Source organism: Clostridium paraputrificum AGR2156 (genome assembly GCF_000424025.1).
Taxonomy (GTDB): domain Bacteria; phylum Bacillota; class Clostridia; order Clostridiales; family Clostridiaceae; genus Clostridium; species Clostridium paraputrificum.
This window is the reverse complement of sequence record NZ_AUJC01000009.1, coordinates 57672-115342: the sequence shown is the minus strand read 5'-3', so window position 1 is coordinate 115342 and position 57671 is coordinate 57672. Positions and strand designations below refer to the sequence as shown.

Below are 57671 nucleotides of genomic sequence, written 5' to 3'. Positions count from 1 at the left end.
CTAAAAGTAGTTTGATTTCTGTTTTAAGTCAGCAATACTTAGAAGAGGAGGTGGAAACTAATGAGTAACTTTTTTAGTTTCATTTTAGAAAGGAAAGAGCAAATATTATCACTATTAGTAGAGCATACGTTTTTAACTATGTTAGCAATTGCTTTAGCTATATTAATAGGAATTCCTTTAGGTATACTTATTACAAATATTAAGCCTCTAAGAAAACCTATATTAGGATTAATCAATACATTGCAAGCAGTGCCATCTATGGCTTTATTAGGATTACTTATTCCATTACTTGGAATAGGAACTGTTCCTGCTATAACTACTGTTGTTTTATACTCTCTTTTGCCAATAGTAAAGAATACTTTTACTGCACTGACTAATATAGATGAAAATATGTTAGAAGCAGCAAGAGGAATGGGATTAACAAAAAGACAAACATTAATTAAGATAAAGATACCAGTATCTTTGCCATTAATTATGTCTGGAGTAAGAATATCTGCGGTGACATCAGTGGGATTAATGACCTTAGCTGCTTTTATAGGGGCTGGAGGTCTAGGGTATCTGGTATTTACAGGTGTACAAACAGTAAATAACAATATGATTTTAGCAGGAGCTATACCAGCTTGTATTTTAGCCTTAATTATAGATTTTATATTTGGAAAGATTGAAGTTGCAGTAACTCCTGTTGGACTTTTATCTAATGGGAAGAAAAATAATAATAAGATCCTTAAGGTAATTGGAGTTATACTAGCTATTTTATTAGTGTTTACAGGTATATCTAATATATTTAAGGAAAAAAAAGGTGACACAATTGTAGTAGGATCAAAAAATTATTCAGAACAATTAATTTTAGCAAATATGGTGGCAGATTTAATAGAAGAAAAAACTGACCTTAATGTAGAAAGAAAATTAAATTTAGGAGGAAGCTCTGTTGTGTCATCAGCTATACAAAAAGGAGAGATTGATATGTATGTTGACTATACAGGGTCTTTACTACTAAATATATTAGGAGAACCATTAATAAGAGATAAAGATGAAATTTATAATAGAAGTAAAGAGTTAATGGAGGAGCGATATAGTTTAACATTATTAAATCCACTTGGTTTTAATAATACTTATACAATAGCAACAACTAAAGAAATTGCAGAGAAATATAATGTAAAAAAAGTATCTGATTTAGCTAAGTATAATGAGGAATTTGTAATCAGCCCTACAATGGAGTTTGTTAATAGAGATGATGGATTAAATGAATTAAGTAAATTATATGGATTGAAGTTTAAAAGTATAAAGGCTATGGATGGAAGTCTTAGATATTCAGCTTTAAAAAGTGGTGATTGTCAATTTATTGATGCATTCTCTACAGAGGGATTATTAAAGGCCTTTGATTTACAAGTTTTAGAGGATGATAAAGAATTCTTTCCTCCATATAATGCAGTTCCTGTTATTAGAATGGATACCTTAGAAAAATATCCTGAGCTAAAAGAAGTCTTAGCTGTATTAGATGGAAAAATAGATGAAGAAGCTATGATCGATTTAAATTATAAAGTTGATAAATTAAGCAAATCTCCTGAAGAGGTGGCTAGAGAATTTTTAGTATCAGAAGGTTTAATAGAATAATATATAAATAGCATCAAGTGTATTGATGCTATATTTTTTTGGAAACACTAGGATTTTAAATTTTAAAGTTAATTTGTTATTATAGTAGATGATATATTATCAAAAGAGGAGGAGATTTCCGTGGTGAAAGACTGGGGAGGAAAGAGATATAATAATTTAAATTATTTCCTAAGAAATAAATTTGGGGAGAAAGTATTCAAGATTTCACTTGATGGGGGATTTTCTTGTCCTAATAGAGATGGAACTATTAGCAAAGGTGGATGTTTATTCTGTAGTGAGAGGGGATCAGGAGACTTTGCAGGAGATAGAGATTTTTCTATTGAGAAGCAATTTATAGATATTAAGTACATGATGAATAAGAAGTGGAAGCAAGGAAAGTATATAGCGTATTTCCAAGCATATACTAATACCTATGCACCTGTAGATGTCCTAAAGAAAAAGTATGAAGAAGCTTTAAGCCAAGAAGGTGTAGTAGCTTTAGCTATAGCTACAAGACCTGATTGTTTAGGAGAAGATGTATTAGATCTTTTAGAAGAGATAAATAAAAAGTATTATGTTTGGGTAGAACTTGGTTTGCAGACATCTAATGATGACGCAGCTAGAAAGATAAATAGAGGATATAATCTAGATGTGTTTGAAGAGGCTATCACTAGATTAAAAAAGAGAAATATAGATTTTGTAGTTCATGCTATTTTTGGATTGCCAGGGGAAACAAAAGAAGATATGTTAAAGACAGTGGATTATATTGCTCACAGTGGTGCTCAGGGGGTTAAATTTCATTTATTGCATTTAATGAAAAATACACCTTTAGTTAAAGTTTATGAAGCTGGAGGTCTAGAATTCTTATCTCAGGAGGATTATATTGATTTATTATGTAAATCAGTTTGTATGTTACCACAGGATATGGTTATACATAGACTTACAGGTGATGCACCGAGAGATTTATTAATAGGTCCTATGTGGAGTTTAAAGAAATGGGAGATTTTAAATGCTATAGATAAAGCATTCATAGATAATGATATTTATCAAGGGAAGACATTTAAATAATTAATTTTTGGGGATGAGATTATGAAAATAGATATTATTATTTCAGCTGATTATATTAGAAAAGATATAATTGAAAATAAGGTGGTAGTAGTAATTGATATGCTTAGAGCTACTTCAGTAATTACTACTGCATTAATGAATGGGTGTAAGAAAGTGATTCCAACATTAACAATAGAAGAAGCCCTAAAGTTGAAAGCTTCTATTGGAGAGAAAGAATGTATATTAGGTGGAGAAAGGAAAGCATTAAAGATAGATGGTTTTGATTTATCTAATTCACCATTAGAATATACAAAAGAAGTGGTAGAAGGAAAAACTATAATAATTACAACTACTAATGGAACGAGAACACTAACTAGTTGTTTAGAGGCTAAGAGGATATTTGTTGCTTGTATGTTAAATGTATCAGCTATTGCTGAAAAGTTACTTTCATTAAATGAAGATGTTGTGATAGTTAATGCAGGAACTAATGGTCAGTTCTCAATGGATGATTTTATTTGTTCTGGCGCTATTATAAAAGCTCTTATAGAAAAATGTGATAAGTTAGAGCTAACAGATTTATCAAAGACAGCACTACTTTCTTTTGAAAGTAATCCTAATATTATTGATTTTATCAAAGAAGCAAGACACTATAATGTTATGATGAGTTTAGGATTAATAAATGATGTAGGTTACTGTATGAAAAAAGATATAACAACTATAGTTCCTGAATATAAGGGTGGAGAAATAATTTAACTTAAAAATATAAAAATATAAAAATATAAAAAGTTAAGAAGCTCTGGAGACAGGGCTTTTTATATTCACTGAATTCATAAAAAATCATATTATAGGAATAAGTTAAACATTTACAAAGTAATTATTAGTAATATACTATCAAAGGGGAGTAGTAATGTGTAGATGTAAATATCCTAAAATTATAAGTAAAAAAAATATTAATTTAGTTGAAGATGAATTGGGAGATAGATGTTATAAAACCTCATTTACACTTGGTAATAATGGGAAGAATGTTTTAATAATATCAAGAGCACCAAAAGGGATAGAGAGTAATAGTTGTAATAGCGAGTATAGAAGAATAATTAAATATTTAAACGATAAGAGCTTAGAACTTAAAGGCATTAAGAAAATAACAATAGTAAATTTGTTTGTATTGTATGAAGTTAATAAAGAAGATTTATTTAGAGAATATTTATTAGAAGGAAAAGAGTATGTAGAGGGAAATGATAATAAAGTTACTAATGATAGCATCATAAGAGAGGAAATAAAAGAGGCTGATTATATATTTTGTGCTTGGGGAGAGCCAGCAGAAGGAATGTATGATTTGTATTCAAATAGGGTAGAAACAATTTTGAAAATATTAAGGGAAGAAATAATGTCTAGTAAAGATAAAAAGTATGCATTAAGAGTAGGGGACGTTAGTAAGAAGGGATATCCTAAGCATTGCTTAGCGTGGTCCTATAAAGATGAAATAAATAATTTATTAGAGTGAGAGTTTTAAAAGTAAACTCTCACTCTAGTAAGTTATACAACTTGGAATATAAAGAATTTTAAGTAGTAACTTTCATCTGAATTCCAAAGTATTGGGTGGTCAGCCGATTGGGTTCTAAATTCCACTTGTCTTAATATTCTACGTGCATCATGAGCAGCTTCATTTATGGTAGACTTTAAAAGATCTTCACTCATGTAGTGAGAACATGAACAAGTAATGAAATATCCGCCTGGTTTAACCATTTTTAAGCCTCTAAGATTAATTTCTTTGTATCCTCTTTTTGCGCCATTAATTGTATTTCTTGATTTAGTGAATGCCGGAGGGTCTAGTATAACAACATCAAATTGTTTTCCTTCTTTTGACCAAGACGATAAGACGTCAAAGGCATTGTGACATTCAAATTTAACTATATTTTGTAAGTTATTAAGTTCAGAATTTCTAGTTGCACAATCAACAGCATGTTGAGATACATCAATACCTAAAACTGATTTAGCTCCAGCAATACCAGCATTAAGTGCAAATGAACCTGTATGAGTAAAGCAATCTAAAACATCTTTATCTTTACAAATTCTATGTATTGCAGCTCTATTTTCTTTTTGGTCTAAGAAGAAACCTGTTTTTTGTCCGTTTTCTAAGTCAACTATATATTTAACTCCATTTTCAATAATTTCAACATTAGTATCAAATGGTTCTGTTAAAAATCCTTTAGTTTGTTCTAATCCTTCTATTTCTCTTGTAGCCAAATCACTTCTTTCATAAACTCCTTTAGCTCCAAAGTTATTTACTAAGATATCAACAATTATATCTCTATATTTATCCATACCTAAAGTTGAGATTTGAATTACATAATAATCTTCGAATTTATCAACAGTAAGACCAGGTAATAAATCAGCCTCTCCAAAGATAAATCTACAAGAAGAGGTATCTATTACAGTTTTTCTGTATTCCCAGGCAGAATCAAATCTCTTTTTGAAGAATTCCTTATTTATTACTTCATCTTTATCTCTTGTCATTATTCTTATAGTTATCTTACTTCTGTCATTGATATAACCTTTGCCTATAAAATATCCTTTATGATTATAGACTTCAACGATATCACCATTCTCATAGTCACCATCATATTCGTTAATTTCATCTATATATATCCAAGGACGACCATTTTCAGCTTTTTTATTTTTTCCTTTATATAAGTAGAATTTACTATTCATATAAAAAACTCCCTTCATTAAACTCTTTTCGATTATACCAGTAATATTACTATTTTTATAGGGAGTTAGAATAGAAAATAAAAATTTGTTTGCATTACTATTGAAAAGTATGAAAAATTTGGTAGAATAGATTTAAAAATATTTTAAAGTATATTAATAAAAATTGGGGGCAATAAAAATGAATAAGGTGGTTACAAAGTTTGGTGGAAGTTCTTTAGCAGATGCTTCACAATTCAAGAAAGTAAAGGAAATTATCCTTGCAGATGATGCTAGAAGGTATATAATACCATCAGCACCAGGAAAGAGACATGGGAAGGATACAAAGATAACAGATCTTCTTTATCTTTGTCACATGCATGTTGAGACAGGTATTTCTTTAGAGGATGTATTTAAGCATATAGAGGAGAGATATACTGGAATAGTTAATGATTTGGGGTTAGATTTAGATATAAGCACTTATCTAGATGTAGTAAAAAAGGATATTGAAAACGGTGCATCTAAGGATTATGCAGCTAGTAGAGGAGAATACTTAAATGGTATTATCTTAGCTAACTATTTAGGGTATGATTTTGTAGATGCAAAAGAAGTTATATTATTTAACGAGGATGGAACATTAAATAGTGAAGAAACTAATAAAAGGTTAAAGGATAAGTTATGCAAAATTGAAAGAGCTGTTATTCCAGGATTTTATGGAGCAGATGAACAAGGTGAAATAGTAACCTTTAGTAGAGGTGGGTCTGATGTAACAGGTTCTTTAGTTGCTGCAAGTATAAATGCGGATTTATATGAAAATTGGACTGATGTTTCTGGATTTTTAATGGCTGATCCAAGAATAGTTGAAAATCCTAAGACTATAGGTAAAATTACATACAAGGAATTAAGAGAATTATCATATATGGGGGCTTCAGTGCTTCATGAAGAAGCAATATTTCCTGTAAAGGAAGCTGGAATACCAATTAATATAAAAAATACTAATTTACCTGAAGATAAGGGTACTATAATAGTTCAAGACACTGAAAATGAAAAGTGTAAAACTATTACAGGTATTGCAGGTAAGAAGAACTTTACTGTTATATCAATAGAAAAAGCAATGATGAATAATGAATTAGGGTTTTGTAGAAAGGTGTTATCAATATTAGAAATGAATAATATATCTTTTGAAAATATGCCTGCAGGGATAGACACAGTGTGTTTAGTAATAGCAGATTCAGAGCTTAAGAAAAAGAAAGATATAGTTATTGAAGAGATAAGAAGAAGCTGCAATCCGGATTCTATAGTAGTACATCCTAATATGGCTATGATAGCCACAGTTGGTAAAGGTATGGCTAAAAACAAGGGGGTAGCAGCGAAGGTGTTTGGAGCATTAGCAAAAGCTAAGATAAATATTAGAATGATTGATCAAGGATCATCAGAGATGAATATATTAGTTGGAATTGAAAATGAAGACTTTGAAAGGGCTATAAAGTCTATATATAATGCATTTAATTAAATAGTAACATAAGAGACTTCTTAACAGTTGTTTAAGAAGTCTCTTTTTAGTTAAAAAATATATAAAAATAAGCCAATCTGTGGGGAACAGATTGGCTTGGGGAGATATAATCAGTCAACCAATAATATTTGGGGAAATACCTATTGATTGATTGAATGTGCTTCGATTAACTCTTGAATTTTAGGGATACATCTACATCCTTTGCAACCACCTTTTGTAGCACCAGTAGCTTTAGCTACATCATCTACAGTTTTTGCTCCAGATTCTATAGATTCTTTAATTTTGGATCTTGGTATCGCCTTGCAAACACATACTTTTGTGATTTTATCAAGGATTTTTTCATTTATATTATTTTCCATTTAGTTACCTCCTAAGTTGATGACTAAGGAAAATAAGGGGATTAGATAACTTTGTGTTATCTTGACTATATTAAAACATATTTTAAAGTAAAAGTCAATACTAATTAATAAAAATTATTAGATAGTAAGAATAAAAACGTATAGAAGTAAGTATATTGTAGTAATTGACATTTATTTTAGGAATGGTATATAATAAATAATATAAAAACTGTGATTAGGAAAAGTAATTAAGATTTCTACTTTAAGAGAGTAACTGGTTGGTGTGAAGTTATATAGTGTCTTAGTGAAAATCACCTAGGAGTTGGAAATTGAACAGCCTTGCTTAGTAGGTATTCCCGTTAGCCAGCGTTAATGGATAGAGCATGATTGTGCTTGAAATAAGTACCCTAAATTTATTATAAGGGTATACTTTGCCATAGGTGGTATAGCGAATTCAACTTCGTCCTTTTGGATGGAGTTTTTTTATTTATTAAAATTAGATATGACTAGATATCTAATAAAAGAGAATACTTAAAATATCTGATTATACATGAGAAAGGAGAAAATAAGATGTACAAAAAAGTTGAGCTTTCAAAAGGTTTTGTTGGTATGGAAGAAGAAGTAGCAAAGCTTTGGAAAGAAAATGATGTTATCAAAAAGAATTTTGATATGAATCAAGATGGTGAATACTTCACTTTCTATGATGGGCCTCCAACAGCTAATGGTAAGCCACACGTAGGTCACGTTTTAACAAGAGTTATGAAGGATATAATTCCAAGATATAAGGTGATGAAGGGGTATAAGGTAATTAGAAAAGCCGGTTGGGATACTCACGGGTTACCTGTAGAACTTGAAATAGAAAAGAAACTTGGAATATCAGGTAAGGAACAAATTGAAGAATACGGTGTTGAAAAATTCGTGACAGAATGTAAGGAGAGCGTATTCAAATATGTTTCTATGTGGGAAGAAATGACTAATAAGATTGGTTATTGGGTAGATATGGATGATCCATATGTAACATATCACAATCCATATATAGAATCAGTATGGTGGGCTTTAAAACAAATGTGGGATAAAGGTCTTTTATATGAAGGTCATAAGGTAATGCCTTATTGTCCAAGATGTGGTACTGCATTGTCTTCACACGAAGTTGCTCAAGGATACAAAGATGTTAAGGATTTAACTTGTATTGCTAAATTTAAGATTGAGGGAGAAGAAAACAAGTACATATTAGCTTGGACAACAACTCCTTGGACATTACCATCAAACTTAGCTCTATGTATAAATAAAGCTTATACTTATATAGAAGCAAAGGTTGGAGATGAAGTATATATCTTAGCTAAGGATCTTGCTAGTAAGGTTCTTGGAGAAGAAGTTGAAATAGTTAGAGAATTTAACGGATCAGAATTACTAGGAATTAAGTATGAACAATTAATGCCGTTTGGAAGAGTTGAAGGTAAAGCTTTTGAAGTTATCCATGGTGATTACGTAACATTAACAGATGGTACTGGTATAGTTCATATTGCTCCAGCTTATGGTGAAGATGATAATCTTGTTGCTAAGGCTAATGGAATCACTTTCATTAACTTAGTTGACAAAGAGGGTAAATTCGTAGAAGAAGTTACTCCATGGGCAGGTAAGTTTGTTAAGAAGTGTGATGAAAGCATTTGTAAGTGGCTTGAAGAAAATAATAAGCTATTTAAGGCAGAAAAGCACCTTCACTCATATCCACACTGCTGGAGATGTGACACTCCACTTCTTTACTATCCAAAAGAGAGCTGGTTTGTTGCAATGAGCACTCTAAGAGATAAGTTATTAGAAAACAATAATAAGATTAACTGGTATCCGGATAACATAAGAACAGGAAGATTCGGTAAATTCTTAGAAAATGTTATTGACTGGGGTATCTCAAGAGATAGATACTGGGGAACTCCACTTCCAATCTGGGAATGTGAATGTGGTCACAAAGAATGTATTGGAAGTATTGAAGAATTAAAGAAGAAGGGTGTAAATGTACCTGATGATATAGAATTACACAAACCATATATAGATAATGTTCATTTAAAATGTGAAAAGTGTGGTAAGGAAATGGAAAGAACTAAGGAAGTTATAGATTGTTGGTTCGATTCAGGATCAATGCCATTTGCTCAATTACACTATCCATTTGAAAACAAAGAGTTATTTGAGCAAAACTTCCCAGCTCAATTTATATCAGAAGCTGTTGACCAAACAAGAGGATGGTTCTATACATTATTAGCTATTTCAACTGCTATATTTGATAGAAATCCATTTGAAAATTGTATTGTTTTAGGTCACGTTCTTGATAAGAAGGGATTAAAGATGTCTAAGTCTAAGGGTAACGTTGTTGCTCCTATGGAGGTTTTAGAAAGTCAAGGTGCAGATGCTACAAGATGGCATTTCTACACTGCAAGTGCTCCATGGCTACCAACTAGATTCTCAACTGATGATGTTGGAGAGGCATCAAGAAAGTTCTTAAGTACATTATGGAATGTATATTCATTCTATGTTTTATATGCAGATATAGATGGATTCAATCCGTTAGAGTACAAAGATTTTGTTTCTGATAATGTTATGGATAAGTGGATAATGTCTAAGTTAAACACTTTAGTTAAGGATGTTGATGCTAAATTAAACTCTTATGACATTACAAATGCTGCTCTTCAAATTGAAGAGTTCACAGATAACTTATCTAACTGGTATGTAAGAAGAAACAGAGCAAGATATTGGTCAGAAGAATTAACTGATGATAAGATTGGTGCATATGTAACTCTATATAGAGTTTTAGTAACTTTATCACAAGTTGCAGCTCCATTTGTACCATTTATCACAGAAGAGATATATCAAAACTTAGTTGTTAATTTAGATTCTTCAGCTGAAAAAAGTATTCACTTATGTAAGTGGCCAACAGTTGATGAAGAAGCTATTAACAGTGAGTTGGAAAAGGAAATGGATTTAGCTTACACAATAGTTAAGTTAGGAAGAAGTGCAAGAAATGGTGCTAATATTAAGAATAGACAGCCACTTTCTCAAATGTTAGTTTCAGTAGCATCACTTCCAGAGTACTATGGAGATATTATTAAGGATGAATTAAATATAAAGTCAATTGAGTTTGGTGCGGATCTTTCTGAACATGTTAACTTTGAAATAAAGCCTAACTTACCTGTTTTAGGAAGAGCTTATGGAAAAATGATTCCTGCAATAAGAAAAGAAATAGCTTCTAGAAATCAAATGGAGTTAGCTCAAAAGATAAATAATGGTGGAGTAGAAGTTATAAATGTAGATGGAACAGAAATAGAGCTTAACAAAGAAAACCTACTTGTAACAATGCAAGGTCTTGATGGATATGCTTTTGCAGGTGAAGGTGAAATTGGTGTAGTTCTTGATACTCATATATCAGAAGAATTAAGAGAAGAGGGACACGTAAGAGAAATCATCTCTAAGATTCAAAATATGAGAAAAGAAAGTGGATTCGAAGTTGCTGATAAGATTACATTATATGTAGCTAATAATGATATGTTATTAGATGTTATTAAGAAGTTCAAAGATACAATTAAAAGAGAAACATTAACAGTAGAAGTTGTATGCAATGAACAAAACATTGAGTATACTGAATCTACTATTAATGGAGAAAAGCTTAATATGGCTGTTAAAGTAGTAAAATAGAGTAATAAATGTTGAAAAGGTTACTATAGAATTTATAGTAACCTTTTCATTTGTTCAAAATTTGTTCTTAAAAAGGGTATTTTAAAAGATTTTTAACAAAAACTATAAATAAAGCAGGGATTTGCTTGTTTTTGGGAGAATATATAGGTTATAATTAAATAATTAAAATATAAGAAATGGGAGTGATGAGTTAATGGCAACTTCTATTAAAGATGTAGCTAAGGAGGCTGGAGTTTCAATTGCAACAGTTTCAAGGGTGCTTAATGATATCGATGTCGTAAACGAAGACACTAAGAAAAAGGTTCTAGATGCCATTAAAAAGTTAGGTTATAGACCGAATATAGTAGCTAGAAGTTTAAAGACTCAAAGAACAAAGACTATAGGAATACTAGTACCAGATATATCAAGTCAGTTTTATCCTGAAATCGTAAGAGGAGCGGAAGACGTTGCTAATATTTATGATTACAATGTTATCTTATGTAATTCAGACTTTGATGTAGAAAAAGAAAAAGAGTATTTAAGAGTACTTAAGGAAAAGATGGTTGATGGAGTAATATATATGAGTAGTTCATTAAGTGAAGAAATGCTTGATTTAATTAATGAACTAGACTTAAAAACTATCTTAGTTGAAACGAAGGATAAAGATGGAGTTTTACCAAGTGTAACTATAGATAATATAAGTGCATCATATGAGGGTACAAAGTATCTATTAGATAAAGGATTATCTAAACCAGCATTTATAGGAGTAAAACAAGATACAATGAATGCTTGGGGAGATAGATTTGTAGGCTTTGAAAAAGCATTAGAAGAAGAAGGTATAAATATTGATGAGGAATTAGTTTACTTTGATAACTTAAAGGTTAAAACTGGTTATGAAGCAGTTGAAAAGTTTATTGGAAGTAATAAGAAGTTTGATTCAATAGTATGCGCATCTGATGAGATAGCAATCGGAGCAATAAATAAGTTAAGAGAAAAAGGATATAATGTTCCAGAGGATATAAGTGTTATTGGATTTAATAATAACCATGTTTCCTCATATTTTTATCCAAGAATAACTACTATATCTCAACCTAGTTATGACATGGGATCAGTAGCTATGAGAATGTTAATAAAACTTCTAAATAAGAAGGAGCTAGAACAAGGTCATTATGTTTTAGACTATCAACTAATACAAAGAGAAAGTACTAAGTAGAAAAGGAAGTAGTGGAAAACACTACTTCTTTTATTTTGAAAAATTAGTTGCAAGTACAACTAATTAGTAGTAAAATAGTTGCTGTTGCAACTATTTATGATGAAGTTAGGTGATAATATGGGAAATAAGGAATACGACTCTATAGGGAAATTTGTTTCCCAAATATATAGAAGCGGAAATAGTTTTTTTTCAAAGGCATATGCAAAATATAATATTGGTGCGGGACAATATCAATTTTTAAGAGTTTTATATAAAAAAGAAAGATTAACTCAAGAAGATTTAAGCAATATTTTGAATATAGATAAAGCTACCACAGCTAGAGCTTTGAAGAAACTTGAAGAAGAAGGATACATATATAGAAATAAAAGTTCAGTTGATAAAAGAGCTAATATAATAGTACTTACTGAGAAAGCTTTAAGTATAAAAGAAGATTTTTTTGAAGTACATAGACAGTGGGAAGAAAAGATTACTTCAATTTTAACAGAGGATGAAAGAGAATTAACTCTTACATTACTAAAAAAAATAGCATCTAGTGAGACACTAAGGAGGAATTAAGCATGAGAGGACAAGCTAGACTTGGAGAAGAAAAAATATCAAAGTTACTTATGGAGTTTTCCATTCCAGCTATAATAGGTATGGTAGTAAATACCTTATATAATATTGTAGATAGAATGTATATAGGAAACATAAAAGATATTGGTGGATTAGCTTTAACTGGCGTTGGTATAACAATGCCAATAATGACTATAATAATGGCATTTGGGATGTTAATTGGAATAGGAACAAGTGCCAGAATATCTTTAAAACTTGGAGAACATAAAAGAGAAGAGGCTGAAAAGCACTTAGGAAATGCATTTACTTTAATTATTATAGCTAGTGTTTTAATAACTATAATAGGACTTGTATTTATGCATAAAATACTTGGATTGTTTGGAGCAAGTGCAGATACTGAAATTTATGCAAGAGAATATATGCAAATAATATTCTTTGGAACTATATTTAATATGCTAAGTTTTGGACTAAATCATTCAATTAGAAGTGATGGAAGTCCTAAGGTAGCTATGTTATCAATGTTAATAGGTGCAGGTACTAATATTATATTAGACCCTATATTTATATTTGTATTTGGAATGGGAGTTAGAGGAGCAGCTATTGCAACTGTAATATCTCAAATAGTTTCAACTATATGGATTTTATATTATTTTACAAAAGGTAAGAGTAATTTAAAAATTAAAAGAGAATATTTATCTTTAGATAAAGCTATAGTTTTGAGTATTTTTTCTATTGGAGTAAGTCCATTTAGTATGCAAATAGCTCAAAGTATAGTTCAAGTGTTGGCTAACAATGCATTAAAGACTTATGGTGGAGATTTAGCTATAGGTGCTATGACTATAATAAATAGTGTAGCTATGATATTTATGATGCCTATATTTGGCTTAAACCAAGGTTCACAACCTATAATAGGATATAATTATGGTGCAGAAAAATATAAGAGAGTTAAGCAGGCTGTAAAGTCCGCAACTATAGTTGCTACTATAATAGTTTCAATTGGATGGATAATTACTCAAGCTGCTCCACATTTATTAATATCAATATTTAATAGAGATGAGCAGTTAGTAGGCATAGCAAGCACAGGTATGAGAATATTCTTATTAATGCTACCTGTAGTAGGAGCGCAAGTAATAAGTTCTAATTACTTCCAATCTATAGGAAAAGCTAAGATATCTATGTTCTTAAGTTTATTAAGACAAGTAATATTATTAATACCTTGTTTAATAATACTACCAAAGATTTTTGGGTTAACAGGAGTGTGGCTTGCAGGAGCTGTTTCTGATGGATTATCATCACTAATCACTTTGATAATCTTCTTTATGTCAGTTAGAAAGCTTAAAGATAAAGAAGAAATAGTAGCCAAAGAAGCAATAATTTAGGTAAATAGAAATATAATAAAGGATGAAACTTTAGAGTTTCATCCTTTTACTTTACCATCATTGTTATCTCTATTAATTATTTTAACCTTATATGATACCTTCACTCTTTAATATATCTTCTAACTTTTTAACTTTTTCGTTTAAAGATTCGAATTTTTCCTTAATTATATCTTTAGATGATCCATCTTCATTAATTACTTTTTCTATATCCTCAACAGTTTTTAAAGCATCTTCTATATCTTGTTGAGCTATCTTTAAGTTAGTTTCTTTCATAAATTAATCTCCTTTAAGTAAAAAAATAGATTGTATATATTAATCCTATCACTACTAAATATTAAGTGCAAGGCATATATTTAATAGAAAACTTAACGTTAGGAGGATAATATGATTAATTATATTTGGTTTATATTAATATTCTTAGGTATACTCGTAGCTATATTTACTGGTAATGGTGCAGAAATATCAACAACTATTGTTGAGTCTGCAGATAGCACGGTGAAATTTATCATTGGATTAGTTGGAATAATGTGTTTTTGGTGCGGAGTTATGAAAATAGCAGAAAAAAGTGGATTAACTCAGAAGCTAGCAAGATTAATGAAACCATTATTAAAGTTCCTATTTAAGGATGCAGGAAAGGATGAAAAAGCTCTTGGAGCAATAGTGATGAACTTAACAGCGAATATGATGGGATTGTCAAATGCTGCAACTCCGTTTGGAATAAAAGCTATGGAAGAGATGGATAGATTAAATCCTAATAAAGGTAGGGCTAGTAATGATATGGCTCTTTTTTTAGTTATGAATGCTGCATGTATTCAATTAGTACCCTCAACAATAATATCAATTAGGGCAGCTGCTGGATCTTCAAATCCTGGAGCAATTATTTTGCCTGCAATACTATCAACAGCATCAGCAGCTATTGTTGGAGTAATATGTTGTAAGATTTTGCAGAGATACTTTTAAGGAGGATTATAAATGGGCGATTATATAACAAAAAGTATAATAGGAATTATAGTTCTACTTATTATAGGTTATGGAATGATAAAGGGTGGCAAGGTATATGAATGGTTTGTAGAAGGTGCAAAAGAAGGACTTCAAGTATGTATGAGAATATTTCCGTACCTTTTGGCTATGATTGTAGCAGTAAATATATTTAAAGCTGCTAATCTATTAGATGTATTAAATAAAGTATTATCACCCCTAACTAATCTTATAGGATTACCTCAAGAAATAACGCCATTGATACTAATTAAACCATTATCAGGAAGTGGTGCACAGGGTATATTTGCAAATTTACTTCAGACATATGGACCAGATACGCAAATAGGATTAATAGCTTCTGTAATTATGGGAACTACAGAAACCATATTCTATACAGTTACAGTCTATTTTGGTGCAGTAAAGGTTAAAAAAGTAAGACATACTGTATGGGCAGCTGTTTTTGCAGATATGGTTGCTATAATTAGTGCTATATTTTTAGTAAATATATTTTTCTTTTAATATTATGGAAAAAATGTAATTGAATTGGTAAAATTATCTCTAAAGGGGGAGATAGAATGATAAATATCAGTCAGATTACTAAATCTTATAATGGAAAGTATAAAGCTGTAGATAATTTAAACTTAGAAATAAAAGATGGAGAAATCTACGGGCTGCTAGGTCCAAATGGAGCAGGAAAAACTACAACTATTAAGATGATAACAGGCATTATTTCTCCTACATCAGGAAATATAACCATAAATAATATTGATATTGTTGAAAATCCTGTTTTGGCAAAAGAGCAGTTTGGTTATGTACCAGATAGCCCAGATATGTTTTTAAGGTTAACTGGAATGGAATATTTGAATCTTATGGGAGACATATATGGTGTATCAAGTGAAGATAGAAAATTAAGAATAAAAGATATGTCTGAAAGATTTGAAATGAATTCTGCATTAGGGGATAAGATTCAATCGTACTCACATGGTATGAGACAAAAGATAATAATAATGGGTGTATTACTTCATAGGCCAAAGGTGTGGATATTAGATGAACCCATGACAGGGTTAGACCCAAAGTCATCTTTTATATTAAAAGAAATGATGAGAGAGCATGCTAATGAAGGAAATACTGTTCTTTTCTCAACTCATGTATTAGAAGTTGCTGAAAAGATATGTGATAAGGTTGCAATAATTAATAAAGGGCAATTAATTTTTAATGGAACCTTAGAAGATATGAGAGAAGAGTTTAAGGCAAGTGAATCACTAGAAGAAATGTTCTTGGAGCTAACAAGCAATGAATAGACTTAAGGTACTTACAAAATATTTTGTAAGAGATGCCCTTCAAGATATGTTCAATGGCTCAAAAATGAAGTCTGGATTTATGGCCTTATTAATGATGTTGTTAATAGCTTTCATGTCATTACCACTGATAATTACTGTAGATGTATTATATGAGCCTTTTGCAATAATTGGACAAGAGGGAACGTTGTTATCACTAATATTGCTTATAGGAGCTGTTATAAATTTCTTTTTAGGAATATTTACTATAATGAATACATACTATTTTTCCAATGACATAGAGCACTTTTTACCTATGCCATTTAAGAGTAGTGAAATAGTGTTAAGTAAGTTTATAGCTGTATTAATAAATATGATTTTATATTCCACAATAATAGTAGTTCCTTTATTAGTTTTTGCTCAAAAGTCATCGGCAAGTCCAATATTTTTTGTTTATATAGCACTTGCAGTTATTATTTGTCCTACTTTACCAATGATAATTGCTGCTTTAGTATGTATGCTTTTAATGAGATTTACTAACTTATCTAAGCATAAAGATGCTTTTAGATCTATATCAGGTAGTCTATCTTTAGTTTTGGTAGTTTTAATAAATATTATTTCACAAAGAAGTTCTACTTTATTTGAAAGTTCCTCGTCACTTATTAATATCATTCAAGAAAAAAATAGTCTTATAGGTGCTTTATCTGGAATGTTTATAACAAATAAGTATGCTGCATACGGGTTGTTATATAATGGTGAGGCTAAGGGGATTTTTTATATGGGTATTTCCATAGCTATTTGTATATTACTATGTATAATATATTACGTAGTAGGAGGAAAACTATATTTAAAAGGTATAATAGGAATATCTGAAACTTATAGTAAGAGAGTAGATATATTAAAAGAAAAAAATATAGATAGTATAGTTTCCAATAAATCTCCTATAAAGTCTCTTGTAATTAGAGATATAAGAATAGTATTTAGAACACCGCAGTTTTTTATAAATTCAATTGTAATGATGTTATATATGCCTATTTTTCTAACTATAATTTATGTGGCTAATGGAAGCTTTACTGATGTTAAAGGTATTATATTGAGTGGTAAATATAATTCTGTCATAATTGTGGGGGCATTTTTATTAGCAGCTTTTTCAATTTGTTCAGCTGGTGGAGGTAGAAAGTGTTTGTCCAGAGAAGGAAGCGATTTTGTATTTTCAAAGATAATTCCTATATCTTATAAGGATCAGGCAAAATCTAAGATAATATCATCTCTGTGTATAAATTCTTTAGTTCCTATACTTATTTGTACACTTTTAGTGTCGTTAAGGGTAGCTTTACCAATAATTTTATTAGGTGTGCTATCATCAGTATTTGGAGTTACAGTAGTAACCTTAATACAGATATTATTTGATTTTATTAATCCTAAGTTGAAGTGGAATGATGAAAAAATTTTATATAAGGATGACGTTGTATCAGTAGTTATGGTATTTGTAATACTGATTTTAGGAATTGGATTAGTAGCAATGTCTATGAAGGTTGAAAGTTATATAGGGATGTTCTCAATGATTGTTATATTTTCATTAATATTAATTTGGGGACTTTATAAAAAAATAATTAATATGTCAGATGAAGTTTATGGAAAAAGTTGAATTTAGAGGCTTTCTTACGAAAGCTTCTTTTTTTGTATAATATTAGTATATACTATTAATAGATTAAAGGAAGGAATGGTGAACCGTATGATAAAAGAGGTATTCAAAAGAAATAGAGAAAGACTTATGGAAAAGGTAAATGATAATTCAATAGTAATTCTTTTTGCAGGTAATGCACCAAGAAAAAGTGCTGATGAACAATATCAATTTACTCCTAATAGAAACTTTTACTATTTTACAGGAATTGATGAAGAGGAGCATATTTTAGTTTTAACAAAAATAAATGGAGTAATAAGTGAAAGATTATTTATTAAAGATATAGATGAGGAAATGGAAAAGTGGGTTGGTAAAAGTATAAGGCCTGAAGAGGGAAAAGAAATATCGGGAGTTGAGGATGTAGCGTTTATAAGTACTTTTAAATTATTTTTAAATAAAACATTCAATAATTTAGTTGAAGTAAACTTATATTTAGATATAGATAGAGAAGAATTTAATAGCCTAAAAAATGTTGTCGGAGAATTTGCAAATGAAGTTAAAGGAAAGTATCCATTTGCAAATATAAGAAATTTAGCACCATTAATTGCACCCTTAAGGTTAATCAAGAATGAAGAAGAGATTGAAGAGATAAAAAAGGCCATAAATATAACTATTGAAGGTGTAAACAGTTTAATGAAAAACTGTAAAGTGGGAATGAAGGAATATGAAGTAGAGGCATATTTTGATTTTGTTTGTAAGAGCAATGGGGTAAAGGATTTTGCGTTTAAAACAATAGCTGCTGCAGGAAAAAATGCAACCATATTACATTATGTTGATAATAATTGCGATATAAAAGATGGAGATTTGATTCTATTTGATTTAGGAGCGCAATATAATTATTATAACGGTGATATTTCAAGGACATTCCCTGTAAATGGAAGGTTTAGTAACAGGCAAAAAGAAGTTTATAATGCAGTGTTAAGAGTTAACGAGAAAGTTATTAATGAAATAAGACCAGGGGTGAGGTTCCTTGATTTAAATAAAAAAGCAAAAGAATGGATTGCAGAAGAATGCATTAATTTAGGTTTAATAAAGGATAGAGAAGATGTTTCTAATTATTATTGGCATAGTATAGGCCATAGTCTAGGATTAGATACCCATGATATTGAAGGAAATAATAGAGATGTTATTTTACAAGAAGGAATGGTTTGGACTGTTGAACCTGGAATTTATATAGAAGAAGAAGGTATTGGAATAAGAATAGAAGATGATGTGGTGGTTACATCACAAGGTGTTGAAGTTTTAACAAAGGATATGATTAAGACTGTAGAAGAAATTGAGGAATTTATGAATAAATATAGTATATAATTTGGTACTTAAGGGTAAATATAATTTATGGTTAATTAAGAATAAGTTGGAGATGGTTTTATGGTAAGTGATGCAAAGAATATCTTTTTGGCTGGAGTTGGTGCTGCTGCATTAACATATGAAAAGGCAACAGAGGTAATTTCTCAGTTAGTTGAAAGAGGAAAATTAACTTTAGAGGAAGGAAGAGAATTGTCAGAAGAGTTAAAAAGAGATGTAAAAAATACAGCTAACGATGCAAAGGAATCTATGTTAGAAAAGGTGAATAATATAAAGCCATTAACTAAAGAAGAGCTAAATGATATTTTAGAAGAAAAGAATTACGCTACAAAGGCTGATGTATTAGAATTAAAAAGAATTATAGAAAGATTAGAAGAAAAAATTAATTAGAAATTTTAAATCCCTTGCTTAAAGATGGTTAAGTAAGGGATTTTATCTAGGGAGTTGAGTTTTTATATGAAATCTAGAGACAGGTTTCAAGAGATTATAAGAGTTTTTATTTCATATGGTTTTGGGTATTTAATTGATAGTAAATTTAATAATAGCAAAAAGTCTCCTATCAATTTGAGAATGGCATTAGAAGAATTAGGACCTACATTTATAAAGATTGGTCAAATATTAAGTACACGTCCAGATTTATTACCAGAGGAATATATAAATGAATTAATAAAGTTACAAGACTCAGCACCAGAAGAAAGTTTTGAGAATATTAAAAGTGTATTTGAAGAATCTATTAATAAAAAAATATATGATTGTTTTTTATACTTTAGTAAGAAGCCAACTGCATCAGCTTCAATAGCTCAGGTTCACGAAGCTATATTAAATGATGGAAGAGCAGTTATTGTAAAAATTCAAAGACCGAATATATATAATACTATGAAAACTGATATAGATATAATTAAAAAAATAATAAAGTTATCTAAGGGAAGAATTGATATTGATATAGTTGATCCTCTTGCTGTTATAGAAGAATTAGAATCAACTACAGAAAAGGAATTAGACTTTATAGATGAAAGTAAGAGCATAGTTAAGTTTAGAGAAAATAATGAAAATATTTCACCTATATATGCGCCAGATGTTATATCTAGTTTATGTAGTGAAAAGGTATTAACTTTAGAATATATAAATGGATTTAAGATAAATGATATGAAAATGATAGAAAAAAAAGGATATAGCAATAAAGATATTGCAAAAAAGTTAGCATTATCATATTGTAAGCAGATATTTGATGATGGTTTTTTTCATGGAGATCCTCATCCTGGAAACTTATTGATATCAAATGGAAGGATATGTTTTATTGATTTTGGTATAACAGGAGAACTAGATGAGGGACTAAAAAACTGGTTAAACAAAGCCATGATAGCAGTAGCTACAGGAGATAAGAATAAAATAGTAGATTTTATTTTAGCTATTGGAATAAAGAGAGGAAAAGTAAATAAAGGAAACTTATATGAAGACGTATCTTATTTATTTACAACATATTTAAATACATCTCTTAAAAATATAAAAATAGCTGTATTATTGGAAGAAATGTTTTCTATAGTTAAGAATAATAACATACAATTTCCTAAGGAGCTTGCAATACTTTTTAGAGGCTTAGTGATTTTAGAAGGGGTAATTGCAGAGGTTGATCCGCAATTAGATATAATATCAGTAATAACATCCTTTGTTAAAGGAAAAAATAAGATGCTTTTGATTAAAGATATAAATGAAGAAGAGTTAGTATTATCTGCATATTCTTTTTTTAGAGATGCTTCTAGAATTCCTAGCAAAGCTGTTGAGGCATTAAGCAGTATATCGGATGGTAGAGCTAAGATTAATTTTAATATTACAGATTTAGAAAATTCAGTAGATCATATAAGTAATATGGTGAACAGATTAGTTGGAGCATTACTTATTTCATCATTAATAATAGCGTCATCATTGATAATAAGTAATAATGTAGGGCCCATATATAAAGGAATATCTTTAATGGGCATAGCTGGATACATTATATCCGCTATATTTGCTATATTTTTATTAATAGCAGTGGTTAGAGATGGAGGCTTTAGAAGTAAGAAAAAGAAACGGAAAAGTTAATAATTACTAAAGACTATTAAAAAAATCTTGCAAGTGGATAAGAAATTATGTATAATTAATCTAAATTATTACAAGTGAATAAGAGAAGAGGTAGAGGCGCGATACTTAATAGTACTGTTGTGGACGTAAGCAGGATGAAGCAATAGGAAAGGAATTATCGCCGAAGTATAGAATTAAAGCTTTAATATTCTAATGCTGGGCTTATGCAGAATATGTATAAGACTGTCACAAATGTTTTTGTGGTGAGCTATCATTCAGGATTTTTAATGTGTATATTTTAAGCCTTGAGTGTTATCTCAAGGCTTTTCCTATTTTTACCTCTAAATCTTTTCACAATTAAAATTTAGGGGGAATTATTATGAAAAACAGAACTAGAAGTTTAGTATTGTTCATATCTACATTTATGCTAATTTTATTATCATCAACTGTAGTATTTGCAGCAGAGGTTGAACCTGCTGTAGTAAATTCAGAAAGATTTGGAGTATTAACACTTATACCACCATTAGTAGCTATAATATTAGCGTTTATAACTAAAAATGTTGTAATATCATTGTTTATAGGAACACTTTCGGGATGTTTCATGGTGCAGCTTGCAGGATATAATTTATTTGGAGCCTTTGTACAAGCATTCCTAGATTTTGTACAAAGAGCATTAAATTCACTTGCAGATCCATGGAACGCAGGTATTGTATTACAAGTATTAGTTATTGGAGGAGTTATTAATTTAATTTCTAAAATGGGTGGAGCTAGAGCTGTAGCTGAAGCGCTTGCTAAAAGAGCAAAGACACCAAGAAGTACACAAATTGTTACTTGGTTATTAGGGTTATTTGTTTTCTTTGATGATTATGCAAATGCATTAATTGTTGGACCAATAATGAAGCCAGTAGCAGATAAGATGAAAGTATCAAGAGAAAAGTTATCTTTTATAATAGATGCAACAGCTGCACCTATTGCGGGTCTTGCAATAATATCAACATGGATAGGCCTTGAAGTTGGGCTAATAGGAGATGCATTTGCTGGAATAGGGCAAAATGTAGATTCATTTGGAGTATTCTTACAAACTATTCCATATAGGTTTTATAACATTTTAATACTTGCATTTGTAGTTTTCTCAGCTGTACTTTTAAGAGATTTTGGACCAATGAGAAAGGCTGAAATAAAAGCAAGAAGAGGAGAGCAAGAATTAAAGGATATTGCAATAGATGAAGATACTGCTGAAGAATTTGAAGCTAAGAGTGGAATTAAATTAAGCATATGGAATGCTATAATTCCAATAGGAACATTAATAGTAGCAGCTCTAGCAAGTTTTTATTATAGTGGGTATACTGCAATTATGGCAGGAGAAGATATAGCATTAAAGGCTGTATTAACAGAATCTCCATTTTCATTTACAGCAATACAACAAACATTCAGTAATGCAGATGCTTCTATAGCATTATTCCAAGCAGCATTATTTGCAAGTATCGTAGCACTAATTTTAGGTGTTTGTAAGAAAATATTTACTATATCAGAAGGTATAGAAATCTGGATAGATGGAATGAAGGGATTAATTATAACAGGAGTTATATTAATACTTGCTTGGTCTTTAAGTTCAGTAATTAAAGAATTAGGTACAGCACAATATCTAGTAACATTATTATCAGATTCATTACCACAATTCTTGTTACCAAGTGTAATATTTATATTTGGAGCTGTAATTTCATTTGCAACAGGAACTGCTTATGGAACAATGGGAATATTAATGCCACTTGCTATTCCTCTAGCACATGCAATTTCACCAGATATGACTTATATTATCATGAGTACAAGTGCTGTATTAACAGGAGCAATATTTGGGGATCATTGTTCACCTATATCAGATACAACAATAATGTCATCTATGGGAGCTGGTTGCGATCATATTGCTCACGTTAAGACTCAAATGTGGTATGCACTATTTGTAGCAGTACTTACAATATTATTTGGTTATATTCCAGTTGGATTAGGGTTACCGATATATATTGTATTACCATTATCTATTATAGGGCTTGGTCTATTAGTGTATTTTATAGGAAAACCTATTGATGAGGTTGAAGCATAAGTAAAATATAAAAATAAATAAATATATAAACATAATAATAAATAAATATAACAATAAATAAAAGAGCGATATTAAGATAATGCTTACCTTAGTATCGCTCTAATTTTATTGACTATTTTATTGTTCCACCATGAAAATCTAATTTAAATATCGGAGAACCTTTATAAGATATAAATTCTTCGCCTTTAAAAGAATCAACTTCTCCCTTCCAAAGACATTGATATTCAAAGTCAGATTTTCTAAAACTCTTTGGTCCTCTATAAGGAGCATCTTCAGAAACTCTAGATAAAGCTTCTGATAAAAAGTCTGAAAAACCACTTGGAATATCATTAGTTAATAATTTTCCAGCATAATTCATTCCCCAATAAGACTTTTCATCTTTCCAAATAACTTCTTGACCAATAAACCTCTGTTTGCCTATGTGGCTATCTAGGTAGTAATAATCGTATTTTTTAAAAGTAAAATCATCTGAGTTTGGTTTAGAAGATTGAACCTTTTTATTTCGACCATTATAAGAATTTTTTTTTGCTTCTACCAAGAATGCTTTAAATAATGATAAATCACTCATCCCAATACCCCCTAAAAATAAATCCTCTTTTTTCGACTGTTATTTTTATTATATATAAGAAGATATTTACAATCAAGAATATTCTGAAAACTATTTGTTAATCTTTATTTTTCTCTACAGGAGGATTTATATATTTATTTATAAATATTGCTATTATTATTCCAATAGAAGTATCAATACTTCTACCTATGGCATAAGAATATGAGGCTGGTCCATCGTAATTAATCATAATTCCTATAAAAACAATACAGCAAATGGTAACAGCACCAGGCTTTTTTATTATATTACATACATAAATTGCTCCAATTACACCTACAGCAGTGACAAGAGAATTTATAGATTGTAGAAATAATATGTTATCTACTATAAATATAAAAAGTACTCCTATAAGACCTCCAAGAAGAGTACCTATAAGTCTATTTTTACCCATACTAAAAGTGCTTTCAACAGTATCTTTCATACATATAACTGCTGCGATACAAGCATAAAAAGGATTCTTATCTCCTGCTAGTTCAAATAAAACCATACATATAAATACTGCTAAAGCAGTTTTAAGGTTTCTATAGCCAACCTTAGGAAATTCAAATCTATTCAATTTATATCTCCCCTTTACTGTTTTAGAATATTATACCACAGTGTTAATTTATTTCTTTGATAATTTAGAAACGAATTTATTGATGTTGGTAACTTTAAAATATTTGACAGATATTTTTTTTTGATTTATCATAAAATATAAGTAAATACTATGAAGAGAAGAGTAGTAAAGTAGAAAGTCTAAAGAGAGTTAACGTATGGTGAAAGTTAATGTCAAAGAAGCTTTATGAAGATGGTCTTGGAGTAGAACCTTTGAGCTTAAATAAGTTAGATGGTTACGGTAGCAACCGTTATATTGCAGAGTGATGATAGTCACTTAGTGAGTTTTTTATCGTGAGATAAAAAAGAAATAGAGTGGTAACACGTAAATAAGTTTATTACGTCTCTATATAGGCAAAATACCTATATAGGGACTTTTTTATTATCAGAAAACAAAAGGAGGAATTTAAAAAATGTGTAAAAAACCATATTATATAACTACACCAATTTATTATCCATCAACTAACTTGCATATAGGAAATACCTATACTACAGTTGCTGCAGATGCAATTGCTAGATTTAAAAGATTAACAGGTTATGATGTAATGTTCTTAACAGGAACTGATGAGCATGGTCAAAAAATTCAAAGAATAGCTGAAGAAAAAGGAATAACACCTATTGAACATGTTAATGAAATAGTTGCAGGTATTAAGGACCTTTGGAAAATGATGAATATTAGCTATGATAAGTTCATTAGAACAACTGATGATTATCACGTTAAGGCTGTCCAAGATATCTTTAAAAAGCTATATGACAAAGGTGATATTTATAAGAGTTCTTATGAAGGATTATATTGTACACCATGTGAATCTTTCTGGACTGAAACTCAATTAGTAAATGGAAATTGTCCTGATTGTGGAAGACCAGTAGAAAAGTCAAAAGAAGAGGCTTATTTCTTCCAAATGAGTAAGTATGCAGAAAGATTAATAAAGTATATAGAAGAACATCCAGATTTTATTCAACCAGAATCAAGAAAAAATGAAATGTTAAACAACTTCTTAAAGCCAGGATTACAAGATCTTTGTGTATCAAGAACAAGCTTTGACTGGGGGGTTCCAGTAACATTTGATGAAGATCACGTTGTTTATGTTTGGATAGATGCATTATCTAACTATATTACTGCATTAGGATATGGAAGTGATAACAATGAATTATATAAAAAGTATTGGCCTGCAGATGTACATTTAATAGGTAAGGATATATTAAGATTCCATACTATTTATTGGCCAATTATGTTAATGGCATTAGATTTACCATTACCAAAACAAGTATTTGGACACGGATGGTTACTTGTTGATGGAGGAAAGATGTCTAAGTCTAAAGGAAACGTTGTAGATCCAGTAGTTTTAGTTGAAAACTTTGGAGTGGATCCAGTAAGATACTACCTTTTAAGAGAAATTCCATTTGGATCAGATGGATTATTTAATAATGAAATATTCATAAAGAAGATAAATTCAGATTTATGTAATGATTTAGGAAATCTTTTATCTAGAACTGTTGCAATGGTAGAAAAGTACTTTGATGGCGTAATACCTGCTCCAACAGCTAAGGAAGATATTGATAATGAATTAATAAAGTTAGCCCTAGAGACTCCTAATTTAGTAGAAAAGGCTATTGATGAATTAAGAATTCCAGAAGCTTTAGAATCTATATTTAATTTAATAGGAAGAGCTAATAAATATATTGATGAAACAACTCCTTGGATATTAGCAAAGGATGAAGACAAGAAAGAAAGACTAGGAACTGTATTATACAATCTAGCTGAAAGTTTAAGATTCTCATCTGTATTATTATCAGCATTTTTACCTGATACAGCTAAGAAGATTAATGAACAATTAAATACTACAGTGGTTGAATGGTCAACACTATCAAGCTTTGATGGAACTGTTGCAGGAACTAAGGTTCATAAAGGTGAAAACTTATTCCCAAGAATAGACATAGATGCAAAACTTGCTGAATTAGAAGCTATTCAAGCAGCTCAAAAGAAAGAAGTTAAAAGAGAAATCCAACCTATTAAAGAAGAGATAACTATAGAGGATTTTGAAAAGTTAGATTTAAGAGTAGTAAAAGTTCTTGCTTGTGAACCAATTAAGGGGGCTAAGAAGTTACTTAAATTAAAGGTTGATTTAGGTGGAGAGGAAAGACAAGTGGTTTCTGGTATAGCAAAATACTATAAGCCAGAAGAATTAGTTGGAAAGTATGTAGTACTTGTAGCTAATTTAAAACCAGTTAAGTTAAGAGGAGAGCTATCACAAGGAATGATTCTTGCGGCATCTACTGATGATGATAGTTTATTAACACTTGTTAACCCAGGAGAATTACCAACAGGAAGTGTAGTTAGATAAGAGGGATAATAAAGTTAAAAAGATAATAGAGTCAAGTATAAAACCCAGCCTTTGCTGGGTTTTTAATTAAGGTAGCTCTCTTTAGGGAGTTTTAATATTAAGACTTCATTTTATTCATATCATCTTTATTATTCTAAGAAGGGGGGATATTATTGAATGTAATTATAGGAAATGCATGGCCATATGCTAATGGTCCATTGCACTTAGGAAGAATAGCAGTATTATTACCAGGGGATATTTTGGCGAGATATCATAGGTTAATGGGAGATGAAGTGGTATTTGTATCAGGATGTGACTCCCATGGAACTCCTGTAACAATGAAAGCAAAAGAGGAAGGAATAACACCATTAGAAGCCTCTAAAAAATATTATAATGAGTTCTTAAATTGTTTTAAAAAGTTAAATTTTTCTTTTGATTTATTCACTCAAACTCATACAGAATATCATAGTAATAGTGTTAAAAACTTCATATTAGAGTTATATAATAAAGGATATATATATGAAAAAGATATTGAACAGGTGTATTGCGAAGAGTGTGGTGAATTTTTATCTGATAGATATATAGAGGGAAAATGTCCAATTTGCGGAGGAGAGGCATTAGGTGACCAATGTCTAGAATGCTCTGAGATATTTGAAGCATCAGAAATTTTAAATAAAAGGTGTAAAATATGTGGTTCTGAACCAGTAATTAAAAATACAAGTCATTTATTTTTTGCTTTGTCTAAGTTTGAAAATGATGTAAGAAGATTATATATAAAGCAACAAGGTTGGAGAAAAAATGCTGAAGTAATTACTAAGAGGTATCTTGATGAAGGTCTAAGAGATAGAGCTGTAACAAGAGATTTTAATTGGGGAATAGATGTACCACTAAGTGGTTATGAAGATAAAAAAATATATGTTTGGATTGAAGCTGTAATGGGGTATTTAACAGCAAGTATGCAAGTTCTTGAAGAACGTGGGGAAGATTATAAGGAATATTGGGATGGTGAAGATAGTAGGGTTTACTTTGTTCATGGTAAAGATAATATTCCATTCCATACAGTTATTTTTCCGGCAATACTATCAGGATTAGGAATAAAAAATCCATCAATTAGGGAAGTATCTGGAGAGTATTTAAAGCTTGAAGGAAAGAGGTTTTCAGCAGCAAAAAATTGGGCAATATGGGTAGACCACATAATTGATAGATATAATTCAGATGCAGTAAGGTATTATATAATATTAAATGGGCCAGAAAATAAAGATTCTGATTTTACATGGAGAGATTTTATAAATACTACTAATAATGACTTAGTTGGATTATATGGAAATCTTGTAAATAGAACTTTGACGTTTATTAAAAGGAATTTTGGAGGGGAAATTCCAAGTGGCGAAGTACCTAAATCATTGAAAAATGAAATTCTTCAGCTATATTTTAGTGTTGGAGATAAAATTGAAGATGGAGAATTTAAAGATGGTTTACAGCAAATAGTTAAAATGATAAGAAAAGCAAATAAAATGTTTGATGAATTTGAGCCATGGGTAAAAGTTAAAAAAGATAAGATAGAATGTGGTAAAGATTTATATGTATGCGTGCAGTTAATTGCCAATTTATCTAATTTATTAGAACCTTTTATGCCTGAGTCCTCTTTTAAAATAAGGAGTTTTATAGGTTTAAATGAAGCAACTTGGAGCTATGTAGAAATAAAGTCAGGTGAAATAGATGATATTAGTATACTATTTGAAAAAATAGATAAAAAGAATGCAAATGAAGAATTAAATTTGATGAAAGAAGAGAAAAATTAAACAAAAAAATAGGACATCCGCAATAGGGGTTTGGGATGTCCTACAAACCAATCTATTTAAGATGGTTATAAGGGGTAAATAATAATGCTTTAACTACTTTACAAGTTATATGTTACATTATAAATATGACAAAATAGTGTCAAAAAGAAATATGTTTTGGAAACAAGTTGTTAACAAATATTAACAACTAAAAAGACCTAGAGTATTTAAGTAAAAGGGGGATAAATACTCTAGGTCTTTTTCCTTACATTTAGTAGGAATGGGGGAGATATTTGTTATGTTATTACTTGGAGCGTAGTGACGGAACAAGCAAAATAAATATCTCCTCTGCTTTTTTTATACATTTAAAAATAAGAGAATATAAACGTATATGTCTTAGCTACTATGTATTTAAATATAAACTTAGGATATGACAGTTGTGTGACATAAATAAAAAAATAGTATAAAAATTTATATTTATATGAAACTATATTTGAGGTGATATTTATGGATAGCAATAATACTGAAGTAATAAAAGAAATGAATAAGTTTTTGAAGGGAATCCACATGGGAGGGAGTACTTTTAAGGATTATATTGAAAGAGCAGAGTCTAAAGAGCTAAAAGATTCTTTAGTGGAAGTTACAGAAACATTTAAGAGACATGAAGAAGCAATAACACATAGAATTGAACAACTAGGTGGAGATGCTAATGATTCATTAGGAGTAATCGGTATGATGAGTGAGTTTTTTCAAAAAATCAAACTACTTTCTGCCAATAGTGATAAAGAAATATTAGATAATGCAATAGAAGCAATGAAAATGGGAATGAATAATGCTAATAAATTTATTGATGAGCACAGCAATCTAGAAAGTAGTTTGAAAAGTGATGTGGAAGGTGTAGTTAAAGATTATGATAATAGTTTAAGAAAGTTAGAGTCCATATCTCTTTAATAAGTTATAATAAAGGAGAATTGGTCTATACAGTAGAGATTCATGAAAGGGAGTCAGCTGTATAGGCTATTTTTTTCTCAATGGTGTATAATGTATAAATAAATTACTAGATAGGATGTGTTTATATGGAGAATATATATAGAATTTTTGATAGTCATGCTCATTATGATGATGATGCCTTTGATAATGATAGAGAAGAGGTATTTGCAGAGTTAGTAGAAAATGGGGTTATTGGAATACTAAATTGTTCCTCAACATATGATAGTGTTGGTAAAACTTGTAGGCTTATAAAAGAAAATAATTTTATTTATGGGGCTATAGGTATACATCCAGAGAATGCTAATGAGCTTACAGAAGATAGGTTAGAAGAATTTAGAAGAATTATTAATGAGAATGATAAAATAGTTGCAGTGGGCGAAATTGGATTAGATTACTATTGGGAAGAAAATCCACCAAGAGATGTTCAAAAAGATGCATTTAGGGCTCAAATGAAGTTAGCAGAAGATATGAATCTTCCTGTAGTAATACATGATAGGGATGCTCATGCAGATACATTAGAAATTATTAAAGAGTTTCCTAATGTGGTGGGGGTAGTACACTGTTTTTCAGGAAGTGTAGAATTTGCTAAGGAATGTATAAAAAGAGGATATTATATTGGAGTTACAGGGGTGATAACATTTAAGAATGCTAAAAAGTTGATAGAGGTGGTTAAAGAAATACCATTAGATAGGTTATTTGTAGAGACAGATTGTCCTTACATGTCACCTGAGCCTAATAGAGGAAAAAGAAATAGATCAGATTATATAAAATATGTAATAGAGAAGATTGCATTAATAAAAGAAGTTGATCCTATTACAGTAAATAAGATTGTTAATGAAAACTTTTTTAATTTGATAAGATTAAGTAATTATTGTAAAATGTAATTATGATTGAATAAAAACACAATATAGGGTAATAATTCAAAAAGAGGCTATGTATAATTTAGTAATATCATTTATTTTAAGGAGCCCAATAAGAACAAAAAAGCTATTATAATTATTTTATTATTCTTTTATGCACAGAGTGCATTTTATGTATGTTCATTAGTAGCAAGAGTATGAAATTTGACAATTAGTGCAGATTTGATATATAATTCAAAAGACGCTCTTGCCAAGGGAGGGAAATAAATGGTAGAAAAATTTAAAGAACACTTAAAGAGAAGTTTTTCTAACGGTCCGAAGGCAAAGATTTTGTTAGGATTAACTGCTTTAGCAGTAATTTTAACTATGACAGTTGTCAGCATGAGAAAGACAGTAAATATAAGTATAGACGGAAGTAATGAAACATTTGTCACATATAAAGGGACTGTTAAAGATGTGTTGGAAAATCAAGGCATCGAATTAGGTGCTAAGGATAAAGTACAACCATCCTTAGAATCCAAGGTATCAGAAAACCAAGAAATTACTATTAAGAAAGCTGTACCAGTAAAAGTTGTTATAGCTGGCCAAGAATTAGAGATAGAAACAGCTGAGGATACAATAGGAGAGATGCTAGTAGCAGAAACAGATATGCTTAAAGAAAAAGGCATAGAATATCAAGAAGGTGATGATATAGTAACACCTTCTGTAGATACTCCAATTAAATCCAACTTGGATGTACAAGTGGTACAGGTAACAGTAGAGGAAGTTGTTGAGACACAAGTAATTCCATATAGCACAAAGACTACAGTAGATTATACTAAAGACGTATCTGATAAGGTAGTTACTCGTAAGGGCGTTAATGGTGAAAAGGAAGTAACATATAAGATTGTAAAGCATGATGGTGAAGTTGTTTCTAAAGAAGCAGTTAGCCAAAAACCAATCAAGGCTGCCGAAGATCAATTAGTAGTTAAAGGTGGAGCGTACATTACAGCTAATAGAGGCGGTAATATAGTAGGAAAGAAAAGATTATTTATGGAATCAACAGCATACTCTGGACATGGAAAAACAGCTACAGGAAGAACACCAGTATATAATCCAGGAGGATTAAGTACAATTGCAGTAGACCCAAGAGTTATTCCACTTGGAAGTAAGGTTTGGGTAAAAGGTTATGGTTATGCTATAGCTGCAGATACTGGTGGTGCAATTAAAGGAAATATTATTGATGTTTACTTTAATTCTTCAAGTCAATGTAAAGCTTGGGGAAGAAAGTATAATGTTGAAGTATTAGTAATTGCTTATCCAGGTGAATGGTAATTAATTTTAAGAGATAACGGAAAGTTATCTCTTATTTTTTTAGAAATTTGACATAATACATATATATATGTAAATTAAATATAGGTTTAAGTGAAAGGAAGAAACAATTTGATTAAAGAAGTTATAGTTGTAGAAGGAAGAGACGATATAACAGCAGTGAAAAAAGCTGTAGATGCAGAAATTATTGCAACTAGTGGGTTTGGTATAAATGCAAAGATTATAGAAAGAATAAAAGAAGCTCAAAAGAGGAAGGGAGTAATAGTACTTACAGACCCTGACTTTGCTGGAGAAAAGATTAGAAGTATAATATCAAAAAGAGTAAAAGGGGTAAAGCATGCATATATTGCCCAAGAAGATGGACTTAAAGATGGAGATATTGGTGTGGAAAATGCTAGTCCAGAAACTATAATCAAAGCACTTGAAAATGCAAAAGTTACACTAGAGGAAAAAAGAGAATTTTTCGATATGAAAGATATGTTTAGATTTAAGTTAACAGGAGTTGGAGACTCTAAAAAGAGAAGAATAATACTTGGTAAAGAGTTGGGCATAGGATATGGAAATGCAAATCAAATGATTTCTAGATTAAATAATTATGGCATAACTCCAGAAGAATTTATGGACGCTATTAAAAAAATAGAAGAACAATTAGGAGAATAGTAAATGGATATAAAAGATTATAAAACACAAGACTTAGTAAAGAAATATAATTTTAAGTTCTCAAAAAGTCTAGGTCAAAACTTCTTAATAGATGATTCGGTATTAACTGATATAGTAGAGGGTGCAGAAGTAAATAAAGATGATTTAATAATAGAAATAGGTCCAGGGGTAGGTTCATTAACTGCACAGTTAATAGGTAGGGCAAAGAAGGTTGTGTCCATTGAGTTAGATAATGACTTAATCCCAATACTTAAAGAAGAACTTGGACAGTATGAAAACTTTACACTTATACATAAGGATGCATTAAAAGTTGATTTTAATGAGATTATTGGTCATGAGAATAGTGTTAAGCTAGTTGCAAACTTACCTTATTATGTTACTACTCCAATAATAGTTAAATTACTTAAGGATAATTATAATTTTAAGTCTTTAACTATAATGATTCAAAAGGAAGTGGCAGAAAGAATAAATGCAGAACCTAATTGTAAAGAATATGGTGCTCTATCATTACTTGTTCAATATTATTGTGATACTAAAATAGTAAGAAAGGTATCTCCAGGAAGTTTTATACCAAGACCAAAGGTAGATTCAATAGTAATAAGATTAGATAAATTATCTGAAAAGAGAGTAGAAGTTAAAGATGAAAAACTTATGTTTGAAATAATTAGAAATGCATTCAATATGAGAAGAAAGACTATGTGGAATGCAGTTAAGTTCTTAGGGATGAAAAAAGAAGAAATAGAGAAGGCTTTTGAATTATCGGAGATAGATCAAAAGAGAAGAGGGGAAACTTTATCACTACATGAATTTGCTTTGTTGTCTGATAATATAATTAATATAAGAAATAGTTAATGCTTTAAAGGTAGATAAATACATCTACCTTTATTTTTTTAGGAATACTTACAAAGGAATAATAAGAACCGCTAAGCATATAATGTATTGAAGTAATATATGTGGAGGGAATAGGCGTTTGGCACATAATAAATTGTATAGAAACTTTATAATTTTACAGGAGGATGAGAAAACTCATGCTGCTTCAGGTGAAAAAGCCTTGTCAGGTTATGCAAAAATAGAAGCTAAAGGGGATAAGTGCAAGATATCTTTCTATGCGCAAAACTTAAAGAAAGAAGAAAAGTATTCTATCTTACTTATATGTTATAAGAAAGATATGAAGCAAATAGTAGATTTAGGAGTATTGGAGATTAGTGATATAGGAAAAGGAGAAGCTTCTAAAGAGTATTATGTAAATAATATTGCAGGCTTAGATTTTTCTTATGATAAGGTTTCTGGTGCTGCAATATGTAAGTATGTAGGTGGAGAACTTACATATTTAATGTATGGATTTATGAATGGTGAGAATGTAGGGGATAGTTGGAAAAAATGCAAGGTGTTAAAGCATATTGACAAGAACAAAGAGGATATAGAAGTAAAAGAAGTTAAGGAAGTTAAAAAAGAGGTAAAAAAGGAAGTAAAAGAAGAAGTAAAAAAGGTTGAAGAAGTTAAGTGTGTAGAGCCTGAACATAAAGAGCATCATGAAGAAAAAGAACATAAAGACCATCATGAAGATAAGTCTAAGGACGAAATGAAGGATAAGTGCAAGGATGAAATGAAGGATAACGATAAAGACCATCATGAAGAAGTTAAAAAGAAAGAAAAACATGATGAATGCAAAGATGATCATCATAAAGAAGAAAAAGAAGATAAGTGTGAAAATATAAACTATTGTGATCAAAAGTATACAGAGAATATGGGCTGCATGGGAGTTTGTAAAAAGAGAGATCAAATAGAATCAGAAGAATATAGGTTTGATGAATATGAAGCACAAATAGTAGAAGAAAAGGAATTAGATCCATATGATTTTGAAATGAGAGGTTCACTAGGTGAATTCTTTGAGAATATTATTAAAGACTTTGAAGAGGTTAAAAATAAGTTTAAGGAAATTAAGTATTGTAAATGGTATAAAGTTAATATTAAGAGCCTAGATGATATGTGCAATATATCTAATTATAATAAGTATACAATAGCATATTATCCAATGTTAAACTACTATCCATATATCAAGAAGTATGGCTATTTCATGCTTGGCTATAAATGTGATGAAAAAGGAAACCTAAAGTATATAGTTTACGGGGTTCCTGGAAAGAAGGATAAAGATGAACAACCTTATGCTGGAAAGACAGGTTTTGTTACTTGGATGAGTGGTGACAAAGATAAAGAAGGTTGTTGGTTAATGTTCTACGATTATAAGAATTCAACAGTTGTAGTTCCAATGAAGTAGGATAACTTGATTAAATGAAAAAAAAGCAATTATTAATGACTGCTATATTAGTAATTCTAGTAATAATATTAATTTTTTCTCAAAGATTCTTCAATGATAATTTTAAACAGGTAGCTTTATTAGATAATGATATAAGCTCTTTAGAGGAATTTTCAATGAAGGATCAGGGATATTCATATTCTATACCAGAAACTTGGGTGGTCAAAGAAAAAGCGAATAACTCATATAAACTTTATCAAGCAGAGTTTAATAGCGAAGAAAAAAATATAATGGGATATGTAGAACTATTGAGTACTGAAGAAGATGTGAAGGTATTAGCACAAAAAGATATAGATAACCTTGCCCTTAAGCATAGTAATGAGAATATTGAAAATTATAGTTGTAATGGTTACAAGGGAATTAAATTAGAATATACAACTAAGGTAGAGAATGGGTATTCTTTTATAAATACAAATTATTACTTAAGGTTAGATGATACAAAGGTTGGTAAGTTTGCTTTCACAGCAAAAAAAGGATCATATAAAGATAATATGAATGCTATATATGATGTAATAGTATCAAGCATTAATGTACAAAAGAAATAAGAATTTGCCATTAATAACTTAAAGTATTATAATTTAAATATTAGGAGAAGCTATTAAGCTTCTCCTAATTTATTAGATTATAAAGTAAGGAGGAGTCATGAGGTTAGTTTTATTTGAAGTTTTTGGACATAATGTCTACAGTTATGGTCTTATGATTGCCATAGGTGTAATCATAGCTGGATATATGTTTACAAAGAGAGCCGAAAAGTTAGGGTATGATGAAGACAAGGTATTTAACCTAATTGTAATAGCGGTTATATGTGGTGTCCTAGGTGGTAAGTTGTTATTTATAATAACTGAATTTAAAAATATAATTAAAGATCCATCTATTTTATTAAATTTTGGTGAAGGCTTTGTTATATATGGAGCTATTATACTAGGGGCATTATCTATATACATTTATTGTAGAAAGAATAAGTGGAATACTGTGAAGATATTTGATTGTGTTGTTCCAGGAGTAGCATTAGCACAAGGGTTCGGAAGAATAGGATGTTTTCTAGCAGGATGTTGTTATGGGGCTGAAAACACAGGCAAGTTTGGCGTAATATTCCCAGAAGGAGCTTTAGCGCCGGCAGGGGTATCCTTATATCCAACACAAGTATATTCTGCTATTTTTGATTTTGCCTTAGCAGCTTTTCTTATATGGTACTCGAAAAGGAATAGGGTAGACGGACATATTTTCTCCTTATATGTTATTATATATAGTGTAGGAAGATTCCTAATAGAATTTTTACGAAATGATCCAAGAGGAAATGTTGGAGTTTTATCCACATCACAATTTATAGCTATTTTTACATTCATATTTGGATTAGCTATATATTTTATTCAAAAACAAAAGGAGAGAAAAAAGGAAAGTGAAGAAGTATAGATTTGCTCTAGTGTCTGTATTTATAATTATATGTATCTCTTTAACGGGTTGTGGTCTAATAGATACTGCTTTAGTAAAGGTTGGATTAAAAAATACTGATTTTGATTATTTACTTCAAAATAAGGTAGATAAAATAATTATTCAAAGTTCAAGAGATGCTGGTTTTAGATTTATTGTAAATGATCAGAGCGCAATACAAAATATATATAAGATACTTTCAAAGGGAAATATTAAGGATGAAAAAACATCACTTGACCCAGACTATGTATTTGAAATATATATGGGAGATGAAGTTAAGTCCTACAACTATGTAGTTAGTGTAGATGAAAGAGGCGTAGGAAACTTTTATGATGAAAATAACTCTTATCTTGTTTCAAAAAGTCTAGACGATAGTATAACTCAAAATTTATCCTTTATAAGAAAACCAAGAGACTTTGAGGATATTTACTATAATTCTATATTGCAGGTATTAGAATTAAAAAAGAATGAATTATCAAAAGGTGATAATAAGGTAGGTATAGATATAACTGGAGACGTAGATTGTCTAAAATATATGTTTTCTGTTGATTTAAAAAAGTTTGAAAAAAACTTAGATAAAGTCGTTGCTGGTACAAAGCTGATTAATAATAATTCGGAAGAATTTGATACTGTAATAAGTGTAAAGAATAAGGGTTATAGTTCAAAGAAATTTAGAACTGTAATAACTGTAGATAATAAAAAGGATAAAGTTTATGAAACCTATTATGTAGTAGGAAACTATGAATATAAGAGCTGGGATATATACATAGGAAACCCAGGAGAAAAACCAGATGAATGGTAATTAATATACAATGGAGGAATAGGAAATGAGTAGTTGTGATAATTGTCCAAGTAAAGGAACATGTTCTTCACAAGGTACATCAACATGTTCAATTAAGGTTTTACCTAAGTATGGTAATGTAAAGAATGTTATAGGAGTAATTAGCGGAAAAGGTGGAGTTGGTAAATCTACTGTTACAGGAATAATGGCTTCAATGCTTAGAAAGAAAGGTTATTCTGTTGGTGTATTAGATGCAGATATAACAGGACCTTCTATGCCAAGATTTTTTGGAATAAACCAAAAGAGAGGTCAAATAATTCCTATTGATGAGAATACAGTTAAGTTTATACCTGTAGAAACTAATTCAGGTATTAAAGTTATGTCTATGAATTTAGTTACACAAGTTGAAGACCAACCTGTTATTTGGAGGGGGCCAGTAATAACTGGGGTTTTAAATCAAATGTATGTAGACACTGAGTGGGGTGATTTAGATTACCTATTAATAGATATGCCACCAGGAACAAGTGATATAGCCTTAACAGTAATGCAAGATTTCCCTATAAAAGAATTAGTAATTGTATCTACACCTCAAGATATGGTGTCAATGATAGTTAAAAAAGTTGTAATAATGGCTGAGAAGATAGGTATAAAAATAAAAGGTGTAGTTGAAAACATGTCTTATATCACATGTACAGGGTGTGATAAAAAAATAAGAGTGTTTAGTAAAAAGTCAGCAGAAGAGCATGCTGAATATCTAGGTTTACCATTATTAGGTGAATTGCCAATAGATTTAGAATTTACAGAAGCTTTAGAAGAAGGTAAAGCAGAAGAGTATGTAATAGATAGTTCTCTATATTCTTTAATTTTTGAAGGATTATATTAGATAAAGTAATAATTTTTTCTTCCTTGGGTAAGCTATGTATGTAAATTCCTATAGGAAGGAGAATTAATAATGAAAGCAGTAGTAGATCAAGATACTTGTATAGGATGTGGACTATGCCCATCTATTTGTGAAGAGGTGTTTGAATTACAAGATGATGGAAAGGCTCATGTAATTGTTGATGAGGTTCCTTCAAATTGTGAAGATGCAGCTGCAGATGCTCAAGCAAGTTGCCCTGTAAGTGCAATTACTTGTGGTGATTAATCAATAAAAAGATGCCAAGAGGCATCTTTTTTATGTTTAGGAAAATATAAGATTAAGGATAATAATTCTATATTTTCCTTACCGTTAGTATGGAAGGGATGGATATTTGTTTTGATATTACTTAGAGCATAGCCACAGAACAAACAAAATAAATATCCACTCCACCTTTTTATTTTAACTAAAAGAAATCTAGTAATTTTTCATTAGTTAGATTAGAGTTAGAATTATAATTTGTAGGAATTGATATATTAGATAATGTAATCATATCTCCTACATTAGAATCTGTAACTTCAGATGATGGAATGGAAATAGTTTCACCATCTTCAAGGCATACAAAAGCTTCTGAAAAGTTCTTATCAATTATTATTCCTCTCATTTTACTACCTCCTTATATTTAGGATGGCAGTAAAAAGAAAAGATATACTCATAAAAAGTATATCTAATAAATATCTCTATATATTATTTTAAATACTTTTAATGCTTCTTCAATTTTAGGCCTTAAAAGTTGTTTTTTATTTTCAAATTCTAACATTCCTGCTGGGGTTAAAGTATATATCTTTTGAAATTTCTTGTCTAGATCATCCCATTCTCCAATAATTAAATCCTGCTTCTCTAATTTTTTTAGAAGAGGGTAGATACCTCCTGTACTAGGAATCCATAAACCACCAGTTCTTTCACCTATTTTATGGGCTATATCATTTCCGTTTGAAGGGCCAAGACTTAAGATATAAAGAACATATATAGGGAGAAGTCCTTTTGTAAAGACCTGACCTACAGCTTCTTTTTCTTTTTGAACCTTCTTTAGTTGAGCAACCTTTTGTTTGTATTCTTCGTACAGTTGTTTTTCTGCAGCTTTTATCTCTTGAGGACTCATAGAGGATAAATCATTCATTAATTTATTCTACCTCTTGAACTATGAAACCTACTAGACCAGGACCTGTATGAACTCCAAGAGCAGGACCAATTGAACCAGTTTCTATGTTATTTATATTATCTAAATCCTTAAAGGAATTGTAAAGATCTTTGCAGTCTTCCTCGGAATGACCATGAAGAACCCAAACATTACATTTACCTTTTTCTAAGTAACTATCTAATATTTTTCGTAGCTTTGTAAGAGATTGTTTTCTTCCTCTTACTTTTGCATAAGTATTGTAAACACCATCATCACCAACTTCTATAATTGGTTTAAGGCTTAAAATTTCTCCTATTGTTCCAGATACCTTACCAATTCTTCCGCCCTTTTTCAAGTATTCTAATGTATTAAGTGTAAAATAACATTGAACTTTAGGTCTTAGGGTTGGTAATATAGATACGATTTCTTCAAAGGTCTTTCCTTCTTCAACTAGTTTTGCAGCTTCAATAACTAAGCAACCTTCTGCCATTGTTAAAGTTTTTGTATCAAATACAAATGAAGTTAATTTAGGATGGTCTTCAAGCACTAACCTAATAGAATTACTAGTACCAGAAAGGGCACTAGAAATATTTATGGATATAACATGAGTGTATCCTTCCTTTTCAAATTCATCTAATATCTCATTTATTCTTTTTACATTTGGTAAAGAAGTTGTAGGAATCTCCTTGTGTAAGGAAGAGTATACTTCTTCAGGAGTTATATCAACTTTATCCTCATATTCTTTACCTGAATATATTATTCTAAAAGGTGCAACTTTTATATTATATTTTTCTATAATGTCATTTGTTATGTCTGAAGCACTATCTGTAATTATACCTATCTTTTGCATATAAAAAACCTCCTAATATTTATATAGATAATATATGTAATTTTCTTAAACCTTATCACTATTGATATAGTTAACTATATCAAAAGTGATAAGGTTATTCAATAATAAAATAAGAATTAAAAAACTGTACCAACATAATAAAAAGTAATATAATTTATATAATATGCTACATAAGTGGGGGAGTTATGAAAAGTAATTTTTTTGTTACTATCTATCTCATTACAGTATTTAGTATTCTAATAGTACAGGCATTAAAGATAAAAGAGTTAAGGAATAGAATAAGTGAATCAGATAGAATAAGAAAAGAAATATGTATATTAGGTGATAAGATTCAATTAATAAAGAGTAAGCAAGAGGTTTATGATTTAATCTTAACAACAGCACTCAATGTTATTCAAAAAGGGAATAAGGGTAGCATATTGATTCAGGAGGAAGATAGATTATTTCATTATAAGACCATAAGAGGATTTAATAGTGATATTAGTTTGAGTCCTTTACCTAAGGAAGAGTTAGCTTTATACAAATATAATGGTTGTAAAGATATTGCTATTTTGAAATCAAGTTTAGGGTATAAGAACGAATATATATTAGTTTCTCCAATAAGTTCTGATGGCAAGCTTATAGGAGTTATAAATATATATTCTGATGAGGGAAGCTATAAGTTTACAGATGAGGATATAAAATTATTAAGGTATATAAAGCATGAATTAGAAGTGGAAATTAAAAACTTTTTGACGCAAGATAAATTAAAGCATATAGCAACTCATGATGAACTAACAGGACTTTATAACAGGAGAAGCTTTAATCAAATATTTGAAGATGAATTAAATGAAGTTAAGAAGAATGGTATAGAAAGTGTTCTTGCAATTATTGACTTAGATGATTTTAAAGTTATAAATGATACATTTGGACACAGGGCTGGTGATGAAGCCTTAGTTAAAATGGCAGCTGCAATGAGAAAATGTCTTGAGAAAAATGATACTTATGCAAGAATGTCAGGAGATGAGTTTGTAATAATATTTAGGCAATCAACGGTTGAAGATGTAAAAGAAAAGCTATCTGGTATAAACGATATTCTAACCATGAGTTCAGAAAATATAAAAATAGGATTTACATATGGATTAGCAACAATAAGTATTGATTCAAATATAGAAAAGGATGAAATATTTTCTTGTGCAGATAGAATGCTATATATGGAGAAGAAAAAGAAAAAGGTAGGAAGATAATAAGAATCTCGCAAAAGCGAGATTCTTTTATTTTAATATTTTATGCTAGTTTTATTATCTACAATATGCCAAATAGTTTTGCCAGTGGCAAGAGGGAGTTCATTTCCGTTCATATCATATATTTTTGTTTCAGATAGTTCACTGTATTTCTTCCATTTGATATCTAAAATTTTTCCGTTACTTAATAGAAGACCATCTCCTTCACCAATCATGTTTATATCAAGATGCAATCCGTCTTCCCCCAATTTTATATCAGTCTTTTGTATTATTACATTGGAAAATTCAAGTGGAGATTCATATGCCATATCCCATGCCTTTTCACCATCCATGTATTTAGTATAAACATTATTATTATAAGTGTAGGAAGTATTATAATGGTTATTAATAGTTATTAAAATGTTATCACATGTTTTGTAATCATTGCTGTTATAATATTCGTTATCAAATGTAGAGAAGTTTTTTGATTTTACATCCCAATTAGTAGTAGATATAAAACTGCGTATCTTCTCAGATGATGTATATAGGTTGTGAGGAGCTTTTCGTGTAGAGTCTCTCCAAAAGTAATGTTCTTTAGATATCTCATTTATACTCATTATAGAATTATCTTGTTTGATTTCATTTAATGCATCCAAAGACCCACCGCAATGAGCAAAAGGCAGTGAATTTTCTCTAGAAAGTGTTATATAGTAAGGCCTAACGCTTCTAACTGGACCAATTATGGAAGGTGATTGGCTATGGAATAAAGCCATGAATCTTGGAATACCACCTTCGGCAGAGGTTTCATAAATAATATCTGCTTGTGACAGGCCGCTTTGTGGACGAGCAGATGGTGAGTTTTCTACCATAACCATAAAAGGAGTATTGTTTATAGAAGTTTGATCACATTCTTCTCCTGTATAAGGGAAAGAATATTTGCTTTCGATTACATTAGTAGAATTAACTGCTTCTTTTTTATTACAACCATAAAGGCAACTTCCTAGTAAAGTTGTTATTATTATTATTGCTAATCTTTTTTTCATCATTACCTCCTTAACAAAAATAAAAATAGGTATAGTACTAGTTTATTCATTTATTAGAAAAATAATACAAACAAATAAAAAGTGAAGATAAGTGGACAAATAGTATACTAAATGAAGGTATTTTGATAAAATTGAAAATTGTGGAATATTGAAGTGTAAGATTTAATAAAGTATAATTATAAAGGTGATAGGCACAATATATTGTATGAAAGGGGAATGAACAATGCTATATGTAGTTAAAAGGGATGGTAGAACAGTTGAGTTTAATATCGATAAGATATCCAATGCTATAAAGAAAGCAGCTACTGAAGAGGGAGTAAGCTTAAAGACTAGTCAGGTGTTTGACTGTGTGCAAAAGGTTATAAATTACATAGAAATGACAGAGAAAAAAAGTATATCTGTAGAAGAAATTCAAAATTTAGTTGAAAAAGCATTAAGAGATAGTGGCCATGAAAATATCGCTATATCCTATTCAACTTATAGAAATGAGAGAACAAAGATTAGAGAAATTAAATCTGATTTAATGAAAGCAATTCAACAAATAGGAGTTGAAACAGATAGAGATAATGCAAATGTAGGAAATAATTTTAGTTCTAAGCTTTTAAGAATAGCATCTGAATCAAATAAATGGCATACATTAGCTAGTATGCCTAAGAAATTAGCAAAGGCTCATGAAACAGGAGATTTATATTATCATGATTTAGATAGTTATAATTTAACTACAAATTGTCTTCATATTCCTACTAGAGAAGTGTTAGAAAAAGGCTTCAATACAGGATATGGAACAATAAACTCACCTAAAAGAATAGAAACAGCAGCAGAATTATCATGCATACTTTTACAATCAACACAAAATGATATGTTTGGAGGTCAATCTCATCCAGATTTTGATAATGATTTAGGCATATTTGTTGAACCAACAAGAAAAGAGATAAAAAAGGAATTAGAAGAATTGGGAGTTCCAAGTGAAAGAATAGAAAGCATATTAGAGAAAAAAGTTAGAGAAAGAGTACATCAAGCAATGCAAGGGGTAGTGTTTAATTTGAATACTATGCACTCTAGAGCGGGCTCTCAAGTTCCATTTAGTTCTGTTAATATAGGTATTCCTAACAGTGATGATGCAGCTTTAGTGTGTGAAATATTTTTAGAGGAATATGAAAAAGGATTAGGAAAGGGTGAACAGCCCATATTCCCTAATATTATATTTAGAGTAAAAGATGGAGTTAATAGGGAAGAAGGAGATCCATATTACTATTTATATAAATTAGCTTGCAGAGTGGCAGCTAAAAGAATGAACCCTACTTTTATGAATATTGATGCGGATTTTAATAAGGAGTATTATAATCAGGGATATATGCCAGCTACTATGGGATGTAGAACATATCTAATGAAAAATGTTAATGGAGAACCAGGGTGCAAAGGTAGAGGAAATATAGCTCCAACAACAATAAACTTACCTAGAATAGGGATTCAAGCAAAAGGTAATATTGAAAAGTTCTTTGAATTATTTCAAGAGAGAATTGATTTGGCTGAGGAAGCATTAATGCATAGATATGGAGTATTAAAGAACCTAAGAGTTAAAGATCTACCTTTTGTTGCAGGACAGCATCTGATGAAAGGCGCAGAAGGGCTTAGTGGAGAAGATTCTATAGAGCCAATATTAAAACAAGGAACTTGGGGAATTGGTTTTATAGGTTTAGCAGAGACCTTAGTAGCTTTAACAGGAAAACATCATGGAGAAGACCCAGCTTCAAGGGAACTTGGTGAAAAAATAATTACATTTCTTAGAAGTAATATAGATAGATTAACTGAAAAAACTCGTCTTAACTGGAGCTGTTATGCTACACCAGCAGAAGGTCTTTCAGGAAAGTTTATAAAACAAGACCAAAAGATGTTTGGGCTTTTAAAGGGGATTACAGATAAAGAATATTATACAAATAGTTATCATATACCTGTTGGTTTCCCAATATCAATTAAAGATAAAATTGATATTGAAGCACCTTATCACAAGCTTTGTAATGGAGGGCATATCAGTTATATAGAGGTAGATGATAATCCTACAGGAGATACAATAAAAGATATAATTGATTATGCATATAAAAATACTAATATAAGTTATCTTGGTGTTAATTTTCATATAAGATATTGCAAAGATTGTGGAGAAACTTTGCATAATCATGAGTGTGCATGTCCTAAGTGTGGAAGTAATAACATACAAGGAATTTCAAGAGTAACAGGATATTTAAGCTTAGATGAAAGATTCGGGTCTGGAAAGTCACATGAAAGGGACGACAGAATAACACATACAGAATCACACGAGTCTACATATAAGTAGGAAAAGGATGCAATTAAGTTGCATCCTTTTTGTTTTGGTGTGACTTAGAGCGAAGCGACGGCACAAGCAAAATAAATATCCACCATACCTTTTGCAATGCAATTTTTATAATAAATCTTGCAATAATTAGTAGTATTTTAGTGATAATTTAAAAATATATAGAAAATATTGAATTGAAACTATACAAAACTTGCAAAAGTCTTTATTTTTCTATTGTTAATAATAATTTAGTGTGATAGAATAAAATGGTAAAATAGTAAATTGATATATCCACTAATTTTTGGGGCTTCATATAGATAATCGAAAGGATATAACAAAGAAATAAGAAAAGGGGGATATTATGCCAGTAAAAGATTTAAAAAATGGAAGACAAATTTATGTGGTAGATACAACTCTTAGAGATGGAGAGCAAACTGCCGGTGTTGTATTTGCTAATGAAGAAAAGCTAGCAATAGCAACAATGTTAAGTGACTTGGGAGTAGATCAATTAGAAGTAGGTATACCAACTATGGGTGGAGATGAAAAAAATGCAATTAAATCCATAGTAAAGAGAAATTTAAAAAGCAGTATAATGGCTTGGAATAGAGCTGTCATATCTGATATACAAGAGTCTATAGATTGTGGAGTAGATGCTGTAGCCATATCAATATCAGTTTCAGATATTCATATTAAGAATAAGTTAAAGACATCAAGAGAATGGGTACTAGAGAATATGGTTAAATCTGTAGAATATGCTAAGAAGAATGGTTTATATGTATCTGTTAATGGTGAAGATGCATCAAGAGCTGATAGAGAGTTTTTAATTAAGTTCATGAAGGCTGCAAAGGAAGTTGGTGCAGATAGATTTAGGTATTGTGATACAGTGGGTGTAATGGGACCATTCCAAATAGAAGAGGAGATTAAATGTCTACATGACAATGCAAAGCTAGATATTGAGATGCATACTCATAATGATTTTGGTATGGCAACTGCAAATGCCATAGCAGGATTAAGGGGGGGGGCTAATCATGTAGGGGTAACAGTTAATGGACTAGGAGAAAGAGCAGGAAATGCCGCTCTTGAAGAGGTAGTTATGGCCTTGAAGTTTGTCTATGGCTGCGATGTGAACATGGATACTACAATGTTTAGGGAAATTTCCGAATATGTTTCTAAGGCATCAGGTAGAGAGTTACCTATTTGGAAGGCCATAGTAGGTACAAATATGTTTGCTCATGAATCAGGTATTCATGCAGATGGAGCGATAAAGAATCCTAAAAATTATGAAGCTTTTGATCCAAGTGTAGTTGGTCTTGAAAGACAAATAGTAATAGGAAAGCATTCAGGTAAGGCAGCTATAGTAAATAAGTTTAAAGAATATAATATAGAACTTACTAATGAAGAAGCTTCATTTATATTAGAAATGGTTAGATCAACTTCTGTTAGATTGAAGAGAAGTTTATTTGATAAAGAGATTGTTGGGCTATATAAGGAATATAAAAGACAATTAGCAGAAAAAGATAATTAAATCGCAATAAGTACTAAGGGGGAAAGAAGATGGGCGATAATTTAGTATATAAAATATTAAAAAGCCATATTGTTGAAGGTGAATTAAAGGCAGGGGAACCAATATCAATTAAAATAGATCAAACTTTAACTCAAGATTCAACAGGAACAATGGCATATTTACAACTAGAAGCAATGGGGATTGATAGGGTAAAAACTAAAAGGTCAGTAGCATTTGTAGATCACAATATGTTGCAACAAGGATTTGAAAATGCTGATGATCATAAGTTTATACAAACAGTAGCCTCAAAATATGGTGTGTATTTTTCTAAACCAGGTAATGGAATATGTCACCAAGTATTTTTAGAAAGATTTTCAACACCATCAGAGACCTTAATTGGATCTGATAGTCATACCCCAACAGCTGGTGGAGTTGGTATGCTAGCTATGGGTGCTGGTGGATTAGATGTTGCTTTAGCTATGGGGGGAGGAGCCTATAATATAAATACTCCTAAAGTAGTCAAGGTTAATTTAGAAGGTAAGTTAAATAAGATGGTAGCATCTAAGGATATAATATTAGAAGTATTAAGAAAGTTAACTGTAAAAGGTGGAGTTGGAAAAGTATTTGAATATGCTGGTGAAGGTGTTAAGTCACTATCAGTTCCACAAAGAGCTACTATAACAAATATGGGAGCTGAATTAGGAGCAACAACTTCTATTTTCCCAAGTGATGAAAGAACTTTAGAGTTTTTTAAGGCTCAAGGAAGAGAAGAAGATTGGATAGAGTTCAAACCTGATGCAGATGCATTATATGACGATGAAATAACTATAAACTTAGATGAATTAGTGCCACTAGCTGCAGGGCCTCATAGTCCGGATAATGTTAAGGAAGTAAAAGAGTTTGGAAAGATAAAAGTAGACCAAGTAGCAATTGGTAGTTGCACAAATTCCTCATATGAAGATTTAATGAAGGTTGCTAAAATACTGAAGGGAAGAAAGGTTAACCCTAATGTAAGTTTGGTAATAGCCCCTGGATCAAGACAAGTTATGGAGATGATAGCTAGAAATGGAGCATTAGCTGACATTATTAGTGCAGGTGCAAGAATACTAGAAAACTCTTGTGGCCCTTGCATAGGTATGGGACAAGCACCATCAACAGATGCAGTTTCTTTAAGAACTTTTAATAGAAATTTCTATGGTAGAAGTGGAACCCTATCTGCTAAGGTATTTTTAGTAAGTCCTGAAACAGCAGCAGTATCAGCAATAACAGGAGTTTTAACAGATCCAACGGAATTAGATGTGGATTTAACAATAGATATGCCTAAAAGATTTTTAATAGATGATTCAATGATATTAGCGCCTGCACCAACAAATGCAGAAGTTGATGTTGTAAGAGGACCAAATATAAAACCATTCCCAGTAAATAAACCTTTAGGGAACAGTGTTGAAGGTAAGGTATTAATAAAGGTTGAGGATAATATAACAACAGATCATATAATGCCTTCAAATGCAAAGCTTCTTCCATTTAGATCGAATATTCCATATCTTTCAGAATTCTGTTTTAATACAGTAGATGTAGAATTTCATAAGAGAGCTAAGGAATATAACGGTGGTTTCATAATTGCAGGTGATAATTATGGACAAGGTTCTTCTAGAGAACATGCTGCATTAGCTCCATTATACCTTGGAGTAAAAGCTGTAATTGCTAGATCGTTTGCTAGAATTCATAAAGCTAACTTAATTAATAATGGTATAATTCCTATGGAATTTAAAGAAGAAAGTGATTATAATAGCATAGATTTAGTTGATGATTTAGTTATTGATAATGTAAAGCGCTCTTTAGAGACTGGAACTGTTAAGATTAAAAATGTTACTAAAGGAATAGAATTTGAGGTTACGGTTAATTTAACAGAAAAAGAAATTGATGTAATTAATTTAGGTGGAAGACTTAATTACGTAAAACATAGTAATTAGTACAATTTTTAATGACTATTGATATTAATACATCCTTTCTCAAATAGATAAGGGATGTATTATATATTCAATGGTCTTTTATTTTAATATAGTTGATAGAGGGAGTCTTTAATAAACAAGTTGGGATAAGGTTAAAATATTAAAATATATTTCCGTGAAGGTGGCACATAAGATAGTTATAAATGGAGCATATAATCATGATGTAGTTGTTGTATATGCTAATAGACCATATATAATATCTATTATGACCAAGGGGGAGTAATGAGTTCATTTCGCAATTATCTAAGAAAATCTATGGTCAGTTAATTAGATTATAAATATAGTGAAATTTTTACTCTTGTCTTTATTTGTAATATTATATATGATGAAATAACAAACTATTAGATAAGAATGAAGAGAGGTACAAGAGAAATGTTATATTTAGATGAGGCAAATAGATGCTTGTCATGCAAGAATCCAAGATGTAAGCAACATTGTCCTATAAGCACACCAATTCCAGAAGTAATAGCGCTTTATAAGGAAGGGAAGTTAAAGGAAGCAGGAGAAGTTCTATTTAAAAATAATCCATTATCTTTAGTATGTTCAATAGTATGTCCTCATGAAGATCAGTGTAGAGGATATTGTATAAAAGGTATTAAAGATGAACCGGTAAGATTTCACGATATAGAAACAGAGATTTCTACTAAATACTTAGAAGAAATGGAGATAGAAAATACTCCTAAGATAAAGGATAGAGTTGCTATAGTTGGTGGAGGTCCTGCGGGAATAACAATAGCATTTATACTTTCACAAAAAGGATATAAAGTAACTTTATTTGATGCTCATGAAAAGATTGGTGGAGTTTTAAGGTATGGAATTCCTGAATATAGATTGCCAAATAAAATGATAGATAAAATTGAAGAGAGACTTTTAGATTCAGGTGTTGTAATAAGACCAAATACCTTAATTGGTCCTGTTATAACTATTGATAAACTATTTAGTGATGGATATAAAGCTATATTTATTGGAACAGGAGTATGGAACCCAAAAACTTTAAATATAAAAGGTGAAACATTAGGCAATGTTCATTATGCAATAGATTATTTAAAGTCTCCAAATGTATATAGATTAGGGAAAAGAGTAGCTGTAATAGGGGCAGGAAATGTAGCTATGGATGCTGCTAGAGTTGCCAAAAGAAATGGTGCTGATGAAGTATATATCCTTTATAGAAAAGGTGAAGAGGATATGCCAGCAACAGGTGATGAAATAAGAGAAGCTAAAGAAGATGATATTAAGTTTAAACATTTTGTAGCTCCTTTAGAAATAACTGAAGAAGGAGTTAAATTAGTTAGAACTGAAAATATTAAAGGTGAAGATGGAAGAGTACAAACTAAGATATTGGAAGATGAGGAGGAATTCTTTGAGTGCGACTCTACAATAATAGCTGTAAGTCAAGCGCCTAAGAATAATATAGTTTCTCATACAGAAAGCTTAGAAACAAATAAATGGGGACTATTAGTAACTGATGAACAAGGGCATACAACTAGAGATGGTGTATTTGGGTCAGGAGATGTAGTAACTGGAGCTAAAACCGTTGTTGAAGCTGTAGCAAATGCAAAAATCGTTGCTAATGCTATAGAAGAGTATTGCACAAAAAAACTAGTTTTATAAAAGATTAGAAGGAATTTTACATATGTAAGATTCCTTCTTTTTTGTTGTGATAAAATAGTAGTATATACAAAAAATAGAAAGTGGGGCTAAAAATGAATAAGGAAGAAATTATTAAATTAAATTTAAATTCTCTTTGTGTGTATAAGGGGATATTTGAAGAGAAAGTTGGGGATAAATTTAGAAAGCTTGTTGATAAGTTGTGTGATAACTCTAAGATTGAGGAGTGTGTAAAGGCATATAATGAATTTACATTTGAATTATTTAAGGTTAATAGAATATTATCATTTAAGGAAGTTATAATAGATGACATGCTATTAAGCTCAAATCCATTTAATCAATCTTTAAGTAATTTTGGAGAGGTACCTAGTTTTACTGAAGATGGCATATTTAATGAACTAAACTTGTTATGTGACATAGCAAATGTTACTAGCAATGATATTAAGAGTATCTTATTAAATAAATTTGATTCAGTAAGTACTATAGATTCGCTTATAGGATGGAATTTAAATGAAGATAAGTACATAGCAAAAACAGAAATGGATATAGAAAAATTAAAGCATATTCTGATGTGTGAAAATAATTGGGGTAATAAAATAGATAAGATAAAGAACTTTCATATAAAGAATGGAACAGGAAGAAGCACAGCTTATAAAGCCTTTGTTTGGGAAAGGTTTCATGATGATAATGAAGGTCACTTAAGAGAAATTTTAGAGCCTGACCCAATAAATATATCTGAATTAATAGGTTATGAAACTCAAAAGAAGGAAATAATCGATAATACAAAGAGTTTTTTAAAGGGTCTTCCTGCTAATAATTTATTGTTATATGGAGCTAGAGGAACAGGAAAGTCATCTACAGTAAAAGCTGTACTTAACGAATTTTATATGGATGGATTAAGGTTAATAGAAGTTGATAAAGATCAATTAAGAGATTTTACTAGAATTATTAGATTGTTAAAAGATAAGAAGCAAAAGTTTATTATTTTTGTTGATGATTTGGTTTTTGATGAAAATGAAGATAGCTACTCTGCTTTAAAGACAATATTAGAAGGAAGAGTAGAAAATAAACCTGATAATATAATAATTTATGCTACAACTAATAGGAGACATTTAATTGTTGAAAAGTTTGCTGATAGGGAAGAGATAAACTCAAAGGATACAATGGAAGAAAAGTTATCTCTATCAGATAGGTTTGGTATTACAATTAGTTTCTTTACTCCTGATCAAAAAGAGTTTTTAAAGATTATAGATGGTCTAGTAGATCTTAGGGGATTAGATATAGATAAGGAATATGTTCATAGAGAAGCCCTAAAGTGGGAAAAGTGGCATAATGGTAGGTCACCAAGATCTGCTACACAATTTATAGATTGGTTAGAAGGATATTTATCTAAATAGATATTGTGTGATTATAATTGGTGATATAATAAATGTAGAAATATCTATAGAGAGAAGGGGTTTTGGTGGGTAATACAATAAGATTAGCTGGGATAGCATACGAAAGTTTAGTAAATGGACCTGGGATGAGGAGAGTATTCTTTTCTCAAGGATGTAGGCATAATTGTAAGGGATGCTTTAATCCTGATACTCATAGCTTTGATGGCGGAGAAGAAAAAGACATGGATGAATTAATAAAGGATGTTTTAGGTAATCCAATGATAAAAGGTGTTACATTTAGTGGTGGCGATCCTTTTGAAAGGCCAGAAGAATTTGCATACATGGGGGAAGTTTTTAAGAAGCATGGTCTAAATATATGGAGCTATACAGGATATACTTATGAGTTCATAGTAAGTCATTTTAATGAAAAGCCAGAATGGAGAAGGTTAATTAATACTTTAGATGTACTAGTTGATGGTCAATTTGAAGAAGATAAGAAAGAGGAAGGTTTATTGTTTAGGGGATCTTCAAATCAAAGAATTATAGATGTTAAAGAGAGTTTAAAGAGAAATCAGGTAGTAATTTGGAAATGATAAAGGTATAGTACTAGAGAGGAGATAGTGGTCAATGAAAAAGAAAGTAATAAGTATGATATTAGTGGGATTATCATTAGCATTAGTAGGATGTGGGGATAAAAGTACACTTACAGAGGATAAGGTAAATATATCTGCGGATAAAGAAGTAAGTGAAGATGGGAATTATGTAGTTGTAGTAGAATTATGTGAGGGAGTAAAATCTGTAGACTATACACTAACAGAAAATGGTCAGTTGGTATCTTCTAAAGAGGATGTCGATGAAGGGTTAAAAGAAAATATAATGTCAAACAAGGTAAAGGGTGAATATGAATATGTGTTAACAGTTAAAGACGATGAAGGAAACACTGTTACAAAGGAGTTAGCTGTTAAGGTAGATGATAGTTTAGCTGCATCAGCTACTTTGTCAGATAGTAGTATAGCCGAATGGTCTGGAGATGGTATAGAATATGTTGTGGGTGATAAAGTAAACTATAGTGATAAAAAGTATAAATGTTTACAAGGACATACATCTCAAGATGATTGGAATCCAGTAAGTGCAGCTAGCCTTTGGAAGGAAATAAAATAATAAGTTACACATATTATGAGGATACTAAAAGTATCCTCTTTTTTGATTTAAATTTTAAATACTTAAACTTATACAAAGTAAGGAGAATAATAATTCTTCTTACTTTTTTATCTTTATACAATCTTAATACTAGTGCTAATAACTCTAACACTATCTTTATATCTTTTTATCTATAATTAACCTCGTAAGAGAGGAGGATGAATTAGTGGAAATTATTATCAAATTAATAGGTATAGTAGCCTTAGTGCTATTTATATATCTTTTTTACATTTTATTAAAGGGGGATAATGAATAATGAATGCAGTATTACAATATGGGTTATACTTAGTTATTCTAGTGGCATTAGCAATTCCACTTGGAAAATATATAAGCAAAGTTATGGATGGAGAAAAAGTATTTTTATCTAAAGTATTAGTACCTGTAGAAAATTTTATATATAAAATAATGAGAATAGATAAGAAAGAAGATATGACGTGGAAGAAGTATGCGGTATCAGTAGTTTCATTTAGTATATTTGGATTTATAATTTTATTCTTATTAAATGTTTTACAAGGAGTTTTGCCACTTAATCCAGAAGGCGTTGATGGCACAACAGCTCACTTGGCATTTAATACAACATCAAGCTTTGTAACTAACACAAACTGGCAAGCCTATTCAGGTGAAAGTGGGTTAAGTTATCTAACTCAAATGTTAGGTTTAACTGTTCAAAACTTTGTATCAGCAGCAACTGGTATTGCAGTACTTTTTGCTTTAATTAGAGGTTTTACAAGAGTTAAAGAAAAAGGAATCGGAAGTTTCTGGGTGGATCTAACTAGAAGTATACTGTATGTTTTAATACCGCTTTCTATAGTTGTTACCCTTGGATTAGCATCTCAAGGAGTTGTTCAAAATCTTAATTCTTATGAAGAAGTACAATTAGTACAACCAATAGAGTTAGAAGATGGAACTGTAATTACTAAGCAGGTAATACCACAAGGTCCTGCAGCTAGCCAAATAGCTATAAAACAATTGGGTACAAATGGAGGAGGATTCTTTGGAGTTAACTCAGCACATCCATTAGAAAATCCAACAATATTTTCTAATATGTTAGAGATGATTTCATTACTTTTAATACCAGCAGCTTTATGTTTTTCATTTGGTAGAAGTATAAAAGATAAAAAACAAGGAAGAGCAATATTCTTAGCAATGTTTATTATGTTGGTTGTAGCACTTTCTATTGTTGCGGTAAGTGAAGCCAACGCAACACCTCAGCTTGTTCAAGCGGGAATGGTTGATGTTTCACCAGTAGGACAAGCTGGTGGCAATATGGAAGGAAAAGAAAGTAGGTTTGGTATTGCGACTTCAAGTACTTGGGCTACATTTACTACAGCTGCTTCAAATGGATCGGTTAATTCAATGCATGATAGCTATACTCCATTAGGAGGTATGATAACAATGCTTCAAATGCAACTTGGAGAAGTTATATTTGGGGGAGTTGGATGTGGTTTATACGGCATGCTTGCATTTGCTATAGTAGCAGTATTTATTGCAGGTCTTATGGTAGGTAGGACGCCAGAGTACTTAGGAAAGAAGATAGATCCTTATGAAATGAAAATGGCAATGTTAGTTTGTCTTGCTACACCAATAGCAATACTTGTTAGTAGTGGAATAGCTTCATTAGTTCCTCAAGTAGTAGAAAGCTTAAATAATGAAGGAGCTCATGGATTTTCTGAAATGCTTTATGCTTATTCATCTGCAGGAGGCAATAATGGATCAGCCTTTGCTGGATTTGGAGCTAATACACCGTTTATAAATATAACAATAGGTATTGTAATGTTATTTGCTAGGTTTGTACCATTAATTGGTACACTTGCAATTGCAGGTTCTTTGGTTCAAAAGAAAAAAGTAGCAGTTAGTGTAGGAACATTATCAACTCATAATGCTTTGTTTATAGGATTATTAATATTTGTAGTTCTTTTAGTTGGAGCATTAAGTTTTTTCCCTGCACTTGCGTTAGGTCCAATAGCAGAGTTCTTTCAAATGATTGCGTAGAAGGAGGGAGTAAGAGATGAAGAAAGAAAAATTCCTAGTTAATAAAAGTATGATGAAAAGAGCTATTAAGGATTCATTTATTAAGTTAAATCCTAAAGTTCAAATTCAAAATCCAGTAATGTTTATAGTTTATATAGCTTCAATACTATCATCAATATTATATACTATATCTCTATTTGGAATAAAAGATAATTCGCCTAGTTTTATATTAGGAATTGCAATATTACTTTGGTTTACTGTTATCTTTGCTAACTTTGCAGAAGCTATTGCAGAAGGTAGGGGGAAAGCTCAAGCAGATTCCTTACGTGCTTCAAAAAAGGATGTTGTAGCTAGTAAGATAGATTCTGTTACTGATAAATCTAAAGTTACTAAAGTTAATTCATCAGAATTAAGAAAAGGTGATTTAATTATTGTTCATGCTGGAGAACAAATCCCAGCAGATGGTGATGTTATAGAAGGAGCAGCATCAGTAGATGAAAGTGCAATTACAGGTGAATCTGCACCAGTAATTCGTGAAAGTGGAGGGGATAGAAGTGCAGTAACTGGCGGTACAACTGTTACATCAGATTGGATTGTTATTAAGGTTAGTAATGATCCAGGTGAAGGTTTTATGGATAAAATGATAGCTATGGTAGAAGGCGCGGCTAGAAAGAAAACTCCTAATGAAATAGCTCTTCAAATATTACTTGTTGCATTAACAATTATATTTTTAACTGTAACTGTTTCGTTATATTCTTATTCAAAGTTCTCCTTTCTTCAAGCAGGTGTAGAAAATAATACTTCTGTAACAGTGTTACTAGCATTATTAGTATGTTTAGCGCCAACAACAATAGGGGCATTGCTATCAGCTATAGGTATTGCAGGAATGAGTAGACTAAATCAAGCGAATGTTTTAGCTATGAGTGGTAGAGCAATAGAGGCTGCTGGAGATGTTGATATTTTAATGTTAGATAAGACAGGAACTATTACATTAGGGAATAGGCAAGCTAGTGAGTTTGTACCGGTTGATGGTATTGATAAAAGAGAATTAGCTGATGCAGCTCAATTAGCATCATTAGCAGATGAAACACCAGAAGGAAGAAGTATAGTTATATTAGCCAAAGAAAAGTTTGGAATTAGAGAACGTAATATGACTGAATTAAAAGCTACATTCATACCATTTACAGCTAAAACAAGAATGAGTGGAGTAGATTTCTCTGGAAATGAAGTAAGAAAAGGTGCTGCAGATGCAATTAAGAGATATGTAGAAGAAAAAGGCGGCTCCTTCTCTAAGGAATGTGATGAAGAAGTAAGAAAAATAGCTAATGTTGGAGGTACTCCATTAGTTGTAGCTAAAAATGGTAGGGTATTAGGAATAGTACATTTAAAAGATATAGTTAAGAAGGGGGTTAAAGAAAAGTTTGCAGATTTAAGAAAAATGGGAATTAAAACAATAATGATTACAGGTGATAACCCTCTTACAGCGGCAGCAATAGCAGCTGAGGCAGGAGTTGATGATTTTTTAGCTGAAGCTACTCCAGAAGGAAAACTTAATATGATTAAAGATTTCCAAAAGCAAGGTCATTTAGTTGCCATGACTGGTGATGGAACAAATGATGCACCAGCATTAGCGCAAGCTGATGTGGCAGTTGCTATGAATACTGGTACTCAAGCTGCTAAAGAAGCAGGAAATATGGTGGATTTGGATTCATCTCCAACTAAGTTAATTGATATTGTTCGTATAGGTAAGCAGTTGCTTATGACTAGAGGTGCTCTTACTACTTTTAGTATTGCAAATGATATTGCTAAATACTTTGCAATAATACCACCATTATTTATTGGACTTTATCCTCAATTAGATAAATTAAACATAATGAGATTAGCAAGTCCAGAAAGTGCAATCTTCTCTGCTGTTATATATAATGCTTTAATTATAGTAGCCTTAATACCTCTTGCATTAAAGGGGGTTAAATATAGAGAAGTTCCAGCGAGTAAGCTTTTATCAAGAAATTTATTAGTTTATGGAATTGGAGGAATTATAGCTCCATTTATTGCAATTAAGATTATTGATGTAATTATTACAGCTCTTGGAATAGTATAGGAGGTAGTTATAATGAAGGTAGCAAAAAAGGCTTTTATTTGCATAATAGTTTTTACGGTACTTTGTGGGTTAGTATATCCTTTAGTAATGACAGGAATATCACAAGTATTATTTAAAGAGAAAGCAAATGGTAGTATTATAGAAATTGATGGCAAGAAGTATGGCAGTATTTTGTTAGCACAACAATTTACAGGTGATGAATATTTGTGGGGGCGTATAATGAATATTGATACAGAAACTTTTACTGATGATGAGGGAAACGCTTTAATGTATGCAACTCCATCAAATTTAAGTCCAGCAAGTGAAGAATATGAAGCGCTTGTAAAAGAAAGGGTTGAAAGGATTAGAAAGGCTAATCCAACTGTGAAAGAGGAGGCTATTCCTGTTGATTTAGTAACATGTTCAGGTAGTGGATTAGATCCTCATATATCAGTTGCTGCCGCTCAGTATCAAGTTGAGAGAATAGCTAAAGCACGTAACCTAGATACTCAAGAAGTAAAAAAAATAATTGATAAATATACTAAAGGAAGAATGTTTGGGATATTTGGTGAAGAGGTGGTTAATGTTTTAGAAGTTAATCTTGCTTTAGATGGAATATTAGAATAGAGAGGTATAGATTATATGGGAGAAGTTCGGCCAAATCCTGAAACCTTATTAAGGAAGGTTAATAACTCGGAGCGACAAGATAAAAGAGGAAAGTTAAAAATATTTTTTGGTTATGCAGCAGGTGTTGGAAAGACATATGCGATGCTAGATGCTGCTCATGCAGCTAAAAAATCAGGTATAGATGTAGTTGTTGGGTATGTTGAACCTCATACTAGACCTGAAACATTGGCTTTATTAGAAGGGTTGGAATTACTTCCAACCCTAAAAGTTGATTATAGAAATATAAAGTTGAATGAGTTTGATTTAGATGGAGCATTAAAAAGAAATCCTAAGCTTGTTATTGTTGATGAGTTAGCGCATACAAATGCAGAAGGATTAAGGCATAAAAAAAGATATAGTGATATTGAAGAATTATTGGATGCAGGAATTGATGTTTATACTACAGTTAATGTTCAACATATAGAAAGCCTAAATGATATAGTTGCATCAATTACTCATATAACAGTTAAAGAAAGAGTTCCAGATAGAATATTTAATGAGGCATTTCAGGTAGAACTTATAGATATAGAGCCTTCAGATTTAATAAATAGATTAAATGAAGGAAAAATATATAGTAATATGCAAGCAAAAAGAGCCTTAAATAACTTTTTTACTAGAGAGAATTTAGCTGCCCTTCGTGAGATAGCATTAAGGCAAACAGCAGATAGAGTTAATAAAGAAGTAAGTATAAATAAGGTTTGTGGAGAAAGTGTTTATCATACAAATGAACATATATTAGTATGTTTAAGCTCCTCTCCATCTAA

Annotated in this window: 53 protein-coding genes, 1 riboswitch and 2 other annotated features (2 of these 56 cut by a window edge); of the genes, 44 read left to right on the top strand and 9 right to left on the bottom strand. The window is 30.6% G+C overall.

Translation table 11 applies throughout. The annotated features are described in order from the left end of the window. The 5 genes from G594_RS0110735 to G594_RS0110715 all read left to right on the top strand — a co-directional run. Positions 1-68 carry the end of an ABC transporter ATP-binding protein gene (locus G594_RS0110735; protein WP_027098585.1) on the top strand. Its footprint begins 1066 nt before the window's first position, so the window shows 68 of its 1134 coding nt (coding positions 1067-1134); the start codon falls outside the window, past its left edge; the stop codon is at positions 66-68. Continuing rightward, entirely contained in the window at positions 61-1614 is a 1554-nt protein-coding gene (locus G594_RS0110730; protein WP_027098584.1) for an ABC transporter permease/substrate-binding protein, read from the top strand. The genes G594_RS0110735 and G594_RS0110730 overlap by 8 nt, the downstream gene beginning before the upstream one ends. Before the next feature lie 120 nt (positions 1615-1734). After that, positions 1735-2661: a tRNA modification radical SAM protein MnmL/YtqA gene (mnmL, locus tag G594_RS0110725; RefSeq protein WP_027098583.1), complete on the top strand. Its 927-nt coding sequence runs from the start codon at positions 1735-1737 to the stop codon at positions 2659-2661. Positions 2662-2682: 21 nt separating this feature from the next. After that, entirely contained in the window at positions 2683-3393 is a 711-nt protein-coding gene (locus tag G594_RS0110720; RefSeq protein WP_027098582.1) for a 2-phosphosulfolactate phosphatase family protein, read from the top strand. A gap of 154 nt (positions 3394-3547) precedes the next feature. Then, positions 3548-4144 carry a DUF1643 domain-containing protein gene (locus tag G594_RS0110715; protein ID WP_027098581.1) on the top strand — a complete coding sequence of 199 codons (597 nt, stop codon included), beginning with the start codon at positions 3548-3550 and terminating at the stop codon, positions 4142-4144. Between the two features lie 32 nt (positions 4145-4176). Here the strand turns inward: G594_RS0110715 and G594_RS0110710 are convergent, their stop codons facing one another. Further along, complete coding sequence (locus G594_RS0110710; RefSeq protein WP_027098580.1) at positions 4177-5352, bottom strand: class I SAM-dependent rRNA methyltransferase; 1176 nt, start codon at positions 5350-5352, stop codon at positions 4177-4179. 178 nt (positions 5353-5530) lie between these two features. On the opposite strand from G594_RS0110710, the gene G594_RS0110705 reads away from it, so the two are divergent. Beyond that, positions 5531-6841 carry an aspartate kinase gene (locus tag G594_RS0110705; protein WP_027098579.1) on the top strand — a complete coding sequence of 437 codons (1311 nt, stop codon included), beginning with the start codon at positions 5531-5533 and terminating at the stop codon, positions 6839-6841. 140 nt (positions 6842-6981) lie between these two features. Here G594_RS0110705 and G594_RS0110700 read toward each other — a convergent pair whose 3' ends face one another. Further along, positions 6982-7200, bottom strand: coding sequence for a (2Fe-2S)-binding protein (locus G594_RS0110700; protein WP_027098578.1), 219 nt, complete (start codon positions 7198-7200; stop codon positions 6982-6984). A gap of 201 nt (positions 7201-7401) precedes the next feature. Beyond that, positions 7402-7650: a binding site (T-box leader), on the top strand. A 99-nt stretch (positions 7651-7749) separates the two neighbouring features. Between G594_RS0110700 and ileS the strand changes: the two genes are divergently transcribed. The 4 genes from ileS (at position 7750) to G594_RS0110680 (ending at position 13986) form a co-directional block, all read left to right on the top strand. Further along, entirely contained in the window at positions 7750-10863 is a 3114-nt protein-coding gene (gene ileS / locus G594_RS0110695; RefSeq protein ID WP_027098577.1) for an isoleucine--tRNA ligase, read from the top strand. A 193-nt stretch (positions 10864-11056) separates the two neighbouring features. Further along, on the top strand, positions 11057-12055 hold the full coding sequence (locus G594_RS0110690) for a LacI family DNA-binding transcriptional regulator (protein ID WP_027098576.1): 999 nt from the start codon (positions 11057-11059) through the stop codon (positions 12053-12055). A 96-nt stretch (positions 12056-12151) separates the two neighbouring features. Beyond that, complete coding sequence (locus G594_RS0110685) at positions 12152-12610, top strand: MarR family winged helix-turn-helix transcriptional regulator (RefSeq protein WP_242829719.1); 459 nt, start codon at positions 12152-12154, stop codon at positions 12608-12610. A 2-nt stretch (positions 12611-12612) separates the two neighbouring features. Next, a complete protein-coding gene (locus G594_RS0110680) occupies positions 12613-13986 on the top strand; it encodes an MATE family efflux transporter (protein WP_027098574.1) in 1374 nt (457 codons plus the stop codon). An 87-nt stretch (positions 13987-14073) separates the two neighbouring features. On the opposite strand, the gene G594_RS0110675 is transcribed toward G594_RS0110680, so the two are convergent. Next, the gene (locus G594_RS0110675; RefSeq protein WP_027098573.1) at positions 14074-14259 is read right to left on the bottom strand and encodes a hypothetical protein; all 186 of its coding nucleotides are present in this window, start codon (positions 14257-14259) and stop codon (positions 14074-14076) included. A gap of 111 nt (positions 14260-14370) precedes the next feature. Between G594_RS0110675 and G594_RS0110670 the strand changes: the two genes are divergently transcribed. From G594_RS0110670 to G594_RS0110635, 8 genes are all read left to right on the top strand, one after another. After that, a complete protein-coding gene (locus G594_RS0110670; protein ID WP_027098572.1) occupies positions 14371-14946 on the top strand; it encodes a nucleoside recognition domain-containing protein in 576 nt (191 codons plus the stop codon). Positions 14947-14958: 12 nt separating this feature from the next. Next, the gene (locus G594_RS0110665) at positions 14959-15483 is read left to right on the top strand and encodes a spore maturation protein (RefSeq protein ID WP_027098571.1); all 525 of its coding nucleotides are present in this window, start codon (positions 14959-14961) and stop codon (positions 15481-15483) included. A gap of 56 nt (positions 15484-15539) precedes the next feature. After that, positions 15540-16265 carry an ABC transporter ATP-binding protein gene (locus tag G594_RS0110660; RefSeq protein ID WP_027098570.1) on the top strand — a complete coding sequence of 242 codons (726 nt, stop codon included), beginning with the start codon at positions 15540-15542 and terminating at the stop codon, positions 16263-16265. Next, on the top strand, positions 16258-17889 hold the full coding sequence (locus G594_RS0110655) for a putative ABC transporter permease subunit (protein WP_027098569.1): 1632 nt from the start codon (positions 16258-16260) through the stop codon (positions 17887-17889). The genes G594_RS0110660 and G594_RS0110655 overlap by 8 nt, the downstream gene beginning before the upstream one ends. Positions 17890-17976: 87 nt before the next feature. Continuing rightward, the gene (locus tag G594_RS0110650; protein ID WP_027098568.1) at positions 17977-19233 is read left to right on the top strand and encodes an aminopeptidase P family protein; all 1257 of its coding nucleotides are present in this window, start codon (positions 17977-17979) and stop codon (positions 19231-19233) included. 60 nt (positions 19234-19293) lie between these two features. Next, entirely contained in the window at positions 19294-19620 is a 327-nt protein-coding gene (locus G594_RS0110645; RefSeq protein WP_027098567.1) for a phasin family protein, read from the top strand. 66 nt (positions 19621-19686) lie between these two features. Then, positions 19687-21309: an ABC1 kinase family protein gene (locus G594_RS0110640; RefSeq protein WP_034866457.1), complete on the top strand. Its 1623-nt coding sequence runs from the start codon at positions 19687-19689 to the stop codon at positions 21307-21309. 83 nt (positions 21310-21392) lie between these two features. Then, positions 21393-21567: riboswitch (Lysine riboswitch) on the top strand. A gap of 100 nt (positions 21568-21667) precedes the next feature. Beyond that, the gene (locus G594_RS0110635) at positions 21668-23389 is read left to right on the top strand and encodes a Na+/H+ antiporter NhaC family protein (protein ID WP_027098565.1); all 1722 of its coding nucleotides are present in this window, start codon (positions 21668-21670) and stop codon (positions 23387-23389) included. 112 nt (positions 23390-23501) lie between these two features. Here G594_RS0110635 and G594_RS0110630 read toward each other — a convergent pair whose 3' ends face one another. Together G594_RS0110630 and G594_RS0110625 are read right to left on the bottom strand one after the other, a co-directional pair. After that, positions 23502-23957, bottom strand: a complete 456-nt coding sequence (locus tag G594_RS0110630) for a DUF5680 domain-containing protein (RefSeq protein ID WP_027098564.1) — start codon at positions 23955-23957, stop codon at positions 23502-23504. Between the two features lie 97 nt (positions 23958-24054). Beyond that, positions 24055-24552 carry an FUSC family protein gene (locus G594_RS0110625; RefSeq protein ID WP_027098563.1) on the bottom strand — a complete coding sequence of 166 codons (498 nt, stop codon included), beginning with the start codon at positions 24550-24552 and terminating at the stop codon, positions 24055-24057. Between the two features lie 141 nt (positions 24553-24693). Beyond that, positions 24694-24941, top strand: a binding site (T-box leader). A gap of 62 nt (positions 24942-25003) precedes the next feature. On the opposite strand from G594_RS0110625, the gene metG (G594_RS0110615) reads away from it, so the two are divergent. The 13 genes from metG (G594_RS0110615) (at position 25004) to G594_RS0110555 (ending at position 38189) form a co-directional block, all read left to right on the top strand. Then, positions 25004-26935 (top strand): methionine--tRNA ligase, encoded by a 1932-nt coding sequence (gene metG, locus G594_RS0110615; RefSeq protein ID WP_027098562.1) that lies wholly within the window; start codon positions 25004-25006, stop codon positions 26933-26935. 152 nt (positions 26936-27087) lie between these two features. Next, positions 27088-28716: a methionine--tRNA ligase gene (metG, locus tag G594_RS0110610; RefSeq protein ID WP_027098561.1), complete on the top strand. Its 1629-nt coding sequence runs from the start codon at positions 27088-27090 to the stop codon at positions 28714-28716. Between the two features lie 486 nt (positions 28717-29202). Then, positions 29203-29646: a DUF2383 domain-containing protein gene (locus tag G594_RS0110605; protein WP_027098560.1), complete on the top strand. Its 444-nt coding sequence runs from the start codon at positions 29203-29205 to the stop codon at positions 29644-29646. Between the two features lie 125 nt (positions 29647-29771). Next, positions 29772-30569, top strand: coding sequence for a TatD family hydrolase (locus G594_RS0110600; RefSeq protein ID WP_027098559.1), 798 nt, complete (start codon positions 29772-29774; stop codon positions 30567-30569). Positions 30570-30812: 243 nt separating this feature from the next. Continuing rightward, on the top strand, positions 30813-31859 hold the full coding sequence (locus tag G594_RS0110595; RefSeq protein ID WP_027098558.1) for a 3D domain-containing protein: 1047 nt from the start codon (positions 30813-30815) through the stop codon (positions 31857-31859). Positions 31860-31967: 108 nt separating this feature from the next. Then, positions 31968-32516 carry a ribonuclease M5 gene (gene rnmV / locus G594_RS0110590; protein ID WP_027098557.1) on the top strand — a complete coding sequence of 183 codons (549 nt, stop codon included), beginning with the start codon at positions 31968-31970 and terminating at the stop codon, positions 32514-32516. A 3-nt stretch (positions 32517-32519) separates the two neighbouring features. Continuing rightward, positions 32520-33368: a 16S rRNA (adenine(1518)-N(6)/adenine(1519)-N(6))-dimethyltransferase RsmA gene (gene rsmA / locus G594_RS0110585; RefSeq protein ID WP_027098556.1), complete on the top strand. Its 849-nt coding sequence runs from the start codon at positions 32520-32522 to the stop codon at positions 33366-33368. Between the two features lie 118 nt (positions 33369-33486). Then, complete coding sequence (locus G594_RS0110580; protein WP_027098555.1) at positions 33487-34794, top strand: hypothetical protein; 1308 nt, start codon at positions 33487-33489, stop codon at positions 34792-34794. Positions 34795-34808: 14 nt separating this feature from the next. Further along, on the top strand, positions 34809-35378 hold the full coding sequence (locus G594_RS0110575; protein WP_027098554.1) for a hypothetical protein: 570 nt from the start codon (positions 34809-34811) through the stop codon (positions 35376-35378). A gap of 97 nt (positions 35379-35475) precedes the next feature. Continuing rightward, complete coding sequence (locus tag G594_RS0110570; protein ID WP_027098553.1) at positions 35476-36246, top strand: prolipoprotein diacylglyceryl transferase; 771 nt, start codon at positions 35476-35478, stop codon at positions 36244-36246. Continuing rightward, entirely contained in the window at positions 36233-37066 is an 834-nt protein-coding gene (locus G594_RS0110565) for a YhfM domain-containing protein (RefSeq protein WP_027098552.1), read from the top strand. Before G594_RS0110570 ends, G594_RS0110565 begins: the two co-directional genes overlap by 14 nt. A gap of 25 nt (positions 37067-37091) precedes the next feature. Next, positions 37092-37928: an Mrp/NBP35 family ATP-binding protein gene (locus G594_RS0110560; RefSeq protein WP_027098551.1), complete on the top strand. Its 837-nt coding sequence runs from the start codon at positions 37092-37094 to the stop codon at positions 37926-37928. 69 nt (positions 37929-37997) lie between these two features. After that, positions 37998-38189 (top strand): ferredoxin, encoded by a 192-nt coding sequence (locus tag G594_RS0110555; protein ID WP_027098550.1) that lies wholly within the window; start codon positions 37998-38000, stop codon positions 38187-38189. Between the two features lie 178 nt (positions 38190-38367). On the opposite strand, the gene G594_RS0110550 is transcribed toward G594_RS0110555, so the two are convergent. The 3 genes from G594_RS0110550 to G594_RS0110540 form a co-directional block, all read right to left on the bottom strand. Next, a complete protein-coding gene (locus G594_RS0110550; protein WP_027098549.1) occupies positions 38368-38565 on the bottom strand; it encodes a hypothetical protein in 198 nt (65 codons plus the stop codon). Positions 38566-38628: 63 nt separating this feature from the next. Beyond that, on the bottom strand, positions 38629-39081 hold the full coding sequence (locus G594_RS0110545; protein WP_027098548.1) for a PadR family transcriptional regulator: 453 nt from the start codon (positions 39079-39081) through the stop codon (positions 38629-38631). Between the two features lie 4 nt (positions 39082-39085). Next, positions 39086-39931, bottom strand: coding sequence for a DegV family protein (locus G594_RS0110540; protein ID WP_027098547.1), 846 nt, complete (start codon positions 39929-39931; stop codon positions 39086-39088). Between the two features lie 185 nt (positions 39932-40116). On the opposite strand from G594_RS0110540, the gene G594_RS0110535 reads away from it, so the two are divergent. Beyond that, on the top strand, positions 40117-41157 hold the full coding sequence (locus G594_RS0110535) for a sensor domain-containing diguanylate cyclase (protein ID WP_027098546.1): 1041 nt from the start codon (positions 40117-40119) through the stop codon (positions 41155-41157). 32 nt (positions 41158-41189) lie between these two features. On the opposite strand, the gene G594_RS0110530 is transcribed toward G594_RS0110535, so the two are convergent. Further along, a complete protein-coding gene (locus G594_RS0110530; RefSeq protein ID WP_027098545.1) occupies positions 41190-42176 on the bottom strand; it encodes a DUF3048 domain-containing protein in 987 nt (328 codons plus the stop codon). 223 nt (positions 42177-42399) lie between these two features. On the opposite strand from G594_RS0110530, the gene nrdD reads away from it, so the two are divergent. From nrdD to G594_RS0110470, 12 genes are all read left to right on the top strand, one after another. Continuing rightward, a complete protein-coding gene (gene nrdD, locus G594_RS0110525; RefSeq protein ID WP_027098544.1) occupies positions 42400-44511 on the top strand; it encodes an anaerobic ribonucleoside-triphosphate reductase in 2112 nt (703 codons plus the stop codon). Between the two features lie 340 nt (positions 44512-44851). After that, positions 44852-46015, top strand: coding sequence for a homocitrate synthase (nifV, locus tag G594_RS0110520; protein ID WP_027098543.1), 1164 nt, complete (start codon positions 44852-44854; stop codon positions 46013-46015). A 29-nt stretch (positions 46016-46044) separates the two neighbouring features. Then, entirely contained in the window at positions 46045-47967 is a 1923-nt protein-coding gene (locus tag G594_RS0110515; RefSeq protein WP_027098542.1) for an aconitate hydratase, read from the top strand. A gap of 136 nt (positions 47968-48103) precedes the next feature. Then, positions 48104-48229: a hypothetical protein gene (locus G594_RS20745; RefSeq protein ID WP_373208072.1), complete on the top strand. Its 126-nt coding sequence runs from the start codon at positions 48104-48106 to the stop codon at positions 48227-48229. Between the two features lie 128 nt (positions 48230-48357). Next, positions 48358-49617: an NAD(P)-dependent oxidoreductase gene (locus G594_RS0110510; RefSeq protein WP_242829718.1), complete on the top strand. Its 1260-nt coding sequence runs from the start codon at positions 48358-48360 to the stop codon at positions 49615-49617. Between the two features lie 92 nt (positions 49618-49709). Next, a complete protein-coding gene (locus tag G594_RS0110505) occupies positions 49710-51011 on the top strand; it encodes an ATP-binding protein (protein WP_034866450.1) in 1302 nt (433 codons plus the stop codon). Positions 51012-51076: 65 nt separating this feature from the next. After that, complete coding sequence (gene nrdG / locus G594_RS0110500) at positions 51077-51583, top strand: anaerobic ribonucleoside-triphosphate reductase activating protein (protein WP_034866447.1); 507 nt, start codon at positions 51077-51079, stop codon at positions 51581-51583. Between the two features lie 34 nt (positions 51584-51617). After that, positions 51618-52151 (top strand): carbohydrate-binding protein, encoded by a 534-nt coding sequence (locus G594_RS19645; protein WP_051195979.1) that lies wholly within the window; start codon positions 51618-51620, stop codon positions 52149-52151. A gap of 291 nt (positions 52152-52442) precedes the next feature. Then, the gene (gene kdpA / locus G594_RS0110485; protein ID WP_027098538.1) at positions 52443-54182 is read left to right on the top strand and encodes a potassium-transporting ATPase subunit KdpA; all 1740 of its coding nucleotides are present in this window, start codon (positions 52443-52445) and stop codon (positions 54180-54182) included. Between the two features lie 16 nt (positions 54183-54198). Then, a complete protein-coding gene (kdpB, locus tag G594_RS0110480) occupies positions 54199-56262 on the top strand; it encodes a potassium-transporting ATPase subunit KdpB (protein ID WP_027098537.1) in 2064 nt (687 codons plus the stop codon). Between the two features lie 12 nt (positions 56263-56274). Then, positions 56275-56868: a potassium-transporting ATPase subunit KdpC gene (gene kdpC, locus G594_RS0110475; RefSeq protein WP_027098536.1), complete on the top strand. Its 594-nt coding sequence runs from the start codon at positions 56275-56277 to the stop codon at positions 56866-56868. Positions 56869-56883: 15 nt separating this feature from the next. Beyond that, positions 56884-57671, top strand: partial view of a sensor histidine kinase gene (locus tag G594_RS0110470; RefSeq protein ID WP_027098535.1) — the beginning only. 1930 nt of this gene lie beyond the right edge of the window; 788 of the gene's 2718 nt are visible here — the first part of the coding sequence; the start codon lies at positions 56884-56886; the stop codon falls past the right edge of the window.

What these genes read in the sequence shown, in the direction of transcription:
- G594_RS0110570 (WP_027098553.1), top strand. Translation starts at nt 35,476, where the DNA reads ATGAGGTTAGTTTTATTTGAAGTTTTTGGACATAATGTCTACAGTTAT.
- G594_RS0110670 (WP_027098572.1), top strand. Translation starts at nt 14,371, where the DNA reads ATGATTAATTATATTTGGTTTATATTAATATTCTTAGGTATACTCGTA.
- G594_RS0110680 (WP_027098574.1), top strand. Translation starts at nt 12,613, where the DNA reads ATGAGAGGACAAGCTAGACTTGGAGAAGAAAAAATATCAAAGTTACTT.
- ileS (WP_027098577.1), top strand. Translation starts at nt 7,750, where the DNA reads ATGTACAAAAAAGTTGAGCTTTCAAAAGGTTTTGTTGGTATGGAAGAA.
- G594_RS0110510 (WP_242829718.1), top strand. Translation starts at nt 48,358, where the DNA reads ATGAAGAGAGGTACAAGAGAAATGTTATATTTAGATGAGGCAAATAGA.
- G594_RS0110595 (WP_027098558.1), top strand. Translation starts at nt 30,813, where the DNA reads ATGGTAGAAAAATTTAAAGAACACTTAAAGAGAAGTTTTTCTAACGGT.
- G594_RS0110665 (WP_027098571.1), top strand. Translation starts at nt 14,959, where the DNA reads ATGGGCGATTATATAACAAAAAGTATAATAGGAATTATAGTTCTACTT.
- nrdD (WP_027098544.1), top strand. Translation starts at nt 42,400, where the DNA reads ATGCTATATGTAGTTAAAAGGGATGGTAGAACAGTTGAGTTTAATATC.
- G594_RS0110530 (WP_027098545.1), bottom strand. Translation starts at nt 42,176, where the DNA reads ATGAAAAAAAGATTAGCAATAATAATAATAACAACTTTACTAGGAAGT.
- G594_RS0110635 (WP_027098565.1), top strand. Translation starts at nt 21,668, where the DNA reads ATGAAAAACAGAACTAGAAGTTTAGTATTGTTCATATCTACATTTATG.
- G594_RS0110690 (WP_027098576.1), top strand. Translation starts at nt 11,057, where the DNA reads ATGGCAACTTCTATTAAAGATGTAGCTAAGGAGGCTGGAGTTTCAATT.
- G594_RS0110505 (WP_034866450.1), top strand. Translation starts at nt 49,710, where the DNA reads ATGAATAAGGAAGAAATTATTAAATTAAATTTAAATTCTCTTTGTGTG.
- G594_RS0110685 (WP_242829719.1), top strand. Translation starts at nt 12,152, where the DNA reads ATGATGAAGTTAGGTGATAATATGGGAAATAAGGAATACGACTCTATA.
- G594_RS0110545 (WP_027098548.1), bottom strand. Translation starts at nt 39,081, where the DNA reads ATGAATGATTTATCCTCTATGAGTCCTCAAGAGATAAAAGCTGCAGAA.
- G594_RS0110605 (WP_027098560.1), top strand. Translation starts at nt 29,203, where the DNA reads ATGGATAGCAATAATACTGAAGTAATAAAAGAAATGAATAAGTTTTTG.
- G594_RS0110720 (WP_027098582.1), top strand. Translation starts at nt 2,683, where the DNA reads ATGAAAATAGATATTATTATTTCAGCTGATTATATTAGAAAAGATATA.
- G594_RS0110675 (WP_027098573.1), bottom strand. Translation starts at nt 14,259, where the DNA reads ATGAAAGAAACTAACTTAAAGATAGCTCAACAAGATATAGAAGATGCT.
- G594_RS0110715 (WP_027098581.1), top strand. Translation starts at nt 3,548, where the DNA reads ATGTGTAGATGTAAATATCCTAAAATTATAAGTAAAAAAAATATTAAT.
- G594_RS0110630 (WP_027098564.1), bottom strand. Translation starts at nt 23,957, where the DNA reads ATGAGTGATTTATCATTATTTAAAGCATTCTTGGTAGAAGCAAAAAAA.
- kdpB (WP_027098537.1), top strand. Translation starts at nt 54,199, where the DNA reads ATGAAGAAAGAAAAATTCCTAGTTAATAAAAGTATGATGAAAAGAGCT.
- nifV (WP_027098543.1), top strand. Translation starts at nt 44,852, where the DNA reads ATGCCAGTAAAAGATTTAAAAAATGGAAGACAAATTTATGTGGTAGAT.
- G594_RS0110660 (WP_027098570.1), top strand. Translation starts at nt 15,540, where the DNA reads ATGATAAATATCAGTCAGATTACTAAATCTTATAATGGAAAGTATAAA.
- rsmA (WP_027098556.1), top strand. Translation starts at nt 32,520, where the DNA reads ATGGATATAAAAGATTATAAAACACAAGACTTAGTAAAGAAATATAAT.
- G594_RS0110645 (WP_027098567.1), top strand. Translation starts at nt 19,294, where the DNA reads ATGGTAAGTGATGCAAAGAATATCTTTTTGGCTGGAGTTGGTGCTGCT.
- G594_RS19645 (WP_051195979.1), top strand. Translation starts at nt 51,618, where the DNA reads ATGAAAAAGAAAGTAATAAGTATGATATTAGTGGGATTATCATTAGCA.
- G594_RS0110600 (WP_027098559.1), top strand. Translation starts at nt 29,772, where the DNA reads ATGGAGAATATATATAGAATTTTTGATAGTCATGCTCATTATGATGAT.
- G594_RS0110730 (WP_027098584.1), top strand. Translation starts at nt 61, where the DNA reads ATGAGTAACTTTTTTAGTTTCATTTTAGAAAGGAAAGAGCAAATATTA.
- G594_RS0110540 (WP_027098547.1), bottom strand. Translation starts at nt 39,931, where the DNA reads ATGCAAAAGATAGGTATAATTACAGATAGTGCTTCAGACATAACAAAT.
- G594_RS0110575 (WP_027098554.1), top strand. Translation starts at nt 34,809, where the DNA reads ATGAAAAAAAAGCAATTATTAATGACTGCTATATTAGTAATTCTAGTA.
- G594_RS0110535 (WP_027098546.1), top strand. Translation starts at nt 40,117, where the DNA reads ATGAAAAGTAATTTTTTTGTTACTATCTATCTCATTACAGTATTTAGT.
- G594_RS0110700 (WP_027098578.1), bottom strand. Translation starts at nt 7,200, where the DNA reads ATGGAAAATAATATAAATGAAAAAATCCTTGATAAAATCACAAAAGTA.
- G594_RS0110515 (WP_027098542.1), top strand. Translation starts at nt 46,045, where the DNA reads ATGGGCGATAATTTAGTATATAAAATATTAAAAAGCCATATTGTTGAA.
- G594_RS0110710 (WP_027098580.1), bottom strand. Translation starts at nt 5,352, where the DNA reads ATGAATAGTAAATTCTACTTATATAAAGGAAAAAATAAAAAAGCTGAA.
- G594_RS0110550 (WP_027098549.1), bottom strand. Translation starts at nt 38,565, where the DNA reads ATGAGAGGAATAATAATTGATAAGAACTTTTCAGAAGCTTTTGTATGC.
- G594_RS0110655 (WP_027098569.1), top strand. Translation starts at nt 16,258, where the DNA reads ATGAATAGACTTAAGGTACTTACAAAATATTTTGTAAGAGATGCCCTT.
- G594_RS0110705 (WP_027098579.1), top strand. Translation starts at nt 5,531, where the DNA reads ATGAATAAGGTGGTTACAAAGTTTGGTGGAAGTTCTTTAGCAGATGCT.
- G594_RS0110650 (WP_027098568.1), top strand. Translation starts at nt 17,977, where the DNA reads ATGATAAAAGAGGTATTCAAAAGAAATAGAGAAAGACTTATGGAAAAG.
- G594_RS0110640 (WP_034866457.1), top strand. Translation starts at nt 19,687, where the DNA reads ATGAAATCTAGAGACAGGTTTCAAGAGATTATAAGAGTTTTTATTTCA.
- G594_RS0110560 (WP_027098551.1), top strand. Translation starts at nt 37,092, where the DNA reads ATGAGTAGTTGTGATAATTGTCCAAGTAAAGGAACATGTTCTTCACAA.
- metG (WP_027098562.1), top strand. Translation starts at nt 25,004, where the DNA reads ATGTGTAAAAAACCATATTATATAACTACACCAATTTATTATCCATCA.
- G594_RS0110555 (WP_027098550.1), top strand. Translation starts at nt 37,998, where the DNA reads ATGAAAGCAGTAGTAGATCAAGATACTTGTATAGGATGTGGACTATGC.
- kdpC (WP_027098536.1), top strand. Translation starts at nt 56,275, where the DNA reads ATGAAGGTAGCAAAAAAGGCTTTTATTTGCATAATAGTTTTTACGGTA.